The organism is Streptomyces plumbidurans (assembly GCF_019857225.1).
Lineage (GTDB): Bacteria > Actinomycetota > Actinomycetes > Streptomycetales > Streptomycetaceae > Streptomyces > Streptomyces plumbidurans.
The window spans coordinates 1-57097 of the sequence record NZ_JAFJSY010000052.1 but is presented as its reverse complement, the minus strand read 5'-3'; the positions used below and the strand labels follow the sequence as shown (position 1 = coordinate 57097).

Genomic DNA, 57097 nt, shown 5'->3' with positions numbered 1-57097 from the left:
TGCCGACGGCGGGGCGCCACGCGCCGTCGATGTACATGCCGTCGTGTGCCTTCATCTGCTCCTCCGGTGCGGGGTGCGTCCTGCGCGTCACAACCTATCGACCGCCTCCTAAACTAGCGGCGATAGTTTTTTGACGCCAGGGACCCCCTCGCCCTGAGCCCTACTCGTCCAGGTCCGGCAGCCGAGCCGGGGACGGACTGATCCGCTCGCCGTGCTGGTCGAAGACGAACAGATGGGCGAGGTCGACGAGCAGGGGGACCTGCATGCCGTGGCGCAGCTCGATGTCGGGGGTGGTGCGCACGACCAGGTCGCCGGGCAGGCGGGGCTCGGTGGACGCGGGTTCGGCGCCCCGGCCCCGCGCGAGGTCGTCCATGACCACGACCGGCCCGGCCCGCAGGGCTCCCGCCCGCTCCCGGAACCGCCCGAGGACGGTCGTGGTCCCGTCCCTGCGGCGGCGCCGGGTGGGCCGGGGCGCGGGGCGCGGGGCCTCCAGGTCCGGTACGACGGCGGGCCGCGAGCCGGTGTTGAAGTGGACGAGGACCTCGTGCCCCTGGAACTCCACGTGCTCCACCAGGCCGGTCAGCGGCACCTCGCCGGTGCGGGCGGAGGTGCGCTTGGCGATCCGGACGGCCTCCGAGCGCAGCCCGACGATCACCTCGCGGCCCTGCTGCACGCGCAGCAACTGGTGGTCCAGTTTCAGGGGTTCGGGCAGCCGCAGGTACTGCTTGCCGAGGCTGATGGTCATCGCGCCGTCCAGCGGGGCACGGACCAGCCCGCGCAGCAGGTTGATGCGCGGGGTGCCGATGAAGGCGGCGACGAAGACGTTGCGCGGCAGGGCGTAGACCGCGCGCGGGGTGCCCACCTGCTGGAGCACCCCGCCGCGCAGCACGGCGACCCGGTCGCCGAGCGACATGGCCTCGGCCTGGTCGTGGGTGACGTAGACCGTGGTGACGCCCAACTCCCGGGTGAGCTTGGAGATCTCGGCCCGCAGATGGTTGCGGAGCTTTGCGTCGAGGTTGGACAGCGGCTCGTCCATCAGGAAGGCGGAGGGGTGGCGGGCGATGGCCCGGCCCATGGCGACGCGCTGGCGTTCGCCGCCGGAGAGCTGGCTGGGGAAGCGGTCCAGGAGGTCCTCTATGCCGAGCATGCGGGCGGTGGCGTCCACGCGCGGGCCGGGGTCCTCGCCGGGCTTCTCCACGCGCAGCGGGAAGCCGATGTTGCCCCGGCTCGTCATGTTCGGGTAGAGCGCGAAGTTCTGGAACACCATGGCCATGTTCCGGTCGGACGGGAGCAGGTCGTTGCCGTACTCGCCGTCCAGCAGGAGTCTGCCCTCGGTGATCTCCTCCAGCCCTGCGATCATTCTGAGCACGGTGGACTTGCCGCAGCCGGACGGCCCCAGCAGCACGAGGAACTCGCCGGGCCGGACGTCGAGCGACAGCCGGTCCACCACGCGAACGCCTCGCGCATAGATCTTGCTCACGTCGTGCAGGGAGATGGCGCGCGTCATGACACAGCCCCCGGGGGCGTACGGAGCGAGCGCTGACGCTCGGCTGTCGATGGGCCCGTGCGGGTCGTACGGGCTGTGAGTCACGGAAGTTAACGGACCGTGCGCGCTCGCGGAAGACACCGGACACGATCGGGCCCATCGTTCCGCCCAGTGAGAAGCCGGGCGCGTCGCCGCACCGGGTCAGCGGGTCGCGGTCAGATGGGCGAAGACGACGACGTTGCTGGTGTAGCCCGTCCTGCGGTTGAACAGCCCGCCGCAGGTGAGCAGCCGCAGCTCGGGGCGCTTGCTCTGGCCGTACACCTCCTTGTCGGGGAAGCGTGCCTTGTCGAAGACCCGGACGCGGTCCACGGAGTAGACGGCGGTACGGCCGTCGACGCGCCGGACCTCGATCGCGCTGCCCGGGCGCACCAGCGCGAGGGCGGCGAAGACCGCGGCGCCGGTCTTGGTGTCACGGTGGCCGACGGCGATGGCCGTGCCGGTCTCGCCGGGCGAGGGGCCATCCCGGTACCAGCCGACGAGCTTGGGCTTGTCCAGCGGCGGGGTCTGCAGCTGCTGGTCGGGGCCCACCGTCACGGCGACGATCGGTGCGTCGATGCCGAGGGACGGTACGCGCAGGGTGGTCGCCGGAGACCGGGGCAGCGGCTCGGGCGGCGGGGTGGGCCTGGCCGTCGTCGGCTCGGCGGCCCGCGGACGCTGGTCGGCGGTCCCGGTCACCGGCTCGGCAGGCGTGTGCACCGATGCCGGGCCACCGGCCAGGGGCGGGGCCGGGTGGTGGTGCCCTCCGCACCGGACGACCGTCACCAGGACGGCCACGATCAGGGCCGTCCTGGTGAGTCGGTAGGCGCGGGTCCGGTGCCAGGGCCTGCGTCTGCGCCTAGGAGGCACCGTGCGAGCGGCGGCGCAGCAGCGTGCGGACGTACACGGCGCCGCCGACCGCGACCAGCCCGACGCCCGCGGCCGCGCTCAGCGGGGTGTACGACTGCACGGTGTCGACGAGACCGCCGCCGCCGGCGTGGACCCCGCCCTTGGGTCCGCCGCCCTCGTGCCCGGCACCGGACCCGTGGTCCTCGATCGTGCGGTTGGGGCCCTGCTGTCCGCGGTCCTGGTCGTGCCGGCTGTGGCAGTCGACGGTGAAGATCTTCTCCCTGGGTGTGACGGGAGTGGCGCCCGGTGGCGGGGTGAAGGTCCACGTGAGCGTGTACCTGCCGTCGGCCAGCCCCAGGGTGTCGGTGTGTCCGGCGCCGCCGGCGAGGGAGATCGTGCCGCTCACGGTGGCCGCGGTGGGCAGCGGGGGCTGGGCCGTGATGGTGTAGGAGACGCTGTTGACCGCACCGAAGTTCGCTGCGTCGAGGTAGAACCTGCAGACCTCGGGATCGTCCTTGGAGACGCCGTAGGGCACCCGCTCATTGTGGATCCTGATGTCGGCACCGTCGCCGGGGGCCGCGAACGCGGCCGCCGTCGCGAGCCAGGAGGCCCCGGCCGTGGTGAGTACGGTGAGGGCCGCGGCTCCGAGACGGACGCCGGCGGACGGGGGCATCAAGGTGGGCATGGATGTTCCTCCGAGTCAGACGATTTTCATACAAATCGCTCTTTCACCTGACTCTCTTTCACATCCGCCCCTGATACGGCGTCGCCACCGCTCGACGCGCCGTCAGAGATCGCCCGACCGGCGCAACCGCGTCCGCGCACGGCATACCGGCATCGGCAGCGCGATCCCCGCGCACAGCAGGCCCGCCGGCAGACACGTCACGGTGAGCAGCGCGGCGCCCCGGGCGCGCTGGTGCCCGCCATGTCCGCAAAATCACTGGTCACAGCGGCGCCGTGATCTCGACAGGCACTCCGTTGAGGACCGCGTTGCCCGAGAGCGGGTCGAGCAGGCTGCCGTCGAGGAGCTGGTTGACGTTGACGCCGGGATCGGTGGCGGCGTGGCTCATCCGGGTGCCGGGCCGGTCGTGGCCCCAGCCGTGCGGCAGGCTCACCACGCCCGGGCGCACCCCGTCGGTGACCTCCGCGGGAGCGGTCACCTCTCCCCCGGCGCCCTTCACGCGGACGGCGGCCCCGTCCCGCACTCCGAGGCGCTCGGCGTCCTCGGGGTGGATGTGCAGGGTGCAGCGGTTGCTGCCGCCGGTGAGGGCGGGGACGTTGTGCATCCAGCTGTTGTTGGAGCGCAGATGCCTGCGGCCGACGAGGACGAGTTCGTCGGGGAGCCGGTCCAGCGCCCCCCGCAGCCGCGGCAGGTCGTCGGCGATCGGCTGCGGCAGCAGTTCGACCTTGCCGCTGCGGGTCTTCAGCGGCTGCGGCAGTCGCGGCCGCAGCGGTCCGAGGTCGATGCCGTGCGGATGCGCGAGCAGCTTTTCCAGGGTGAGCCCGTCCGGTCGTACGCCGAAGCCGTCGCCGTAGGGCCCGAGGCGCAGCATCATGTCGAGCCGGCGCTCGGGACCGCTCACGCCGGTGAGCTGCGCGGCGAGTTCCTTCGGGTCGCGGCCGTGCACCGGTGACCAGGTCTCCTTGACGGCCTTGCCCAGGGTCTGGCCGATGACCAGGTCGTCCACCGCCGAGGGATCGGCGCCGTGCATGCCGGTCGCGGCCAGGGTCAGCCGGGCGAGGATCTCGGTCTCGGCCATGCGGCCGGGCTCCAGGGGGACGGCCGGCCGGTTGTAGCGAACCTGGTTGCGCACGGCCAGGGTGTTGAAGGCGAAGTCGTGGTGCGGGCTCTGGGAGGGCGGGGGCGGCGGCAGGACGACGTCGGCGTGGCGCGAGGTCTCGTTGAGATAGGGGTCGACGCTGACCATGAAGTCCAGGGAGCCCAGGGCCTTGTCGAGCCGGTCGCCGTCGGGTGCGGACAGCACGGGGTTGGCGGCGACGGCGACCAGGGCCCGGATCGGCTCGCCCCGCTCGGTCGCGGTGTCGATCTCCTCGGCGAGCGCCGAGAGCGGCAACTCGCCCTTGGCCTCCGGGTGTTGGCTCACCCGCGAGTGCCAGCGGCCGAGCGTGAAGCCGTGGCTCGGTCCGGCCGGACGCGGTGTCCGGTCGGTGGCCGCCTGCGGGAAGAGGGCGCCGCCGGGGCGGTCGAGGTTGCCGGTGAGGATGTTGAGGATGTCGACGAGCCAGCTGCCGAGGGTGCCGTACGGGACGGTGCAGCTGCCGATACGGCCGTAGACGGCGGCGGTCGGGGCGGCGGCGAGCTCGCGGGCGAGGGCGCGTGTCACCTCGGCCTCCACGTCGCAGGCCGCGGCGACCGCTTCGGGCGTGAAGTCCCGTACGGCGTCGCATAGTTCGTCCAGGCCCTCCAGGTGCGGGGTCAGCTCGCCGGGGGCGACGAGGCCCTCCTCGAACAGGACGTGTGTCATCGCCGCGAGGAGGAGCGCGTCGGTTCCGGGGCGGATCGCGACGTGCCGGTCGGCGAGTTTGGCGGTGCGGGTGCGGCGCGGGTCGATCACGGTGAGGGTGCCGCCGCGGACCTTGAGCGCCTTGAGCCGGCCGGGGAAGTCGGGGGCGGTGCACAGACTCCCGTTGGACTCCAGGGGGTTGGCGCCGATGAGGAGCAGATGGCCGATGTGGTCCAGGTCCGGCACGGGGATCGCGTTGGCGTCGCCGAAGAGCAGCCCGCTGGAGACGTGCTTGGGCATCTGGTCGAGCGTGGACGCGGTGAAGACGCTGCGGGTGCCGAGGCCGGCGAGCAGCACCGGCGGGTAGAGGGCGCCGGCCATGGTGTGCACGTTGGGGTTGCCGAGGACGACTCCCACCGCGTGCGGGCCGTATCGCTCGACGACGGGGCGGATACCGGCGGCGACCGCGTCGAAGGCCTCCTCCCAGGTGGCCTCGCGCAGCTCGCCGTCCTTGCGCACGAGGGGGCCGCGCAGCCGGTCGGGGTCGGCGTCCAGGGCGCCGAAGGAGGCGCCCTTGGGGCAGATGAACCCCTTGCTGAACACATCGTCGCGATCACCGCGCGCACCGGTGACCCGGGTGCCCTCGATGGTGAGCGTGAGCCCGCAGGTGGCCTCGCACAGGGGGCAGATACGCAGAGCGGTGCGGGACACGGGGTCCTCCCGGTGGGCGGCGTCGACGCTCGGGCACTTTGAGCATACCGACCGGTTGGCATGTTGGGGAGGGTTCCTCGGCGCGCATCGACCGGGCGGGGCTTCGGAGCGTCAGTCGAGTACCCGCGCCAGATACGCCTGCAGCAGCTCGCGCGCCTCCGCGATGATCTTCTCGTCGCCGCCGGGCGCCATTCTGAAGGCCAGGTGGACCAGGGTGTCGGCGGTCTCCACGGCGATGAGGAAACAGCGGCGCAGGTCCTCGTCCGGCTCGCGGTCGAGATAGCCGGAGAGCAGTTCGGTGAGGCGGTCGGCGACGCGGTGGTTGGGCTCGGCGTTGCGGGCGCCGACCGGGATCTGGTTGCCGAAGTCGACCAGGGAGAAGCCGGGCGCGGTGCGCTTCATGGCCAGGTACTCGTCGAGGACGGCGTCCATGGCGGTGCGCCAGCCGCCCTCACCGGCCGTTTTCAGCCGTTCGCCGACCTGCTCGGTGAACCGTTCCAGGTTGCGCTGGGCGAGGGCGTCGACCATCTGCCGCTTGTTGCCGAAGAAGCGGTAGACGGAGCCGATGGGAACTTCCGCGCGCAGCGCCACGGCACGGGTGCTCAGGGCGTCGTAGCCGACCTCGTCGAGGAGGTCGGCGCAGGCGTCGAGGATCCTGGTGAGCCGTTCGGCGCTGCGCCGCTGCACGGGGGCACGGCGTAGCGATGTCGCGTGGGGCACGTGCTTCATGATGCCTTTCCGGCGCGCTCCGGAGAACCTCGCCCCCCAGTACGCGGACGGATGGGCAATGCACTCAACGCCGTCCGGTCCCCGGTGCCGCCGGGCCTGGCCGCGGCCTCGGAGGCCGTGATGTCGGCCGTGCTCTCGACCGGCTCGCTCTTCACGGCCCAGACGGTGCCGTCGTCGGCGTAGAGCCTGGCGGTGACGTGGTGCGTGCCGCGCGGCACGAGGTGGGCCGGGAGGCGGCAGTTCAGACCACGAAGCCGGGTGACCAGGCGGTCGTCGACGAAGATGTACGCCACTCCCCGCCCGGCCACCGCCCGCGGCTTCGCGCCTTTGGCGGAGAAGCGGAAGTTGCGGACGGTCAGGCGCACGTCCCAGGCGTTGTCCGCGTCGGGCTGCACCTCGATGCCGACCTCGGGCGCGTCCTGCTTCTGCACTTCACGGTAGTGCCGGCCCTCCTGGTCGGTGTCGTCCAGCACCTTGCCCACCGGCGAGGCCGACTGCCCGTGCTTCCCCTCGTGCGCATCACCGCTTCCGCAGCCCGCGGATCCGGTCAGCAGCAGGACACAGACCGCGAGCGCGGCGGGCAGACCACGCGTCCACGACATGCCCGGAGACTAGAACACCGGTCCGACAGTCGGATCCCCCTGGAGTCGGGTTCTCGTTCCTCCCTGGTGAGGAGGCCCGAAGACCCTCTTGCGCCGGCGAAACCGCAATCCTACGTTGTTACATAGGAATCAGACGGCATCCGTCCGCGAAGGAGCGACGATGAGCGGGGAAGCGCGCAAGACGGCCGAAGGGCTGACCTACCTCTCCGGTTTCGGCAACGAGCACAGCTCCGAGGCCGTGCCCGGCGCCCTGCCGGAGGGCCGCAACTCGCCGCAGCGCGCGCCGCTCGGGCTGTACGCGGAGCAGCTCAGCGGCACGGCGTTCACCGAACCACGCGCCCGCAACCGCCGATCCTGGCTCTACCGCATCCGCCCGTCGGCCGCCCACCCGCCCTTCACGCGCGCGGACAACGGCGCGATCCGCACGGCCCCGTTCACCGAATCGGTGCCCGACCCGAACCGGCTGCGCTGGAACCCGCTGCCCGAGCCCCCGGCCGGCACGGACTTCCTCGCGGGCCTGTGGACCCTGGGCGGCAACGGCGACGCGACGCAGCGCACCGGCATGGCCGTGCACCTCTACAGCGCCGACTCCTCCATGGAGCGCGTCTTCAGCGACGCCGACGGCGAACTGCTGATCGTCCCGGAGCGCGGCGGGCTGCTGCTGCACACCGAGTTCGGGCTGCTGCACGCGGAGCCGGGACACGTGGCCCTGGTCCCGCGCGGGGTGCGCTTCCGGGTGGAGCTGCTGGACGCCTCCGCGCGGGGCTACGTCTGCGAGAACTACGGCGCCCCCTTCCAGCTGCCCGACCTCGGCCCGATCGGCGCCAACGGACTGGCTAACGCCCGTGACTTCAGGGCGCCGGTCGCAGCCTACGAGGACGTCGAGGGGGCGGTGGAGGTGGTCAACAAGTTCTGCGGCAACCTCTGGCGGGCGACGTACGACCACTCGCCGCTCGACGTGGTCGCCTGGCACGGCAACCATCTGCCGTACGTCTACGACCTGCGCCGCTTCAATGTCATCGGCACCATCTCCTACGACCACCCCGACCCGTCGATCTTCACCGTGCTGACGTCCCCTTCGGACACCCCGGGGCTCGCGGGCGTCGACTTCGTGGTCTTCGCGCCGCGCTGGCTGGTGGGCGAGGACACCTTCCGGCCGCCGTACTTCCACCGGAACGTGATGAGCGAGTACATGGGCCTGGTCGAGGGCGCCTACGACGCGAAGACCGCCGGGAAGGGGGGATTCGTGCCGGGCGGCGGCTCGCTGCACAACATGATGTCGGCGCACGGTCCGGACCGGGAGACCTTCGAGCGGGCGAGCGCGGCCGAGCTGAAGCCGCAGAAGGTGGACGACGGGCTGGCGTTCATGTTCGAGACCCGCTGGCCGGTCACGCTCACCGCGCACGCGGCGCAGGCGGAGCACCTCCAGCGCCGCTACGACGACGTGTGGCAGGGCCTCGAACGCCACTTCCGCCCCTTGCACTGAAGATCCCCGACCGGTACGGATGGCCCGTGACCTCCTTCGCCCCGGACTCGATCGTCCTGAACCGCAAGCTGCCGCTCTGGTACCAGGTCTCGCAGTCCCTGCGCGCCTCGATACTCGGCCGCTCGCCGCAGGACCCCCTGCGGCTGCCCACCGAGGAGCAGTTGGCGGGGCACTACGGGGTGAGCGTGCTGACCATGCGGCAGGCGCTGAAGGAGCTGGAGGACGAGGGCCTGATCACGCGGCACCGGCGCCGGGGCACCTTCATCGAGCCCGGCGCCCGCAGGGGCACCCCGGTCCGGCTGCTCGGCTCGGTGGACGCCATCGTGGCCCAGCAGTCCGGCATGACGACCGAGCTGCTGGACCACGGCGAGGGGCCGGTGCCGCCCGAACTCGCCGAGTACTTCCCCGGGTTCGACGAGGTGGCCACGTACCACCGGCTGCGCAGCGACGAGAAGACGGGCGAACCGACGAACCACGCGCGCAACTACGTGCGGCCGGACGTGGCGGCGCGGTTCGAGGCGGCCGAACTGCTGCACCGCCCGATGACCAAGGTGCTGCGCGACATCGTGCGGGCGGACATCAGCCGTATCACCGACACCGTTCAGGCCCGGCTGGCCGACCCGGAGACGGCGCGGCTGCTCCAAGTCCCGCTGCTCAGCCCGATCCTGCACTACACGGGCGTGACCTACGACGCCGAGGGAAGGGTGCTGGACGCGGCGGTGATCCACTACCGGGGCGACCGCTTCTCCTTCACGGTGACCCTGGACGCCACATGAGGTCGCCGGCCCCGGATGCCTGTCGGCGGAAGGTCGTACGATGCCCAGCGTGACGCACGACGACGCTCCGCTGCTGGCGGACCTCATGCCGTGGTCCGTCGCACCGCCGCGGCTCGGCCGGGGGTGGCCGGCGGGCCCCGACGCGGCCTCCCTGAAGTCCCGCTGGGACGCCCTGCTGAAGGCCGAGGGCCCGGACCGGGAGGCCCTGTTCGAGCCGACCCGCTCGCGCACCCTGCGCTCGGCGGTGGGCCGCCTGCCGGGCCAGTCGAGCGGCACGGAGAAGCTGCTCCGCGCCACCGGCCCCTGCCCGGAGCCGGTGCGCGTGCTGCACGCCGCCTTCGACGAGCAGTGGCTGATCCCCGACCACCGGCTGATCGACGCGGCCCGCCCGGAGTTGTGGCGGGTGGCGGACGAGCGGCAGGTCTTCGTCGTGGAGAGCCCCTCCGACACGGGCGGACCGCAGCTGCTCGCCACGTCCCACCTCCCGCTGCTGCGCCCCGGCCGCATCCGCCCGCTCCACCGCCGCCCCGGCGGCGCCGAGCCCAACCTGGCGCCGGGCCTGCTGGAGCACCTCGGCAAGCGTCTGGGCCTCGCCCCCGCCCCGGCGGACGTGCTCGCCTGGATCATGGCGACGGTGCGGCCGGGCCTGACGGTCCCGCTCACCGAGGACGGCGAACTGTGGTCGCGCGGTGTGGAGTTGGGCCGCCGCATCCTGTGGCTGATGCGCCGCGACGGCGAGCGCCCCAAGCTGCCGGGCGGCCGCCGCCCCTATGTCCGGGCCCCACTGTCGTCGCGCCCGCTCACTATCGACTACGACCGTGACGAGGAGACCCTGCTGCTCGACGAGGGCCGTATCTCCCCCGTGCCGCCCGAGGCGTGGGACTTCGAGGCGGGGGGTGTGCGCGTGCTGGAGCAGTGGTTCACGGCGCGCACCGCTCCGGCCGAGCCGGGCACGCTCCCGGCGATCCGCCCGGCGACCTGGCCGCAGGCATGGACGTCCGAACTGCTTGAGCTGATCACGGTCCTGGCCCTGCTCGCCGAAGTACGGCCGCAGCAGGCGGAGTTGACGGTGACGGCCCCCGTCACGGCGTCCGAGCTGCACACGGCGGGCGTCCTGCCGGTCTCCGACGCCGCGCGCAGGCCGGCGTCGGTCCTGGACCACCATGAGGAAGGCCCGGAGGGCCAGTTCGCCCTGATCTAGCGCCGCGATGGGGCAACTCGCCTGGCGGGGTGGGGAGTTGTGCTGGTGGCGAGTTGCGAACCCTCGGGTCCGGCCGGGGACGTGGCTTCAGGAGAAGGGCGCGGGCCCTCGCCCGGTGTCGCACCTGAGCATCGCTGCTGCCGTGGGGATGACGGACGACGAGTGAGCAGCGCTGCGCCGGGAGGGTGCGGTCGACCGGGCGTGGGCACGCCGGTGGCGCCGGTGCGGCTCAGCGCCCGCCGAACAGCGAACGGCGCAGGCGGCGCAGCGGCGCGAAGAGCAGGACGCGGCTGATCCGCGCACCCCTGGCGCTGCGCTCCTGCGGGGTGTCGCGCGTGGTGAGCTCCTGCATCAGCAAGGTCGCCTCGGCGGCCTTCTGCTGCGGCACGGCGGGACCTCCCAGCACCGACAGGTGCCGGTCGAGCCGCGAGCTGCTCGCGCTGCTCCCGTACGTGATCGCAGGGACCCTGGCCCTGCTGCGCACTGTTATCTGTTCCATGTCACTCCCCACCCGTACGAGTCCACCCGGCCCGGGCAGAGTAACCCTATCGCTCCCTCGGGGCACTCGTGTATCGCGGTCACAGGATTCACCTTCCCCGTAAGGATGTTGACGACTTCACGTTCGTCACTCTCCGAATCCAACCGCTTTCAGGGCGAGTTGGACAATCGGCCGGCTGGTGGGCTGAGGTGAGCCACCGTCCGGCTCCACGGTCACAGCCAGTGATGTTGCGGACTTGTTGAGGCCGGTCGCGATCAGGGGCGTGTCGCCCCCCTCGAACAGCCCGAGGGAGCGTGGTTGCGCATCGGGGCGCATGAGCCACAGCTGGCGCACGCGTCCGCTGGGCAGGGTGCCGTATCCGCTGAGGGTGACGACCGCCCGTCCTTCGGAAGCGGAGGCGACCACGGAGATGTTGCGGCCACGGTCGCCCCGGCCCGCGGTCGCGCGGGCGTCGGGAGCTGCGAGAACGTGGGCGATCTCACGCGACTGGGCCCGCTCGGCGTTCAGCTGGTCCTGGGTCCGGTCGGCCTGGACGGCAAAGAGCGAGGCGACCACGAGCGCCGCGGCGGCCGTCGCCGTGGCGAAGGGGACGAAGAGCGGGCGGCGCTCGCGGGGCGCACGGGAGCGCGCCGGCGGTGGCTGCGTGCCCCAGACGTGCGGCGGCAGTTGGGGCGTGTGCTCGTGCGCGGGCTCCTGCGGTGTGGCGCGTACGGCGGCCAGCACCCGGTCCCGCATCGCGGCCGGTGCCGGGGCGGCCGTCGACCAGGCCAGCCGGACCGCGTCCTCGGACAGCGCCCGCACCTCGGCGGCGCAGATTCCGCACGTGGCGAGGTGCTTCTCGAAGCGGACCCGCTCCGCGGGCGTGAGCGCGTCGAGCGCGTAGGGGGCGGCCAGCGAGTGCGGGTCCTCGCGGCGCAGGCGGTCGCGCAGACTCATGCGACACCTCCCAGGCACTTGCGCAGCTGGGTGAGTCCATCGCGCATGCGGGTCTTGACCGTGCCCAGCGGCAGGGAGAGCCGCTCGGCCACTTCACGGTACGTGTAGCCGTCGTAGTAGGCGAGGGTGACGGACTGACGCTGCAGATCGGTGAGCCGGTCCAGACAGCGGCGCACCCACTCCCGTTCGAGGCCCGCCTCGACCTCCTCGGTGACCTGGTCGAAGGCGGGGTGGTGGGCCCGGCGCGCCTCGCGCTGCTCGCGCTCGCCGGCCGCGCGGGCGCTGCGCACCCGGTCGACGGCCCGGCGGTGGGCGAGGGTGAGGATCCAGGACAGGGCGCTGCCGCGCGCGGGGTCGAACCGCGCGGCGGACCGCCACAGTTCCAGCAGCACCTCCTGGGCCACCTCCTCCGACTGCGCGGGGTCCCGTACGACCCGGCGCACCAGTCCGAACACCGGCCCCGACACCAGCCCGTACAGCTCCTCGAAGGCCTTCTGGTCTCCGCCCGCCACGAGCGCCAGAAGCTCGTCCGCCTCCACGCGGTCCCCCTCTCTGCGGCCGCAAGGGCCCCGTCCCGTCACACCAGGCATTCGCAACGAACGCACCTCCGGATGGGGTTACGGATCAGAGTGCCGAAAACGCGGGTCCGCGGCCGGTGAAACGCGATTCACGGCCCGCTGGTCCGGGACGGGCGTCCGAACTCGCCGCAAGAACCTTCGGGATTCGACCAATCCACCCCGCCGACGGCTCCGAATCAGCGTGCGTCAGGCAAGTTGGGACTGAGGACGGACGGCATGACACCTATTTCCAGGAGCGGTGCGGGACACAGGAGCGTCGCGACCCTGATAGCCGGCGCGCTGGCTGCCGGAGGGCTCACGGCCGCCGGCGTCGCCACGCTGGAACCGGGGGCGGCATCCGCCTCCAGCCACCGGGAGGCCCCGCTGATCTCGGGGCAGCCGCAGTACGACAACACCGACGTGTACGCGTTCGTCAGCCCGGACAAGCCGGACACGACGACGATCATCGCCAACTGGATCCCCTTCGAGGACCCGGCGGGCGGCCCGAACTTCTACACGTTCGCCGACGACGCGCAGTACGACATCCACATCGACAACAACGGCGACGCACAGGGCGAGTTGCTGCTGCGCTACACCTTCAAGACTCATACGAAGAACAAGAAGACGTTCCTCTACAACACGGGCGCCGTCACCAGCCTCGACGACCCCGACCTGAACGTCACGCAGTCGTACGACATCGACCTGATCAAGCTGCACAACCAGAAGGTGGTGTCGAAGACGAAGCTCGCCGACGACGTGCCGGTGGCTCCGTCCAATGTCGGCAAGGCGTCGATGCCGGACTACAACACGCTGCGCAAGCAGGCGGTATACAAGCTCGCCAACGGCGCGCAGACGTTCGCGGGCCAGGCCGACGACCCGTTCTTCCTGGACCTGCGGGTCTTCGACCTGCTGTACGGCGGCAACCTCTCCGAGGTCGGACGAGACACCCTCAAGGGCTACAACGTCAACTCGATCGCCCTGCAGGTCCCGACCGACATGATCACCGAGTCGGCGAAGCAGCCGGTCGTCGGCATCTGGTCGACGACCCAGCGCAGGAACGCCCAGGGCTACTACGAGCAGGTCTCGCGGCTCGGCAACCCACTGGTCAACGAGGTCGTCAACCCGCTGAAGGACAAGGACAAGTTCAACGCCTCCTCGCCCTGGAACGACGGCCAGTTCCTGAAGAACGTGACCAACCCCGAGCTGCCGAAGCTCATCGAGTCGATCTACAAGATCAAGGCGCCGACCGAGCCGCGCAACGACCTGGTCGACGTGTTCCTCAAGGGCGTCAAGGGGCTCAACCAGCCGCCGAAGGTCCGGCCCGCGGAGGAGCTGCGCCTGAACACCTCGATCAAGCCGGCGGCCAGCCCGAAGCGGCTGGGCGTGCTCGACGGGGACAACGCGGGCTTCCCGAACGGCCGTCGTCTCACCGACGACGTGGTCGACGAGGCGCTCCAGGTCGTCGAGGGTGAACTGGTCGGTTCCAAGAACGACTTGGGCGACGCGGTCGACAAGAACGACAAGGGCTTCGGCCACTCCTTCCCGTACCTGGCCAACCCGACGGCCGGTTCGCGCGGTGCCACCGCCAAGGGGGTCACCAGCGGCAACGACGTCCGCAACCAGCTGGGTGACGCCCTGCAGCCCACCTCCGGCGGCAGCAGCAACAACATGGCGCTGATCGCGGGGTCGGCGGGCGCCGGTGCGGCGGGGATCGCACTGATCGGGGTCGCGCTGATGTGGTGGCGCCGGATGCGGAGGCGTGCGTACTGAACCTCGCGGGGGGACTGCCGGCCGTCGTTCGTCCGCAGCGACGCTGTGGCTGGTCGCGCAGTTCCCCGCCCCCTGCGGTCCGGGCTCCGCCCGGGCCCGACCATCCCGCAACGTCCGGTCGCAGCACGTCGAATGAGGAGAGGGCATGGCCCCGCGTACGAACGGCACCGAGCCGGAGTCGGAGAACGGCACCGCGCCGGTCGGCCCGGCGGAAGAGAAGACGCCACGCGCCGGTGACCCCCAGCAGCCCGGCAACGGCGCCGACTCCACCGAGGACGCGGAAGCCGATCCGCGGGTGGCGGCCGTACGGCGGGTGGGCGAGACCGGGCGTCGGCTGCGGGCACTCCAACTCGGAGGCACAGTCGCGCTGTTGGCGGTCGCGCTCACGGCCGGGTCCATCGCGGTCGGCGCCCTGAGGGACCACAAGGACACCACCGTCGCCGCCGCCTCCGCCGCCCTGTCACCGGCGGCGCTGTCCGGCGGCGGCCTGGACGCGAGCATCGCCGCGCTGCAGGCCCAACTCCGCACCCAGCCGAAGGACTTCGGCAGCTGGGCCACGCTGGGTCTCGCCTATGTCGAGCAGGCCCGCACCAAGGGCGACCCCTCCCGCTACCCGCAGGCCCAGAAGGCGCTGAAGCGCTCCCTGGAGCTGAAGCGCGGCAACGAGCAGGCCGTCACGGGTCAGGCCGCTCTGGCCGCCGCGCGGCACGACTTCGCGGACGCCCTCACGTACGCGGACCGCGTGCTCAAGGAGAACCCGTACAGCGAGCGCGCCCTCTCCTCCCGTATCGACGCCCTCGTCGAACTCGGCCGCTACGCCGACGCGTCCAAGGCCGCCGACACCGCCGACTCCCGGCGCCCGGGCGTCCCGGTCTTCACCCGGTACGCGTACGTCCATGAGCTGCGCGGGGACGTGCGGACGGCGCACCGGGTCCTGGCACAGGCCCTCGGCTCCGCCACCGCCCGCGGCGACATCTCCTACGTCGCCGCCCAGCTCGGCCAACTCGCCTGGAACCAGGGCGACTACAAGAGCGCGCTGACCTACTACGCCCGGGCGCTCGCCGCCGACGAGAACTACCTCCCCGCGCTGCAGGGCCGGGCCCTCGCCCAGTACGCGAGCGGCGACCGGGCCGCCGCCATCAAGGGGATGGAACAGGTCGTCGCCCGCTATCCGCTGCCGCAACCGCTGGTCCAGCTCGGCGAGATGTACGAGGAGCGCGGCGCCGAGGGCGACAAGGAGAAGGCCCGCGACCAGTACGCCCTGGTGGACGCGTGGATCGCGCTCGCCCGCGCCAACGGCGTCAACGCCGACCTCGACACCGCGCTCGCCGCCGCCGACCACGGCGACAAGGCCTCGGCCCTGCGCGCCGCCCGCGCGGAGTGGGCCCGGCGGCACACCGTGCACACCGCGGACGCACTGGCCTGGGCGTTGCACGTCAACGGCAAGGACACACAGGCCCTTTCGTACGCCCGGCAGGCGACGGCCACCGGCTACCACAACGCCCTGTTCCTCTATCACCGCGGCATGATCGAGCGCGCCACCGGCCACCGAGAGGACGCGCGCGCCTCGCTGAAGGCGGCACTGAAACTGAACCCCGGCTTCTCACCGCTGGGCGCGCGCGAGGCCCGTGCGGCGATCAAAAACCTGGAGGCGGCGCAGTGAACCCTCGTCGGCTGCTCGCCTCCACCGGGGCCGTCCTCACGGCGGCCTGCGCGCTCGCGCTGACTCCTTCCACCAGCGCGAGCGCGCACCCCCTCGGCAACTTCACCGTCAACCGCTACGACGGCCTCGTGGCCACGCCCGACCGGCTCCGCGTCGACCACGTCGAGGACCTCGCCGAGATCCCCGCCACCCAGGCCAAGCCCGACATCGAGCGGCTCGGCACGACCGAGTGGGCACGTGAGCGGTGCGCGAAGGCAGCGGACGGCAGCAAGGTCACTGTTGACGGGCGGGCCGCCCACCTGACGGTCGCCGGAATCACGGCGCGGCTGCGGCCCGGGCAGGCGGGGCTGAACACGCTGCGGGTCGAGTGCCGGCTGACGGCGCCGCTGCCCGAGGGCGACACCGTGACCGTCGGCTTCCACAGCGCGGGCGCGAACTCCGGGCCCGGCTGGCGGGAGATCACCGCCCGCGGCGACCGTATGACGCTCACCGCCACGGACGTACCGAAAAGCTCGGTCTCCCGCGAACTCACCAGCTACCCCAAGGAGTTGCTCACCTCCCCCGCCGACACCTCCTCGGCCTCCCTGCGGGTGCGCCCCGGCGGGCCCGCCCTCACCGAGGACCGGCAGGACGCGCCGGCCGCCTCCGTGCTGCCGCGCGGCGCGGACCGCTGGACCCGCGCCCTGGACTCGCTGGTCGCCCGGCACGACCTCACCGTCGGCTTCGCCGCGCTGGCGCTGCTGATCGCGGTCGTCCTGGGCGCGATGCACGCGCTCGCGCCGGGCCACGGCAAGACCCTGATGGCGGCGACGGCAGCCGCCCGCGGCGGCCGCGCCCGGCTCAAGGACGTACTGCCCCTGGCCGCCTCGGTGACGGTCACGCACACGCTGGGGGTGGTCGCGCTGGGCCTCCTGGTCACGGCCGGTTCGGGCGCGGCGCCCTCGGTGATCACCTGGCTGGGCATCGCGAGCGGCGTCATGGTGTTCTGCGCGGGCGCGACCCTCGTACGCCGGGCCTGGCGCAACCGCGGCCCCGGGCACACCCACACCCACACCCACGGCCATCCCCACCCGCACGGCCCGGACGCTCACCCCCACACGCATGGGACCGATGAGCCCGAGGTACGCGAACTCGCCCTGGTCGCCGCCCACACGCAGACCGCAACGGCGACCACCGAAGCCCACCCGCACCCGCATCCCCATCAACCCGCTCACACGCACGACCACGGCCAGGACCCCACCTACCCGCACACCCACCCCCACGACCACGACCACCCCCACGACCACGCCCACACCCACCCCCACTCCGTCGAGCACACCCACGGCGGCTTCACCCACACCCACTCCACCGCCCCGACTCTCCGCGGCACGATCCTGCTCGGTTTCGCCGGCGGTCTCGTGCCCAGTCCGTCCGCCGTCGTCGTGCTCGTCGGTGCCGCGGCGCTGGGCCAGGCCTGGTTCGGGCTGCTGCTCGTCGTCGCGTACGGCGTCGGGCTCGCGCTGACCCTCACCGCGGCCGGGTTCGCGGTGGTCAAGCTGGGCACCGGGATGAACCGCCTGCTGGACAGGCGCCCCCGCTGGACCGGCCATCCGGTCGCCACCCTGGTCCGCAGGAACGCCCCCCTGGCGTCGGCGTTCCTCGTCGTCGCCCTGGGGATCGGACTGGTGCTCAAGGGGGCGGCATCCGCACTCGGCTGAGCTACGTTTGTGGGGATATCACACGGAGTGGAGAAAGCACGCGGATGCGAATGGGGGACGCCCGTGTCCGAAGAACCGGGCAGTGAACGTGTGATCGCCGGCCGCTACCGTCTGCTGTCCCCCCTTGGCCAGGGCGGCATGGGAACGGTGTGGCGCGCCCGTGACGAGGTGCTGCACCGCGAGGTCGCCGTCAAGGAGGTGCGCGCGCCCGCCGGTTTGCCGGTCCAGGACGTCGAGCGGATGTACGCCCGCCTGGAGCGCGAGGCATGGGCGGCGGCGCGGGTCGCCAACCGCAATGTGGTCACGGTCTACGACGTGGCCACCGAGGACGGCCGCCCCTGGATCGTCATGGAGCTGGTGCGCGGCATCTCCCTCGCCGACCTCCTGGAGGCCGAGGGCCCGATACCGCCGCAGCGGGCCGCGCACATCGGGGCCGAGGTGCTGGCGGCGCTGCGGGCGGCGCACGCGGCCGGGGTGCTGCACCGCGACGTGAAGCCGGCCAATGTGCTGCTGGCCAACGACGGCCGGGTGGTGCTCACCGACTTCGGCATCGCCATGGTGGAGGGCAGCTCCGCGCTGACGATGACGGGTGAGGTGATCGGTTCGCCCGAGTTCCTGGCACCGGAGCGGGCGCTCGGCCGCACGCCGGGCCCGGAGTCCGACCTGTGGTCGCTCGGCGTCCTGTTGTACGCGGCGGTCGAGGGCAACTCCCCGTTCCGCCAGGACACTCCGCTCAGCACCCTGCGGGCGATCGTGGACGAGGAGCTGCCGCCGCCGCTGCGGGCGGGTCCGCTCGCGCCGGTCATCGAGGGGCTGCTGCGCAAGGACCCGGCCGAGCGGCCGGCCGCCGACCGGGCCGAGCAGGACCTGCGGATCGTCGGTGCGGGCGGCACGCCGCGCGCGGACGCCGTGCAGGGCGCCCCGTACACGCCGACGATCGCCGCGTTCCCCGGCCGGGGAACGCCGACCTCGCCGATGCCGAACGCGACCCCGCCGACGCCGTATCCGACCGCACCGGCGCAGGCCGCGACCACGGCCGCCGTGCCGAAGAGGCGCAACCGCCGGGCCGCCGTCGCGCTGGTCACCGGAGTGGTCGTCCTCGCGCTGGCGCTGGCCGGTCTGACGTACGCGCTGCTGAACCGCGACAACGGCGGCGACGGGACCGGGGGGAACGCCAACACCCGGGCGGGGGGCGGGACTTCGCAGACACCCACCACCCGGCAGCCGGGCGGCGGGGGCGACAGCCCGGCGCCGAGCACGAGCAGCAGCAGCCCTACGGCCGCGCCGCAGTCCGTGCGGGTCACGCTGGCGGGCGTGAACACCGACTACTCCGGCGGCTGTCCGCCCGCGAGCGGCCGGGCGCCGGCCTTCACGGCGACGTTCACGGTGGGGAATCTGCCGGCGCAGGTGAGCTACCGCTGGGTCTCGAAGGACGGCCAGGTCATGGACCAGGGGTGGAAGACCATGTCCTTCCCCCGGGGCGGTACGAGGACCAAGCAGGACCGGGCGTTCGTGACGACGTACGACAGCACGGGGACCTTCCGCAACGAGATCAGTGTGGAGGTGCGCTCGCCGGTGGAGACGACATCCAACTCGGTTGCGTTCTCGGTGACATGTGTGGCGGAGACCCCGACGGGCGGGGCCTCCCCCAGTACTTCGGCGTCGCCTTCCGAGTGATCAGGCGGCGCTGGTCAGGACCGGCAGATAGCCGCCGGACTGGCCGGCCGCGGTCGGGTGGTAGGACTCGCCGATGTTCAGCCAGTCGACGCTGTGCAGCCAGGAGCTGCCGGAGCAGATCTCGTGGCCGGTGAAGGTGGCGCGGACGTCGCCGAAGCTGAAGCCGTGCGCGGCCGCGGCCTTGGCGATGGCGGTGTCGAGTTGGTCGGCCGCGTCGTTGATGGCCTTCCGCTTGGTGTCGGAGAGGCCGACGCAGGTCGTGGCGAGCTCGTAGAAGCGGGGGTAGCCGATGACGACCACATGGGCGTTCGGGGCCTTGGCGCTGATCGCCGAGTACACGGAGTCGAGTTGTCCGGGCAGCGTCGAGGAGACGTAGGCCCTGGCGGTGTCGATGCGGGAGAGACAGGAACTGTCGGACTGGAGCACACAGGTGGTCATGACGTCGGAGAAGCCGGCGTCGTTGCCGCCGATGCTGATGGAGACCAGTCCGGTGGCGGCGCTGAGCGGGCCGAGCTGTCCGGACAGAACATCACCCGTACGGGCGCCGGAGCAGGCGGTGAAGTCGAACGTCGAGGGTGAGTGGGCGGCGGCCCAGAGGTAGGGGTAGGCCTTCGTGCTGCGCTTGCAGTCGCCGCTGGAGCTGATGTAGCTGCCCGATCCGACCCCGGAGGAGTAGGAGTCGCCGAGGGCCACATAGCCGGTCGCTGCGGCGTCGGGGGACGCCTGCGCCGCCGAGGCCCCGGTGAGGGCCGCGCCGGCGGCGAGGAGGATGGAACTCACGAAGACGGCAATTCGGGAACGTCTCATGGAACCTCCCTTTAGCAGGATCTCTGCCGTAACCGTCGTACCAACTACGCGTGTAAACGGGAAGTGTCCATGTCAAGACTTGGGGTCAATCACCGAGCGAATCCGGACAAGTTCGCGCACGATCCCCCCCTGGACAGACTCGTTCAAGAATGCACAAGAACCGGTATGGGCCACTTCGGCACCTTGACGTCCCTCTTGCGCTGCGCGACATTGAAGCCCGGCATCCGGCGCGTCGGGGGGCAAAGTCGCCAATGCAGACCATCCGTATGAAGAGACCTTCGTCATCGGACGCCCAGCGGGAGCGATCAGGACCGGGGAGGGACCTGTCGCCCATGCTCGCGGGCGCCGCGACGGCCGTGGGGGGATTCGGTGCGCTCTTGGCGCTCGTCGACTCCGACTCACCCCTGCGCGGCCCGTTCACCCTGTTCTTCCTGCTCGCAGCGCCTGCGACGGCCGTCTGGGCCGCGCTGCGCGGGCTGGAGCCCTTCGGTCGCGCAGTTGGCGCGATCGCGGGTGCGGTTGTCCTCAACATGCTGGTGGCGCAGGGCATGTTGGCCGTTCACCGCTGGTCGGTGCGCGGCGGAATCATCGCAGTGACCGTGATCAGTTTGCTCCTTTTGGTCTGCTGTGTAACGGTCAAACCAACAAAAACGTGAGGCCTCGTTCCAGGCCTTGCCATATGGGTTCAATCGTCAATACCGTCGTACATCTCACCCGCATCGGTCCATCATCAAGCGGCCCAGGGGAGGGCTCAGGACCGCGATGGAGCCGGGGCGGGGCGCGGTAGGGGGGTGCCGTGCTCGGTGACCGCACTTCGTGACCGAGTCGTGCCGCGCGACCGGCTGCCGTTCTCCGGCAGACGGCCAGCTTTGCCAGCTCGTCTCGGCATGCACGGAGATCCATTTCGTGCTGCCACAGGCGTGAACCCCCCTTTCGAACCGGACACATAACCGGGCCGCCCAGGGGCGGGCGGTCCACCGGACGAGAGGGACCAGACTCATGAGTTCAGTTCTCCGGCCGGCGACCACGGGCCAGGACCCGTTAACTGCCAGCAAATACCGGCCGATCTCCTCTCACCTGGCCATCGCGCCACCGGTGAGCGTGGTGATTCCCGCCATGAATGAGGCGGAGAATCTCCCCTACGTCTTCAAGACACTTCCGGACTGGATACACGAAGTCGTTCTTGTGGACGGCAATTCGACCGACGACACCGTCCAGGTGGCCCGCGAGCTGTGGCCCGAGGTCAAGGTCGTCGAGCAGCGCGGCAAGGGCAAGGGCGACGCGCTGATCACCGGGTTCGAGGCGTGCACCGGCGACATCATCGTGATGGTCGACGCGGACGGCTCGGCGGACGGCAACGAGATCGTCAGCTATGTCTCGGCGCTGGTCTCCGGCGCGGACTTCGCCAAGGGGTCCCGGTTCGCCAACGGCGGCGGCACCGACGACATGACGTTCATCCGCAAGCTCGGCAACTGGGCGCTGTGCACCGTCGTCAACCGCAAGTTCGGCGCCCGCTACACGGATCTCTGCTACGGATACAACGCGTTCTGGCGGCACTGCCTGGACAAGATCTCCCTGGACTGCACCGGTTTCGAGATCGAGACGCTGATCAACATCCGGGTGGTCAAGGCGGGTCTGAAGGTGCAGGAGATACCGAGCTACGAGTATCTGCGCATCCACGGCGCGAGCAATCTGCGGGCCGTGCGCGACGGATTCCGGGTGCTCAAGGTCATCCTCAAGGAGCGGTCGAACCGCAAGGAGCTGCGCCGGCAGGAACACCACTCGCCGATGCTCGACTCCGCCCGGCTCGACTCCGTTCAGGGAGAGGTGTCTTGAGCGATCCCGACATCTCCGTCGTGATCTGCGTCTACACCGAGGACCGCTGGGAGGACATCCTCGCGGCGGTCTCCTCGGTGCGGGCGCAGTCGCACCCCGCCCTGGAGACCCTGCTGGTCGTCGACCACAACCCGGCCCTGCTCGACCGGCTGGCCAAGGAGTTCAAGGAGACCGACGAGGTACGGGTGCTCGCCAACGCGGGCCCCCGCGGCCTGTCCGCGGGCCGCAACACCGGGATCGCGGCCTCCGGCGGCGAGGTGATCGCCTTCCTCGACGACGACGCCGTGGCCGAGCGGGACTGGCTGCGCCGCTTCGCCGAGGGGTTCGCCGATCCGCGGGTGATGGCCGTGGGCGGCCGTACGATGCCGATCTGGGCGTCGGGCCGGCGCCCCGCCTGGTTCCCCGCGGAGTTCGACTGGGTGGTCGGCTGCACCTACCTCGGCCTGCCGCCGGGCCGCGTCCAAGTGCGCAACGTCCTTGGCGGAAACGCCTCGTTCCGTCGTACGGCGTTCGACGCGGCGGGCGGTTTCGCCACCGGCATCGGCCGTGACGGCGACAAGCGGCCGCTGGGCTGCGAGGAGACAGAGCTGTGCATTCGGCTCACCCGCGCCAGACCGGACGCGATCCTCCTGATCGACGACCGGGCGGTGATCCACCACCGGGTGCCCGAGGCCCGCGAGCACTTCGGGTACTTCCGCACCCGGGCGTACGCCGAGGGCCTGTCGAAGGCGCTGGTGGCGCGAAGTGTGGGCGCGGACAAGGGACTTGAGTCCGAGCGCCGGTACGCCACCCGGGTGCTGCCGGCCGGTGTGGCCCGGGGGCTGCGCGACGCCGTGCTGGCCCGGCCGGGCGGTGCGGGCCGGGCGGGCGCGATCGTCGCCGGGGTGCTCACGGCGGCCGGCGGCTACGTGGTGGGAAGCGTCCGGGCCCGCCGGGGCGACGCCACCTTCTCCGTCGTCGGGATCGAGGGGGATCTCGTGAGCGAGGGGGGATCTCATGACTGAGGCACCGGTGCCGGTCCTGATGTACCACTCGGTCGCGACCGCGCCCAACGACGCCACGCGCGAGCTGTCGGTGGCACCCGAGGCGTTCGCGGAGCAGATGGCGTGCATCGGCGACCGGGGACTCACCCCGGTCAACACGGCCGACCTGGCGGCGAGTTGGCGCTCGGGGCGCCCGCTGCCCGCCCGGCCCGTGCTGATCACCTTCGACGACGGCTACGAGGGCGTGCACCGGCACGCCCTGCCCGTGCTCGCCAAGCACGGCTTCGCGTCCACGCTGTTCGTCTCCACGGGCTGGATCAAAGGCGCGTACGACATGGGCGGCGGCCTGGACACCATGCTCGACTGGGACCAGGTGCGCGAACTCGCCGCCGACGACGTCGAGATCGGCGGTCACAGCCACACCCATCCGCAGCTCGACCAGCTCGACGACGCCGCGCTGCGGCACGAGCTGATCCACTGCAAGGAGATCATCGGCGACGAACTGGGCGCCGTCCCGGCCTCGTTCGCCTACCCCTACGGCTACTCCAGCCGCCGGGTGCGCGAGGCCGTGCGCGAGACGGGGTACGCCCAGGCGCTCGCCGTCGGCAACGGCCTCGCGCGGCGCAGCCAGGGGCCGTACGCCCTGCAGCGCGTGACCGTGCGCCGCAGCACGGACATCGAGGAGTTCGAGCGGCTGGTCGAGGGCCGCGCGATCGCCCGCACCTTCGCCAGGGACCGCGTCCTCACCAAGGGGTACGCCATGGTCCGCAGAGCACGCCAGGTACGCCGGAAGGCCATCCGTTCCCGTGTCTGACACGACGACCACCACCGAGGCGGAATCGCCCCCGACCGAGGCGCCCGAGCAGTCCGGGCGCCGTCTTCGCCTGCCCGGGCTCGGCCGGAACAAGGGCGGCAACCAACTGTTCCGCAACGCCTATGCGCTGATGCTGAACACCGGCATCTCCGCCGTGCTCGGGCTCGGCTTCTGGCTGGCCGCGGCCCGCTACTACTCCGAGGACGCGGTCGGCCAGGGCTCGGCCGCGATCGCCGCGATGAAGTTCCTCGCGGGCCTGACCGCGGTGACCCTGACCGGGGCCCTGGCCCGCTTCATCCCCGTCGCCGGACGGGCCACCGCACGGCTGATCTTCCGTACGTACGCGGGCAGTTCGCTGGTCGTGGCGACGGCGGCCTGCGTCTTCCTGCTGACGCTGAACTCGTGGGGGCCGTCGTACCGCTTCCTGCACGGGCCGCTGCACGGACTCGGCTTCATCGTGGCCGTGATCGCCTGGAACCTGCTCACCCTGCAGGACGGTGTGCTGACCGGGCTGCGAAGCGCGCCCTGGGTGCCGGTGGGCAACACCGTGTTCTCCGCGGTGAAGCTGGGCCTGCTGGTCGCGTTCGCCGTGGCGATCCCGACGACCGGCGTCTTCGTCTCCTGGGTCGCCGCGATCGCCACCTCGGTCGTACCTCTCGGCTGGCTGGTCTTCAGGCGTCTGGTGCCGCGGCATGTGAAGGCGACCGAGGACCGTGCCAAGCCGCCGACGCTCAGGGAGATCGGCAGGTTCCTGTCGGGCGACTACACCGGCTCACTGTTCTCGCTCGCCGTGGTCTATCTGATCCCGGTCATCATCGCCTCGCAGGTCAGCTCCCAGGACAACGCGTACTTCTACATCACCACCACGATCGGCGGCACCACCAACCTGCTCGCGATCAACATGGGCGCCTCGCTGACCGTCGAGGGCTCGCACGACCCGTCCCGGCTGGCCGCCAACACCCGCGCCGCGCTGAAGCGGATGGCGCGGATCATGCTGCCGATCTGCGGGGTGCTGTTCATCGGGGCGCCGTACATCCTGGGTGTCTTCGGCGCGGGCTACGCGGACGCGGCGACCCCGCTGCTGCGCTGGTTCGCGGTCGGCGCACTGCTCAGGGTCGTCATGGAGACGTACTTCGCGGTGCTGCGCGCACAGAGCCGCACCGCCGGACTCGCCTGGCTGCAGGGCCTGTTGTGCGTCCTGGTGCTCGGCCTGACCCTGCTGCTGCTCCCCCGCATGGGGCTGACCGGCGCCGGTGTCGCCGAGATCTCCTCGCTGGCCGTGATCGTCGCGATCGCCGCCCCGAAGCTGTTCAAGATCCTCCGGGCCGCTCCGGCCGCCGCTGTGCCCGAGCACACGGCACCCGACGGGGACCTCGCCGACCTGGGGGCGCGCGAGGTCCCGGCGACCGAGACGGCGCGCAGGCGCGGGCCGGCCTGGGCGCTGGACAGCGACACCCTCGCGCTCGGCATCCATGTCGACTTCGACCATGTGGAACGCCGCCCGGACGTGCGCCCGGGCCCGGGGACACCGCCCACCGGGACGCCCGTCCTGCCTCCCGACCACCGGCCGACCTGGGCGAGGAACCCGGAGGTCGGCCTGCCCGTGGAGGAGCGGCAGCCGGGTTCGGAGGCCTCGCTCGGACCGGCCGAGGTGGACGCGCCGTTCGGCGCGGAGTTCGGCGAGGAGGTCGTACGGGAGGCGGAGGCCTCGCTCGTCGCGGAACGGCCGCTCGAAGAGGTGGAGGACGAGGAGGCGGCGGACGAAGAGGTACGGGGACCCTCTCCCCGGCCCGAACTCCCCGCCCTCTCCTGGCGCGAGCGGCTGCGGCCGAGCCGTCTCGGGGTCGTCCTCGGCGGTCTGCTGGCCGCCGCGCTGCTGCTGTACTGGGTGCCCGCGCTGCGGCTCGACGAGGCCGACCTGGACGGGATGGGCGGACTCGGCCTCATCTCGGTCCTGCCGCTGCCGACGCTGCTCGGTGCCGCGCTGCTGATCGTGGTGTTCGCCTCGCTGCTCTGGCTCGGCCGCGAACACCGGGCACTGCTGCTGGTCACGCTGCTGGCGACGGTCGTCTCGCTGCACGCGCTGCCCGCGGTGATCGAGACGCAGCCGCGGTTCCCGACGGCCTGGCAGCACCTCGGCTTCCTCGACTACATCGACCGCACCGGATCCGCCGTGCCGGACCTGGACGCGCGCTGGAGCTGGCCCGGCTTCTTCGCGGCGGCCGCGTTCGTCGCCAAGGCCTGCGGGGTCAACGACCTCACCGCGGTGATCCGCTGGTGGCCGACCCTCATCGAACTCCTGTATCTGGCCCCGATGTTCCTGCTCGTACGCTCGCTGCGGGCGAGCTGGCGGGCCAAGTGGACCGGCATCTGGATCTTCGTCCTCAGCAGCTGGGTGGGGCAGGACTACTTCTCCCCGCAGGGCTTCACGTATCTGCTGTACCTGGCGTTCGTGGCGATCCTGCTGGTCTGGTTCCGGGCGCCGCGCGTGATCTGGACGAAGGCGCGGCCCGGCGAGGCGGAGGTCGAACCGACCGACCGCCGCCAGAAGGCGGTGCTGCTCGCCGTGCTGGTCGGTCTGTACGCGGCGAGCGTCCCGGCCCACCAGCTCACGCCGTTCGTGATGCTCGGCGTGCTCGCGGTGCTCGTCCTGATCGGCAGGTCCGAACTGCGCGGCCTGCCCATCCTGTTCGCGGTCATGGTCGCGGCCTGGCTGGGCTTCATGGCCGAGCCGTACTGGTCGGGGCACTTCAACGACCTGTTCGGCGGGGTCGGCGGCGTCGGCAGCAATGTCTCCACGTCGGTCTCCGGCCGCATCCAGGGCGGCGACTCGACACACAAGCTGGTGCTCTACACCCGCGTGCTGCTGGCCGGCAGTGTGATGGCGTTCGCCTGCTGGGGCTGGTGGCGCCGGCGCGACCACAAGTACCGCGAACGGTCGCTGCTGGTGCTGACCTTCGTCCCGTTCCTGGGCTTCGGCATGCAGTCCTACGGCGGCGAAATGGCCCTGCGCGTCTTCATGTTCGCGGTGCCGGGCGCGGCGCTCCTTGCCGGTCTCGCCCTGTTCCCGCGCACCGGCGTCACCGCGGAGGAGCGGGACAAGGACCGGGTCAGCCTCGCTCCGCTGGCCGCGCTGCTGGCGGGACTGCTCCTCCTGGGCGGCTTCCTGGTGGCCCGCTGGGGCAACGAGCCGTTCGAGCGGGTGCGGCCCGGCGAGGTCGCGGCCATGGACTACGTCTACGCCCACGACAAGCCGACGGTGCGCGTGCTGTGGCTGAGCAACGACACGATCAACGACGTGACGCCGGCGCTGCCGTGGGGCGCGAAGGACATGGAGCGGGTCAACTACGTGCCCACGCTGGCACCGGCGGACCCGGTGCTGGTGTCCGGCCTGGTCAAGGCGCTCAAGGACGCGGGCCCGAACTCGTATCTGATGATCAACGAGAGCCAGATGACCTATCTCCGTATGGACGTGGGGTATTCGGACACCTGGGAGCCCCGGCTCATCCAGAACCTCGACCGGCGCCCGGAGCTGAAGAAGGCCTTCGCCAACGACGACGCCGTCGTCTACACCCTCGCCAAGCAGCCCGAGGGCAAGGTGGCCAGGCCGGACCCGGGTCCGATCGGACCGCAGATCACCTGGACGCCGTGGTCGGTCGTCGGCGCCCTGGCCGCGCTCGCGCTCATGGTGCTGATGACGGCGCGCGAGGTGGTGCGGGTCGCGATGCGGCCGAGCGTGCGGCAACTGCGCTGGCTGCAGAGCAGCTACTGGTTCTCGCTGCCTCTGCTGGCGGTGTTCCTGGCCTCGTTGGTGCAGCGGTTCCTGACGATGAAATGAGTACGCCCACGAGGTGAAGTGGCCCGGCCGGTCTAGCGGTCGAGCCACTTCACCTCGTACGCCTGCATCTCGAACCGCTTGCCGTCGACCTTGGCGCTGATCGAGCGGTCGAGGGTGTTGACCACGAGGACCGTCTTGTCGGTGGCGAGGACACGGACGTTGGGCACGTCGTCCTTGGCGACGGGGACGGTCGTGTAGTCGGTGCCGGGCGGGAACGCCTGGTGGAAGCGGGAGACCAGGTCGAACATCGGCAGCTTCCGGCCGCCGTCCGAGCCGTTCGTGGGTGTCCACAGACAGCCCGCGCAGTCGTCGCCCTTCTCGTCCTCGGGGTTCCAGTAGAAGCCGGAGGAGGCGCCGCCCTTGACCATGGCGATCATGCCGGCGGCCTGGACGGCGACGCGGTGGGGCTCGGACCAGCCCTTGCGGTCGTCGTTGCCGTCGGCGGGCTCGACGTAGTACTCGGCCCACCACAGCGGCAGACCGTGCGTCTGCTGCCGCACCCACTTTCCGACCGCGGTGAACTTGTCGGTCGCCGCGAACTCGTCGGGCAGCATCTCGTCGTCGTTGGTGTAGCTGGAGCCGTCCACGACGACGAAGTCGGCGCCCGCCTTGTGCGTGTTCCAGTAGTCGAAGGCGTCGACGATGCGCTGGTCCATGGCGCCCCAGGGGCCCTTGAGGGCGGTCGACGCCTCGTCCGCGCGCGGGTCGACGCTGTCCATCACCAGATACGGCCCGCCGACCATGATCTTCTTGTCGACCTTCTTCAGGGCCTTGTAGACCAGGTTGTAGAGCTTGGTGTAACCCTCGTAGTCCCAGCGGCCCTTGGCGTCGTTCCAGAAGCCCTTGAACTCGTTCCAGACGACGAAGTGCCGTACGTCCGGATAGCGCTTGGCGACGGTGGCGGCCAGCGCGGCGAAGTCGGCGTAGTGCTGGGGCTGCGGGGCCGTCTCCAGCGCCGACTGGCTCCAGTCGGTGTTGTCGACGCCGGCCTTGCCGCCCTTCATCCAGTCCGGGGAGCAGCACAGGGTGACCACCGGGGTGCCGCCGGACTTGCGGATGAAGTCGATACGGCGGTCCATCGCGCCGAAGTCATAACGCCCCTTCACCGGCTCGGGGTTGTCGGCGCCCCAGCCCATCAGGGCCTGGTCCTGCGGCATGCCCCCGGCGTCCGAGATCAGCTGCTCGGCCCGCTCGGAGGCGGCGGAGCTGCCCTCGTCGGCGCTGAACTGGGTGTGGGTGAAGCCCCAGCCGACCTCGGGCTTGTCCTGGTCGGGCGGGGTCACCGGGGTGCCGTGCACCGAGTCGCCGTTGCGCGAGGTGCCCGCGCTGCTTCCGCCGCCCCCCGGCAGCGTGTTGACCAGCGTCACGATCAGCGCCAGCGCGGCGACGCCCACCCCGAGCAGCGCGGTGAGCCGCCACCGCCCTGCCCCCGAAGTCCACCCATGACGTCCCATCGAGGGCAACAGTAACCGGGTGGACGTCAGGTAGGGCAGATGTTGTGAATGCACAGGTCTGTAACAGGATGGGAGGGCGACAGAGGCCGACATACCGGAAGCGCCGAAGGCGGCGGAAACCGGGTGCGGACGGGGCGCTCGTGCCGGATCATGGGCGCCATGTCTGCGAACCCTTACGACGCGCTGCCGATCCGGCTCAACGTCGACGACAGCGACTCACCGTCCGATGTCGTCGACGCGCTGTTCCTCGGCCGCTTCGCGACGGGTGAGCAGCCGTACTCCCACGCGGCGAACATCGACCGCGTCCGCTCCGGGGCGACCCTCATGCCGCCGGGTGCCCGGGTGCTGCGGGTGGCCCGCGACGACGACCGCAGCGCGACGCTGGCGGAGGGCGACGGCTGGACCCTGCTGATCTCCCGCTGGAACCGGGGCGCCGACGTCACGGTGACGGCGACCACCGCCGAGCTGGCCGAGAAGATCCTCGGCCAGGCCACGGACGGCGCGGCGGACGAGCCCGAACCCCAGCCGGAGAACGTGACGATGGGGTTCTGGTACGTCTCGCCCAGGCGCGGCCCGCACCGCACCACCCGGCAGATCTCCGCGGGCACCTGGGACGAGGTGCGGGAGAACTACACCGCGCCGGTGGCCGAGGCGATGGACACCCTGATGAAGACGACACCGGAGGACATCGCGGGGCGGCTGCTCCTGCTGCACGGACCGCCGGGCACCGGCAAGACCTCGGCCCTGCGCACGCTCGCGCGTTCGTGGCGGGACTGGTGCCAGGTCGACTGCGTGCTCGACCCCGAGCGGCTCTTCTCCGACGTCGGCTATCTGATGGACATCGCGATCGGCGAGGAGGACGGGACGGGCAAGGGCCGCTGGCGGCTGCTGCTCCTGGAGGACTGCGACGAACTGATCCGCGGCGAGGCCAAGCACACGGCGGGCCAGGCCCTGTCCCGGCTGCTCAACCTCACCGACGGCCTGCTGGGCCAGGGGCGCAACGTCCTGGTCGGGGTGACGACCAACGAGGACCTGGAGCGCCTGCACCCGGCCGTGGTCCGCCCCGGCCGCTGTCTGGCCCGTATCGAGGTGGGACCGCTGACCCGCCGGGAGGCGGTGGACTGGCTCGGCACCGAGGAGGGGGTCGGCCGCGAGGGCGCCACCCTGGCGGAGCTGTACGCCCTGCGCCGGGGCACCTCGCCGACGGCGCTGCCGGAGCCGCGGGACGGGGCGGACGCGGGCCTGTACCTGTAGTGCTTTGATGGACGTATGACCCTGTTCGTCGGCACGTCGGGGTGGCAGTACAAGGACTGGCGGGGTGTGTTCTACCCGGACGGGTGTCCGCAGCGGCTGTGGCTGGAGGAGTACGCGCGGCACTTCGCCACGGTGGAGATCAACAACGCGTTCTACCGCCTGCCGACCCGGGAGAACTTCGAGAGCTGGCGGGAGCGGGTGCCGCGGGACTTCGTGGTCACGGTGAAGGCCAGCCGCTATCTGACCCACATCAAGCGGCTGCGCGAACCTCAGGAACCGGTCGAGCGTCTGATGAGCCACGCGGCGGGTCTGGGGGATCGCCTGGGCCCGGTCCTGCTCCAGCTCCCGCCGACCCTCAGGGCCGACGCGGAACTGCTGGACACATGCCTCGGCCGCTTCCCGCCCGGCACGCGCGTGGCGGTCGAGCCCCGCCACGACTCCTGGTGGACCGACGAGATCCGCGAGGTGCTCCGGGCCCGCGGCGCGGCCCTGTGCTGGGCCGACGTCCGGGCGCGCCCGGCCGGCCCGCTGTGGCGCACCGCCGACTGGGGCTACGTCCGCTTCCACGAGGGCCGCGCGCACGCCTGGCCGCGCTACGGGCGCCGGTCCCTTGAGACCTGGGTCGAGCGCGTCGCGCAGTCATGGGGAGCGGACGCCGACGTGTACGCGTACTTCAACAACGACCCGAACGGGGCGGCGGTCGAGGACGCGGCCACGTTCGCGAGGGCGGCACGCGCGGCGCACCTCAGGGTCACGCGTACGCCCTGACACCCGCGCCCCCGCGCCTCTCGTGTCGCCACGATCGCGGACCGGGTTGGTGCCAAACCCTCACCCCTGCCCGTAGGCCGCCCGCAGGGCGTCCCGCACCGCGGCCGAAGCCTGCTCCTCCGCCATCCCCAGCCGGCGCGCCCGCTCGGCGTAGGCCTGCGCGGCGGACGCCAGCTCCCGCTCCGCGGCCGAACCGGCGGCGGCCACATAGGTGCCGTTGCGCCCCCGGGTCTCGATCACCCCGTCGCTCTCCAGCGCGCGGTACGCCTTGGCGACCGTGTTCGCGGCGAGGCCCAGCGACTCGGCGAGCCCGCGCACGGTCGGCAGCCGGTAGCCCACCGGCAGCACGCCCGACCGCGCCTGCTCGGAGATCTGCGCCCGCACCTGCTCGTACGGGGCCGCACTGTCGTCGATGTGGATCTTCAAGGTCACACGGCCGATTCTTCCGCACCCGCCGGAAATTGAGAGGCGCAGGGGCGTGTCCTTCCGTAGCGTGCGCCCACATGACTGTGATCGTGCGCGACCTGCGCCCGGCGGACCGGGCCGATGTCGAGGACTTCGCCCGGGTACGGCACCTCGCCCTGCCGTACATCCTGTGGACCCCGGACGCGATCGTCCACCGCCTCACCCACACCCATCCCGACGCCCGTTTCAGGTCCCTCGTCGCCGAGGAGGACGGCGAGGTGATCGGCACCGCCCAGGTGCAACTGGCCCACGACAGCCCGGAACCGGGCCAGGGGCTGCTCAACATCTACGTACGCCCGGACCGGACGCACCGCGGCGCCGGCGGGCTCCTGGTCCGCATCGCCGAGGAGCATCTCGCCGAGCACGGGGCGACAAAGCTGTTCGCGTGGGTGCTGGACGAGCCCGGGAACCGGGCCTTCGCCGAGCGGCACGGCTACCGCGCCGGGCGCTCCGCGCACTTCCTCCGCCTCGATCTGGCGGGAGGCACGCTGCCGCCGCTGCAATCCCCGCCGCCCGGCGTCGAGTTGCGCTCCGCGGCCGACCTCGCGGATGATCCGCGGCCCATGTTCGAGCTGGACGCGGAGACCACGCAGGACGAACCGAGCGACGTGGACACCGAGTTCACCGCGTACGAGACCTGGGTCGAGGAGAGCTGGAAGCACCCGCTGCTCGACCGGGAGCTGACCACCATCGCCTTCGTCGAGGGCCGCCCGGCCGCCTTCAGCGTGGCGTTCACGGACCCCGCGACCGGCCGCTACGCGACCGCCATGACCGGCACCGCCCGCACCTTCCGCGGCCGTGGCCTCGCCAAGCTCGCCAAGAACGCCGCCCTGCACCGCGCCCGTGCCGCCGGTCTCACCGAGGCGCTCACGGGCAACGACGCGGGCAACGAGCCGATGCTCGCGATCAACAAGTGGTTCGGGTACGAGATCTGCGCGACGGAGGTGCGGTATGTCCGCGAACTCGGCTGACTCGTCGAACTCCGCCGACTCGGCCAACTCCGCCGAGGGAGCCGCCCGGCTGGAGGTCGTGCTGGTCAAGGCGGGCCGCACGAAGATCCGTTACGAGGCGGAGCTGCTCGGCGACGACGGTACGCGCGTCGTCGTCCGGGCCCCTTGGGCGGGCGAGGGCGTCCGCGACTTCGGCTTCGTGCGCTTCGAGAAGGGCGATGTCTTCACCGAGTACTACTGGCGGGACCGCTGGTACTCGGTGAAGGAGGTCCGCGACACTGCGGGCGTCCTGAAGGGCTGGTACTGCGACATCACCCGCCCCGCCGTGCTGTCCGGCACCGAGCTGGTCGCCGAGGATCTCGACCTGGACCTGTGGCGCTCCGCCGACGGCAGGGACGTACGCAGGCTGGACGAGGACGAGTTCGCCGCGAGCGGCCTGACCCGGACCGACCCGAGGGCCGCGGCAGCAGCGCTGGCCGCGCTGAACGAACTGGAGACCCTGGCCCGCGAGGGCGGCTTCGACGACCTGCTGACCTGAGGACGCGGTCTCGTCCTGAGGACGCGGTCTCGTCCTGAGGACGGAGTCCCGCCCTGAGGACGGAGTCCCGCCCTGCCGACGCAGTCCTGTCCCGGCGCCCCGAGCCCCGCTCACTCCACGACCGCCACCACTGCATACCGCTCGTCCTCGACCTCCTTCCCCCACAGCGCCGCCTCCCCGGACAGCCGCTCCACCCGCGTCCGTTCCGCGAGCGGCGCGAGGAGGGCGGTCAGCGCGTCGGCGCTCATGCCGACCGGGGTGACCGTCCCCCACACGCCCTCGACCAGCACGAGCCGCCCGCCCGGCCGCAGCAGTCCGCGCCAGTGCCGCAGGGCGCGGCCGGGGTCGGGCAGCGCCCACAGGACGTGCCGTACGAGCACGACGTCGAAGCGCTGCTCCCCCACCGGGGGCGCCGCCGCGTCACCGACCAGGAACGCGGCGTCACGCCCGGCGAGTTTGGCTCTCGCGCGCCCGACCATCGCCGGGGACGCGTCCACACCGGTCACGCGGTGTCCCTGCTCGGCCGCGAGGAGCGACAGGCTGCCCGTGCCGCAGCCGAGATCCAGGACATCGCTCGCCCGCGCGGGGAGCCAGGAGGCGAGACGCGCGGCCCACGCCCGCCGGACCTGCGGATCGCGCAGCCCGTGGTCCGGCTCGTCGTCGAAGGAGGCGGCCCGTGCGTCCCAGTCGACGTCCGCCCCGGTCAGACCCGCGTTGTCATCCGTCATGGGCCCAAGAGTGACACCCGCCACTGACAGTCGAATGGTGACAGCCACCACAGACAGACCCGGACCGATGAGTCACTCTCCCGAAAAGGGTCTACCACCGTGAGAACGCGGCAACACGGTAGGCACCGAAGGAGGCAGCCATGCGCCGGACCACCGTGCAGAAGCCCCTGAAGAAGTCGGACTCGCGCAGGGTCCGCGAAGAGGTTGACGAGCGCCCCGCGGGACGCCCCGAGGTGCGCCGGGACATCGCGAGAACGTGGTGGCCCGACGGCTGACGACGTCAGTCCAGCCGCTTGCGGTAGTGGATGCGGTCGTACGGCCCGGTCGAGCGCCGCTCCACGATCTCGTAGCCGTACTTCGGATAGATCTTCTGGTTCTCCCACATCATGGCGTTGGTGTAGAGCCTGACCTCGGGCAGTCCGAGCGCACGCGCGCGTGCGTCCACGAACTGCAGCAGCCGTCGCCCCACCCCCTGGCCGTGCGTCTCGGGGTGGACGGCGATGCTGTCGAGGAACAGATGGTCGTCGTGCTCCTCCAGCACCACGAGCCCCACGACGGGATCCCCGGTCACGAACACCCGGCCCGCGGCCACGTTCGCCGCGTGGTCCGCCCGCATGGGTACCGGCACCACCCCGATCCGCTCGATGTAGGGGTGGTATGCGGCATCGGTGACGGCCTTCACGGCCGGTACATCGGCGGCGACGGCGGCCCGGATCTCCTCGTCGGTCATGCCGCGCACGGTATTACCTGATCCCAGTCTGAGCACTCCCTTAACGCCACCATAAGGATCTCCATCACCCGCCTCCAGCAGGCGATTTCACCCTTCCTTGGGGCTAGTTTCTGATCGCGCCCCCACGGGATCCGTCCCACGGGACCCGACCCACACGGGATCCGCCCGACGGGATTCACCCCACGCGTCAGGACCGTTCCGTTCCGAGGAGATTCCGCATGTCCGCACGCCGCCGCACGGTCGCCGCCCTCACCGTTCTCGGCGCGGCCCCGCTCGCCCTGACCTTCCTCGCCGCCGCCCCGGCGTCGGCCCACGGCTCGATGGGCGACCCGGTCAGCCGGGTCTCGCAGTGCTACGCGGAGGGCCCGGAGAGCCCGAAGTCGGACGCGTGCAAGGCGGCCGTCGCGGCCGGCGGCACCCAGGCGCTGTACGACTGGAACGGCATCCGCATCGGTGACGCCGCCGGACAGCACCAGGCGCTGATCCCGGACGGCAAGCTGTGCAGCGCCAACAGCGAGGAGTTCAAGGGGCTCGACCTGGCCCGCGCCGACTGGCCCGCGACGAGCGTGAGCAGCGGGTCGTACACCTTCAAGTACCGCGTGACCGCCCCGCACAAGGGCACCTTCAAGGTGTACATCACCAAGGACGGCTACGACCCGTCGCAGCCGCTCGCCTGGTCGGACCTGGACCTTGAGCACCCGGTGGCGACGGCCACCGACCCGGTCGCCTCCGGCGGCTTCTACACCTTCTCCGGCACCCTCCCCCAGCGCTCCGGCAAGCAGCTGCTGTACGCGGTCTGGCAGCGCTCGGACAGCCCGGAGGCCTTCTACTCCTGCTCGGACGTCGCCTTCGGCAGCAGCAACGGCGGTGGTAGTGGTACGCCGAGCGGTTCGGCGAGCGGTGGTGGTACGCCGAGCGGTTCGACGCCCGCGCCGGCCGCCTCCGCGCCCTCGGACCAGCAGATCGCGGACGGTGCCGACAAGTCGACGATCGAACACCACGGCCACGGCGACCAGGACGCCCTGACGACGACGGACCCCGTGGCCGCCAACGAGCCGAAGGCGGCGGGCAGTTCGGGCACGTCGGTGCAGAACCTCGCCGAGACCGGGGGCAGCGGAAGCACCCCGTACATCGCCATGGGCGGGGCGGCCGCGCTGGCCCTCGGCTCGGCGGCCCTGTTCGCCTCGGTGCGCAGGCGCGGGGGCCGGTAGATCCCACGGGGGGCGGGGCCCGTCCGGCGGCTCAGGCCGGACAGGCCCCGGTTTTTCGCGTCAGCTCAGCACCGACGCGCAGGTGGTGGCGGTGGCGTGTGCCGGGTCGAGTGCGTTGGCCACCTCGTGGAAGGCGATCCGGTCGGTGAGACCGATCAGGACGTGTTCGGACAGGTCGAGTGAACACCGGTCCTGGATCAGGACGTTGTGGACGTCGGAACCGCTCAGGAACTGGCTGCTGTACGGCGTGACCACCTCGTCGTGCTTGGTGGCGATGACCGTGTAGTGGACGCCGGGGACGGTGTCGCCGCCGGCGTTGAGCTTGGCGAGGAACGCGGATCCGACGATCTGGTCGGCCAGTCCTGGCGTGTTCTTGGACAGCAGGTCCGAGGCGCCCGGGAAGTACGGGAGCAGGTTGGCCAGGCCGTCCAGGTCGGTGCCGTGGTTGTCGGGCGCGATGCCGACGAGGGCGTTCACCTTGGCGGCGCCGCCGAGGAACTTGAGGTAGTAGCGGGGCATCATGCCGCCCTGCGAGTGACCGACGAGGTCGGCCTTGGCGGCGCCGGTGGCGGCCAGCACCTTGTCGACGTAGGTGGAGAGCTGCTCGGCCGACTTGTCGATGGGGCCGAGACCGTAGAAGAGGGGGACGCCGGACAACTGGCCGTAGTCCAGGGAGAAGACGCAGTAGCCGCGGTTCTCCAGATAGGGGGCGAGGGCGAGCCAGTTGTCGACCGAGTTGCCGAAGGTGCCGTGGACCAGGACGACAGGGCGGGGGTGGGCGGCGGAGGGCTTGCAGGAGTAGTCGTTCCAGCCGGTGTGGGGGGCTTCGGAGGCGTGTGCGACGGTGGCGGCCGGGACGACGGCGACCGAGGCGGTCAGCAGCAGGGCGGCGAGGGGTCTGAGCAGTCGTTTCCAGGGCAGCATCGTGTGATCTCCTTGCGGCTCAAGGGAGTTGCGATGGCCTTACGCCCTGTGATCCGGATCACGAGAGATGCTGTTCACTCGTCAAGTTACGAGCGAGTAGTGCAAGTGTGAAGTTACGCGTCAGTAAAAACTTCCAGTGATAATTGACTGTGCAGTTACCGCTGATCAACCGTCACCAGGTGGGCCTGATCCGCCCATAGGGCGCGATGCTCCCCAACTGCCGCCACAACGCCCGCACTTCGCCCTCCCCGAGCACCTGCCCCCACCCCCGCACGACCTCCGCGGCCGCCTCCTCCGCGGCCCGGGTGCAGGCCCAGCCCCGCTCGGTCAGCACGATCAGCCGCGCCCGCGCGTCACCGGGGTGCGCCCGCCGCTCGGCGTATCCCTTGCGCACGATCTCGTCGACGAGCTGACTCGCCGCCTGCTTCGTCACGCCGAGGTGCGCGGCGAGCTCGGTCACCGTCGCCCCGTCGGGCGCGAGCCGCACGAACGCGAACCCGTGCGCGGGCCTGATCCCCTCGAACCCGCGGGCGAGGACCCCCTCGTTGATGCGCTGGGTGAGCTCACCGGCGACGGCGAGCAGAGCGGTGGACAGGGCCATGGCCTCGGAGTTCTGCACGAGGGCATTGAAACACCCTTGACGTAATGGTCAAGCAGCTTGACCATAGAGGAAGTGGTCAAGCTGCTTGACCATCTGCCCTGTCCCCGAGCACACCCGTCGAGCACACCCACCGAACGAGAGGCAGCCATGCCCGTCATCCGCACGTCCGAAGCCGTCACGCACGAGATGCACGGCACCCGTTTCGTCTCGTACGCCTCGCCACTGGCCGGGAGCAAGGAACTCTGCGCCTGGCGGGCAGAGTTCCCGCCGGGTATTAAGGCACCCGAGCACACCGTCACCCGCGAGGAGATCTTCCATCTGCTCGCCGGTGAGCTGCTCATCAGCCTGGACGGCCGCACCGACCGCATCACGGCGGGCGACACCGTCGTCGTCAATCCGGGCGCGACGCTCGGTATCGAGAACCCCACCGACCGGACGGCGGCTTCCTGGGTCACCACCTCCATCGGGCTGGAGGCCGAGCTGACCGACGGCACCCGGGTGGCGCCCCCGTGGGCGCGGTGACGGCTACGCCACCAGCGCGCCCGGCAGCACCGCGTGCGGTCCGAACTTCGCCCGTACGCGGTCCGCGACCTCCTCGACCCGGCGGACCTTCTCCTCCGCGGGATCGAAGACCAGCTGGTAAGAGGCCTGTTCCGCGGGGCTGAGCCCTTCGGCGCGCAGGACGAACGCGCGGACCCGGGCGCGCTGGAGGCCGAGGGACTCGTACATGCCGTACGCCGTCCTGGTCAGGGCGGGCGAGTGGGCGGTGGGTTCCTTCAGGGTGCGGGTGCGGGTCGTCGCGGTGCGGTCGGCGTAGCGGACGGTGAGGGTGAGGGTGGTGCAGACCTTGTCCAGGGCGCGCAGCCGGGAGCCCAGTTCCTCGGCGGCGGACAGCAGGGCGCGGCGGTGCCGGTCCGGGGACAACTCGTCGCGGGTGAAGGGGCGTTCGGTGGCCAGGGAGCGGGAGACCGCGTTCGGCACGACCCGGCCGCGGTCGATGCCGCCCGCCTTCTCGTGCAGTTCGCGGGCCGCCTTCGCGCCGATCAGCCGCTGAAGTGTGGACAGCGGTGCGGCGGCGACCCGGCCCAGGGTGTCGAGGCCGTAGTCGCACAGGGTGCGTGCGGTGGCCGTGCCGACGCCGGGGAGCACGGTGACCGGCCGGTCCGCGAGGAACTCCGCGATGCCGTCCGGGTGTTCGGGCACCGCGCGGGTCACCCCGGGCCGGGCGTCGCGCAGCGCCACACGCGCCAGCATCGGGCCCGGACCGGCGCCGATCACGCAGTCGACGCCGTGCAGGGCCAGCGCGCGGACCCGGATCACTGCCGCCAGTTCGACCGCGTCGCGTCCGAAGTACCGTTCGGCGCCCCGCAGATCGGCCAGTGCCCCGTCGGGCGGCAGCGCCTCGACGACCGGGGTGAACTCCTCCAGCAGTCCGAGGAGTTCAGGCAGCGCGGCCTCGTCGTCCGGCGGCAGCTGGAAACGTACGCACAGAATGGTCATCCCGCACTCCCCGGGCTCTGGTGCCACAACTTCCGTACCTGTGAGGGCTCTTGACCCGCCGGCCGCAGATCGGCCCATGGGTTCATCTGGTATCCGGTCGGCATGTGGATGCGTCTGCCGCGTGCCGGGTCCCCGCCCGCGTCCTCCCGTACCGGCTCCGCCAGCCGCGCCGCCACCTCGTCGAGGCCGCCCTCGGCGCGCAGTTCGGCCAGTTCGGCGAGGTTCCAGGCGGCCGCGCCCACCACGCTGAGGCTGCGCGGGCCGCGTCGCTGCACCACCCCGCGCACCAGCAGCAGCCAGGAGTGGAAGACGGTGTGGGCGCAGGCGTCGTGGGAGTCGTCGAAGAAGGCGAGGTCCACCAGGCCCGTGCCGTCGTCCAGGGTGGAGAAGATGACCCGCTTGCCGGACCGGATCGGCGGGGTCTGGGTGGCCGCCTTGGCGCCCGCGACCAGCACCGTCTCGCCGTGCCTGGCCTCGCGCAGCCGGCGCGCGGACATCACGCCCAGCTCGTCGAGGAAGGCCCGGTGGTCGTCCATCAGGTTGTGCGAGGCGTCCATCGACAGCACTCCCAGTTCGGCGCTGAGTTTCTCCGCCTCCGACAGGTCGGGCAGTCCGGCCGGCGCCGTCTTCCGCCCGCCCGCCAGCGGGAGTTGGCCCCCGCCCGCGCCCCGGGCGCCCCGGTGCAGCTCGGTGAGGTGCAGTTGCAGATCACGGCGGTTGGCCCCGAAGGCGTCCAACGCCCCTACCTGCGCGAGCCGCCCGGCCAGCGGCCGACTGGGACGCGCCCGCTCCCAGAAGTCCAGCAGCGAGGCGTACGGCTGCCCCTCCGCGATCCGTGCCGCCTCGGCCTCGCTGATGCCGTGCACGTCGGAGAGGGCGAGCCGCAGGCCCCACTTCACGGGTGATTCAGACACCAGTTCGATACGGTGTGCGACCGCCGACCGGTTCACGTCCAGCGGAAGCACCGGCACCCCCCGCCGCCGCGCGTCCGCCAGCAGCAGCCGCTTCGAGTACATCCCGGGGTCGTGGGTGAGCAGGCCCGCATAGAAGGCGGCCGGGTGGTGCGCCTTCAGCCAGGCGGACTGGTATGTCGGCACCGCGAAGGCGACAGCGTGCGCCTTGCAGAAGCCGTAGCTGCCGAAGGCCTCCACGATCTCCCAGGTGCGCCGAATCGTTTCTGCGTCGTATCCGTTCGCCGCCGCGTGCTGGGCGAACCACACCTTGATCCGCCCCTGCGACTCCGGGTCCGACAGCCCGCGCCGCACCCGGTCCGCCTCGCCGCGCCCGCAGCCGGTCAGGACGGCGACGATGTCGATGATCTGCTCGTGGAAGACGACGACCCCGTACGTCCCCCTCAGCGCCTCCTCCAGATCCGGGTGGGGGTAGGTGACGGGCGCCCGCCCGTGCCGCGCCTCGATGAACGGCCGCACCATGTCCGCGGCGACCGGGCCGGGCCGGAAGAGCGAGATGTCCACCACGAGGTCGTGGAAGGTGGCCGGCTGCAACCTGCCCACCAGATCCCGCTGGCCCGGCGACTCGATCTGGAAGCAGCCCAACGTCTCGGTGGAACGGATGAGTTGATACGTAGCCGGGTCGCCGCTCGCGAGTGCGTCCAGGTCGATCCGCTTTCCCTCGGCCCGCTCCACCTCGGCGACCGCATGCGCCATCGCCGACTGCATCCGTACGCCCAGGACGTCCAGTTTGAGCAGTCCGAGGTCCTCCACGTCGTCCTTGTCGAACTGCGACATGGGCAGCCCCTCGCCGCTGGTCGGCATCACCGGCGTACGGGAGAGCAGGGAGGCGTCGGACAGCAGCACTCCGCAGGGGTGCATCGCGACTCCGCGCGGCAGGGCGTCGAGCGCCTCGACCAGCTCCCAGAACCGCCCGTAGCGCGCGCCCGCCTGCCGGACCTCCTCCGCCAGTCCCTTGAGTTCGGGGAGTTCGTCGAGCGCCGCGCGGGCGTCGCGGGCGCGGATGTGCGGGAAGGACTTGGCGATGCGGTCGATGTCGGCCGGGTCCATGGACAGGGCCGCGCCCACGTCACGGATCGCGTGCCGGACGCGGTACGTCTCCGGCATCGCGACCGTCGCGACCCGCTCCTCGCCGAACCGGTCGATGATCGCGCGGTAGACCTCGATGCGGCGCGCGGACTCCACGTCGATGTCGATGTCCGGCAGCACGACCCGCTCCTTGGACAGGAAGCGCTCCATCAGCAGCCCGTGTTCGACCGGGTCGGCGTTCGCGATACCGAGCAGGTGGTTGACCAGGGAGCCCGCGCCGGAGCCGCGCGCGGCCACCCGGATGCCCATGTTCCGTACGTCGTCCACGACTTGAGCGACCGTCAGGAAGTAGGAGGCGAAGCCGTGGTGGGCGATGATGTCCAGCTCGTGGTGCATCCGCTCCCAGTGGGCGCGCCGGTCCGCGTAGCCGAGCCGGACCATCCCGGCCGCCGCCCGTGAGGCCAGCGCCCGCTGGGCGGTGCGGCGGCCCGCGCCGACCAGATGCGGTTCGGGGAAGTGGACGGCGCCCATGCCGAGGTCGTCGTCGGGGTCGACCAGGCACTCGGCGGCCGTCGCCCGCGTCTGCTCCAGCAGGCTGTGGGCGGTGTCGCGCCGGTATCCCGCGGCCTCCACGATCCGCTCGGCGGCGCTGAGCATGGCGCCCTCGTCCTTGAGCCAGGCCTCCCCCGAGTCCAGTTCCCTCGTCGGGTCGACGGGGACCAGCCGGCGGGCCGCGTCCAGGACGTCGGCGACGGGGCCGAGTCCGGGATCGGCGTAGCGGACGGCGTTGCTGAGCACCGGGCGGACGTGCTGCTCGGCGGCGAAGCCGACGGTGCGGGCGGCCAGCCGCAGGGAGCCGGGGCCGATGCCCTCGCGGCCGTGCCAGACGACCTCGAGGCGCAGGGCGTCGCCGTAGCTCTCGCGCCAGGGGGCGAGGAGCTTCGCGGCCCGGTCCGGACGCCCGGCGGCCAGTGCGCGACCGACGTCGGAGGCGGGGCCGAGCAGCACGGTCAGACCGTCGGCGTGGCTGTCGGTCCACGGCAGCCGGGGCGGGCCGTCGGCGGTGTGGGCGGCGCTGACCAGTCGGCACAGGCCGGCCCAGCCGCGGGCGCCGTCCCGGGCGAGGAAGGTGACCCGGGGTGTCGATTCGTCGATGAAGGCACCGCCGCGCACGGGAGTGCGCCGCCGTTCCCGCCGTACGGACTCGTCGTCCCGGATCCGCGCGGGCGGCTCCACCGCCAGGTCCGCTCCGAACAGCGGACGTACGCCCGCCTTCGCGCAGGCATTGGCGAAGCGGACCGCGCCCGCGAGGGTGTCGCGGTCGGTGAGCGCGAGGGCGTCCATGCCCCGCTCGGAGGCACGCTCCGCCAGCCGCTCCGGGTGCGAGGCGCCGTAGCGCAACGAGAACCCGGAGACGGTGTGCAGATGCGTGAAGCCGGACATCCGCACCTCCGCTCTCGAACATCAGTTCCCTACTGCCTCACCTCCACCATAGACCAAAAATCGAATGCATGTACGACCGACACTCGACCCTCTCCCACCTGCGGAAACGCGTAAAACGCGGAAGTCCCGCCCCTCGCGCGCGGGGCGGGACTTCCCTGACGGGCCGGGCGGTCGTCAGCCGATCTGGGCACCGAAGGTCGAGAGCGCCTCGGTGACCGGCTGGAAGAACGTCTCGCCGCCGGAGGTGCAGTCGCCGCTGCCGCCGGAGGTGAGGCCGATGGCCGACTCGCCGTCGAAGAGCGAGCCGCCGCTGTCGCCGGGCTCGGCGCAGACATCGGTCTGGATGAGACCGTTGACGATGTCGCCGTTGCCGTAGTTCACGGTGGCGTCCAGGCCGGTGACCGTGCCGCTGTGCACCTGGGTCGTCGAACCGCTGCGCTGCACCTTCTCGCCGACCGTGGCGTCGGCGGCCTTGGTGATCTTCTGCGTGGAGCCGTTGTAGAGGTCGACCTCGCTCGGGTGGTCCACGGTCGAGGTGTACTTGACCAGACCGAAGTCGTTGTCCGGGAAGTCGGACTGCTCGTTGGTGCCGATCACGTTGCCGCTGGAGTCGGACCAGGTGGAGATGGCCTCGGTGCAGTGGCCGGCCGTGATGAAGTACGGCTGGCCGCCCTTGACCACGTTGAAGCCCAGCGAGCAGCGCCCGCCCGAGCCGGTGATCGCGTCGCCGCCCGCGATGAAGGGCTTGAACTCCCCCTGCGTGCGCTTGACTTCGGCCACCGAGCCGAGCCCGTGGACGACCTTGCTCAGCTTGGACCACTCGGCCTTGGAGACCGTGCGGTCGGCGGTGACGACGACCTTGTTGGTCGTGGGGTCGGTGACCCACGAGGTGCCGGGGATGGTCGCGTCCTGCTTGAGCGTCGTACGGGCGCTCTTGATCTCGGCGAGGGAGTTCTCGACGATTCTGGCCTTGGCGCCGGCCGCCTGCACGGTCTTGGCTGCGGTCTCGTCCAGGACGTTCACCACGAGGCTCTTGGCCTTCGCGTCGTAGAACGTGCCCGCCGCGTCCGTGCCGAGGTCCTTGCCGAGGGTCGAGGCGAGCTTTCCGGCCGCCACGGCCGACAGGGTCTGCGGCTCGGGGGTCTTCGGTGCCTCACTCGCGTTCGCAGTCTGGAAGGTGACTGCCGCGGCGATGAGCGCGGTGACACCCGCTCCGGCCACGGCCACGCGCCGCCTGGGTATGCGTCGGTGCTTCAACTGACGTCCTCCTGTGGGGGGATCGGCCCGGGAGGTTGTGGGGACCTCACGAACCGGAAGGCGTTGAACAGCGCCTACTATCCCGAGGCCGACAGGGAGCACACAAGGGCTTCTTCAGGACGCGCGTAGAACGCGCCATATGCGCCCCTCATTTTTGACAGTGCACGGTCAACCCACGTCTTCGCTCTGCAAACACTACGAGCGAGTAGCCCGTAAGCACTGCGTGAGGTCTAGCCCTGTCCGAAAGTCGACCCATCGCCGTCGGGTTCCATCCGCGGTTCGGCCGCGGGCAGTTGCTCCTGCACCGGTTGCCGGTCGATCTGCGAAGGCGCCGGCTGCGGCGCTGCGACATTGTTCTGCGCCCTCTCCAGGAAGCGCAGCAGCTCCACCGGGAAGGGCAGGACGAGCGTGGAGTTCTTCTCGGCGGCGACCGCCGTCACCGTCTGCAGCAGCCGCAGTTGGAGCGCCGCGGGAGTGTCCGCCATCTGCTGCGCCGCCTCGGCGAGCTTCTTCGACGCCTGGAACTCGGCGTCCGCGTTGATGACCCGCGCCCGGCGGTCCCGGTCCGCCTCGGCCTGACGGGCCATCGACCGCTTCATGGTCTCGGGCAGCGACACGTCCTTGATCTCGACGCGGTCGATGGTCACGCCCCACTCCACCGCCGGACTGTCGATCATCAGCTCCAGACCCTGGTTGAGCTTCTCGCGGTTGGAGAGCAGATCGTCCAGCTCGCTCTTGCCGATGATCGACCTCAGCGAGGTCTGCGCCATCTGCGCGACGGCGAACCGGTAGTCCTCGACCCGGACGACCGCCTCGGCCGGCGCGGTCACCTTGAAGTAGACGACGGCGTCCACGCGGACCGTGACGTTGTCGCGGGTGATGCCCTCCTGCGCGGGCACCGGCATCGTCACGACCTGCATATTGACCTTCTGGAGCCGGTCCACGAACGGCACGATCATCGTGAAGCCCGGCTCGCGCACCTGGGAGCGGAGCCTGCCGAGCCGGAACACCACACCGCGTTCGTACTGCTTGACGACGCGCGCCGCCGCCATCAGGTAGACCGTTCCGGCGGACGCGAGGACCACTCCAGTGGTCACCAGCTCCTCGACCATGTCGGCCCCCCAGGGTCCGAAGTGGGCGTATGGGCGTATTGCGGAGGAGTCAATACAACAGGCGTATCGCCTGCACTTCGAAGGTAACTCCCGGGTGCGGACAAGGGCGAGCCCCCGCACTGCAGTTGCCTGCGGGGGCTCGCCAGGTGCCGGTGTGCGGGTCGGGACCGCTCGTCAGCCGACGCTCACGCCGTAGTAGCTCAGGGCCTCGGTGACCGGCTGGAAGAAGGTCGTGCCGCCGGAGGTGCAGTCGCCGCTGCCGCCGGAGGTCAGACCGTACGCCGTCGAACCGCCGTACAGCGGGCCGCCGCTGTCGCCGCCCTCGGCGCAGACCGTGGTCTGGATCATGCCGTAGACGACGTCGCCGCCGCCGTAGTTGACGGTGGCGTTCAGGGCGGTGACGCGACCGCTGTGGGTGCCGGTGGTGGAGCCGCGACGGTAGACCGTCGTGCCGACACTCGGGGTGGCCGCACTGGTGATGGTCTGGCTGCCGACCGCGCTCGGGTGCGAGGCCGAGCCGGTGTAGCGGACCAGCGCGAAGTCGTTGGTCGGGAAGCTGTAGCTGACGTTGGTACCCAGCACCGAGGTGTGGCCGGAGTTGGAGTACCAGGTGGAGGCGACCTGACCGCAGTGGCCGGCGGTCAGGAAGTAGTAGGTGCTTCCGCTGTGCACGTTGAAGCCGAGCGAGCAGCGGTACTGGCCGCCGTAGATGGCGTCGCCGCCGGTGATCAGCTTCTTGAAGGTGCCCGGCGTGTGCTTGATGGTCAGGGCGCCGGAGTTGCTGCCGGCCTGCTGCTTGATCTTGGCGATCTCGGCCTTGGAGACCGTGCTGTCGACGGTGACGACGACGCGGTTGGTCTTGCTGTCGACGGCCCAGGCGGTGCCGGGGACATCGGCCTTGAGCACCGAGGCGTTCGCGCTCTTGAGCTGGGCGGTGCTGAAGGGGGTGGCCGTGGACGCGTGCGCGCTGGGGACCGCGAACGCTGCGGCGGCCACGAGACCGGTGGTGACGGCGATCAGCCTTGTCCGTCTCGCAATGCCGCTGCGGGGGGTGGTGCGCTTGATCCTCACTTCGTTCCTCCCAGGGGGAAGTCGGGGGGCCCGCGTGGGGTCGGGGCCCCGTGAGGCGCAGCCAGGGTTCCGGTCTCCGGATTTCGGACAAGCCGTGCCCCTGACAAGCGCTTGCCGGGAGTATTCGGCCGAACGACCGGTAGGCGCAAGGGCGCCTTTCGGCCGTCAAGCATTGAACGACCGTCAGTTTCCGGCCGCCGCGGCCCGGTTGACCGGCCTGGCGAGGTCCAGATGTTCCCTGAGCGTGCTACCCGGGTAGAACGTGCGGAACAGGCCGCGGTGCTGGAGCAGGGCCACCGTCCCGTTGACGAGTCGCTCCAGGTCACGGCGCGGCTCGACGGGCGTGAAGTGGAAGCCGTCGACGATGCCGTTCGCGTGCCAGGTGGTGATCAGCTCGGCGAGGTCCACGGGCCCGCCCCGGTAGCGCGGACCCTGCGCGGTCTGCCGGGGGCCGCCCCCGCCGTGCCCGGGCGCGGCCGCGTACTCCCCGTCGCCGAGGTCGACCAGAAGGCTCGCGAAAACGCGCAGGGCACCGGGATCACGGCCCGACTCCTCGGCGGTCCGCCGGAGTTGATCCCGTACGGCGGCGGCCTGTACGGGGGTCGCGACGCGCACGAGGGCCACGTCGGCATACAGGGCTGCCGTGCGCCGCGCGTGCCCTTCGGTGGCGTCGATGACACGCACGGGGCGGGCTTCGGGCGGACACGGTCCGTCGTTTCGGGCCTCGTCCTGCGTTGTCGCCGCGTCGATCCAGCGGCCGGTGCGGGTGAGCGGGGCGTGCGTTGCCCGCGCCTGGCTGGGTCGACCGTGCTGACCGGACTCGACGCGCGTGCTCGTGGCGGCGGGCACCAGACCGATGCGGGTGGTGGCGGATGCGATGCGGGACAGGAGGGCGAGGGGATCGGGGCCGGCCTCGGGATCGGGGCCGGGATCGGGATCGGGGCCGGGATCGCCAACGATGTCGTCGAGCGTCACGAAGTCGAGCCCGCCGCGTTCGGCGAGCCGTGCCGCCTCGACCCGGGCCTCAACATCGGCATCGGCATCGGCAGGGGCCCCGCTGTCGGTGCCGTGCGCCGGCCCCCGGACGATCGCGGCGGCGAGGTGCAGCAGGCCCCGGCCGGGAGTTGAGGTCATGGGGAGGAAGCCTTTCCGGATCAGTGGACCTTGCCGATCACGCCCTGGTGCACCTGTCACGCGGCGGCCCGTGCGGCGAGCCCCGCCAGGAACCGCAGCGCCGCCCGTGCCGTCGCGTCGTTCTGCCGGAACGCCGGGCCGCCGGTGCGCGGCCGGGTGAAGGCGCCGGGGGTGCGGCCGTCGGTGTAGGGCCCGAGCGCGAACCGGCGGGGATGCGGCCGCCCGGCCCGGTCGAGAATCCGCCCGTCGGCGGGGTCGACCCGGAGCAGTCCGTCGGGGGTCTCGGCGGCGCCCTCGGCGTGCAGTTCGCGCAGCAGGGTGTCGCGGGCCCGCGCGACGGTGGGCGCGGGCAGCCGCGCCTCGACGAGCGCCCGCGCGCGGACGGAGAAGCCCGGCACGGTGGCGCTCGACGCCCGGAACATCCCGTCCTGCGCGGTGACGGACATGTCGGCGCCGACGAACTTCAGGACTCCGGCCCTGGACAGCGCAGGCATCTGCCGCAGCCGCGGACCTGGCGGCCCGGAGGCCACATAGCTGAAGAAGCCGTGCCACCAGGGGCCGACACCACCGAGCCGGACCAACTGGCCGTAGACGGAGAGCAGTCCGAGAAACACCGCCAAGTCGGGGCTGTGGTACGGATCGTGACGTCGACTCAGATCCCGCTCCACATAACCGCGCAGCTCCTCTTGGAACTCCTCGAAGGAGCGGTAGCGCATCCCGTCCAGCGGGCGCTCGAGCGCGCGGAGGTCGAGCCGGTCCCCGGGATCGGGCACGGCCGCCGCCGCGAGCGCCTCCCGCTGCGCGGCCCCGGACGACGCCGCGTACTTCTCCTCGAAGTCGCTCCAGGCGCCGCTCGTCCGCTCCGGATGCGCGGTGAACAGCCGGTGGTAGTGGGCGAATCCCAGCTCCTTCTCCACCAGCGGCCACACGTCCCGCCGAAAGTCGAACCCTCCGGGCCGAGCGAGCAGCGCCTCGACCTCGGCGGGCCCGAAGAACCTGGGCAGCGGCGGCCGTTCGCCGCTCCAGTCGTAGCCGATCTTCGAGTGGTACGGCACCCCGCGCCGCGAGCCGACGTACAGCACCGGCTCCTGTCCCGAGGGCACATAGGTGTCGCCGTCGTAGCGGCCGCCCCGGCCCTCGGTCAGCAGCACCATCAGGTCGACGAACGCGAGCCCGAACCCGCGCACGAGGACGGGTTCGCCCGCCCTCAGCGCGGACAGGTCGGAGTCGGCGGTGAAGTCGGGCGCCAGGTGGACCAGGCCGTGCTTGCGGGCGTACGCCGTCAACTCCGCCTGTTCGTCGTCCGGTTCGGCGTCGAGATGGCCGAGCGCGAGCACGACCAGGTCGGCGAGGAGCGGGCGCGGGCGGCCCTCCAGCCACACCTGCTGCCGGCCCTCGCGCGGGCCGCCGACCCGCAGGGCCCGCCCTTCGTGGTGATGGACGGTGACGTCCGGGGGCAGGGCGGCGACGGCCCGCTCGTGCACCCAGCGCAGATACGAGCCCTGCAGCCGCCTGTCCGCGAAGACGCGGCCGTCGATGCCGGCCCACTCGTGCAGGGTGGGGCCGCCGACCACCGGGCCCTCCATCGCCACCGTCTCGTCGGTGAACATGGTGATGTCCTCGGCGTGCGAGTTCATCCACATCAGCGGTGACTGCGCCGCGCGCCAGATCCGTCCGGAGCCGGGCGGGTAGGGGTCCACGAGATGGATGTCGAGGCCCGAACCGGCGTACAGCTCGGGCGCGTTGGCGGCGATCCGCTCGATGAGACCGGTCCCCCGCGGCCCGGCCCCGACGATCACCAGGGTGGGCCTCATCGGGCGCGCCCCGAACCGCGGGCGGAGGAGATTCCGGGGGTTTCAAAGATTTCGGCAAGAGCGTCGAAAGACATGCGAAGGCTCCGTGAGCTGAGTCGAACACGGTGATGCCTTCACACGGGAGCGGCCGAGCCCCTCAGCAGGGCCGCCCGTCGAGACTACGGGTGCGTTTCCCCTTGCTGTCAAGGCTGTCCGAACTGTGAGCCGTACGTCTCAGGTCGGTTGACGCATCACCGGATGCCTGTTCCACTTGGCCCATGCATCCACAGCAGTGGCTGGTCAAGCGCTCCCACATCGACTTCGGTCGCGTGTGGTCATCCTCCTGTTGAGCTGACCCCCTGCACCGCCCCTGACATTCCGGGGCGCTCTTTCGCGTTCTCCTTCCTCGCCTTCACACGCGCACCCTCCCCCTCGCCGCGTCCTTGCCTTTTTCCGCCGCCCGTTCCGCGGGCGCGACCCGTATCCCCAGCACCCGGTCCATCAACGCGCCCAGAACGTCCCGCACCGAATCCCGTTCGCGTGCATCGCATTCGAGCACCGGCACTTCGCCGCGAAGTCCCAGAACCCTGCGGACCTCCTCCGGTTCGAGCCGCTCGGCGCCCTCGAACCGGTTCACGGCGAGCACGAACGGCACCCCCCGGTCCTCGAAATAGTCGACGGCCGGGAAGCAGTCCTCGATCCGCCGGGTGTCCGCGAGGATCACCGTGCCGAGCGCGCCCTCGGACAACTCCTCCCACATGAAGGAGATCCGCCCCTGTTCGCGAGCACCTGATCCGGAAACAACTGATCCGGGCGCATCCGATTCGGGAGCCCCGAACAGATACAGCGCGATCGTCGGGTCGAGCGTGATTCGCCCGAAGTCGAGCGCGACGGTCCTGGTGGTCCTGGACTCCGCCCCGTCGGGCGTGTCGACGCCCACCGACACATGGGTGATCGCCGCCTGGGTGTCCAGCGGTTCCGTCTCCGAGATCGCGCCGATGAACGTGGTCTTGCCGACTCCGAGTCCCCCGCTCACCACGACCTTCACGGCGAGCGGGACGGTGCCGTCACAGCGGCCGGACATGATCCCTGGTCCTTTCGAGCGGCCGGACTGCCTTCGCGTCCTCGACCTGCTCTACGTCCCGGAACCGTTCAGCGTTCAGCGTTCACGGCGGCCACACCGCGCAGTTCAGCAGCTGCAGTCGCACCCGCAGTCGCAGCAGTCGCACCCGTCGCAGCAATCGCCACAGCCGCAGTCGCCGCAGCTGCAGCAGTCACAGCAGTCGCCGCAGTCCGCGTCCTTGCACAGTCCGTCCTTGCGCTGCCGGCTCCACGGATCGTCGTACTCGCCGCAGCACAACTGACACGTGCAGGCAAGACCGGCCCACACCGCGCAGCCGGCCAGCAGCCCGCGCGGGTTGCGCCGCGGCGGCTCCGGAGGCCGCGGCGGCCCGCCCGGACCGCCGGGCGGCGCATACGGTCCCGCGAGCGTCGGCGCGGAGCCGTGCGCGCACGAGGCGGTACCGAAGGCGCGGTCGACGGAACTGCGCAGTTCGTGCACGAGCAGCCGGTGCGCCAGCCTGCCCTCTGTGAACTCCACCTCGCGCAGGGCGAGCCGTATCCCGTGCAGCGCGTCGTCGGCGAGCCGCCGGGCCTCCTGCAGCGAGGTCCCGGTCGCGGAAAGGGGGTTCCAGGCACCCGAGGCGGCGTCGGCCTCCTGGTCCTCCACGGCGTCCAGCAGGTGCGCGAGCCGTCCGAACAGCCGCCCCGCCTCGGCGAGCGGCTCGGCGTTGCCTAGCCGTCCCGCCAGCACCGCGGTGTGCGCGAAGGCCGCGGCCGTCGCCGTCTCGGTCGGCTCGGTGACCGTGAGCACCGGCGTGCCCGGCCCGGCGAGCGTCTCGATGCCGAGCTGCCGGTCCACCGCGTCCACGAGAACTGCCGTGTCGAACCCGACGTCCGATCCCGTACGAGCGCCCGCCGCACCCCAGCTCGACGCCACCCGGCGCGCGGCGAGCGCCACCGGCCTGCGGGCCAGCAGCCCGTCCCCGTCGGCCACGTGGTCACGCACCTTGGCCGAGGCGAGCACCAGCGAGACGGCCGCGGCGAGCCGTGCCCCTTCGCCCTGCGCGACGGAGGCGGTCCGCATCCCGCGCAGCGGACAGGGTCCCGCCGTGCGCCGCCACCGGCCGGTCCGTTCGGCCTGAGCCTCCGTCAGAACCGATATCAGCAGCCCGTCGTAGTTGGTCACGATCCGCGCGAACTGACCGTGATCCTTGCGCAGCGCGAGACACAGTCCGCACAAGTGCGCCATCCATTGGGACTTGAGGTTCTCTCCGAGCCGATGGGTGCAGGGTCTGACGATTCCGAACATGACGATCTCCCCCGTGACAAGCGCTACTTCTGATGCTGCCGATCAGGCTGTTGCGGCTGATGCGACGTCGTTGAGCGGCCGCATCGTATCGACCACTCCGTTCACCCGTACGCCCCACCCGTCACCCATACGCCGTGAAGAATCATATTTCACTCACAGTCAGCATCCGCATAGTGCAAGACCCTTGGGGTACCCGGGCTCTCGACGTATTGGCTCTGCACCAGTACCGTCACAAACCCCCCGCGCGGCGTCTATCCACTTGGCGCGCCAACCGCATCATGGATGACCATAGGGATGCGGAAAGCAGAAGGACCGCTGTGAGAGGAGGCGTCCATGGGATCGGTACGCAAGGCGAGTGCCTGGCTTGGCCTCGTCGACGACAACGATGACGAGCGTTACTACGACGACGACTACTCCGAAGGGACCGAGCAGCCCGGGGATGCCTGGGTCACCGACCCGAGGGTCAAGGTGGCCTCGGACACCGCAGAGGACAAGGGCCGCCGTATCGGCACGGTGACCCCCGACAGCTTCCGGGACGCGCGCGCCATCGGCGAGCTGTTCCGCGAGGGCGTTCCGGTCATCATGAACCTCACCGCCATGGAGGCCTCCGACGCCAAGCGCGTCGTCGACTTCGCGGCCGGACTCATCTTCGGCCTGCGCGGTTCGATCGACCGGGTCTCCAACCGCGTCTTCCTGCTCACCCCGGCCGACACGGAGATCGTGAGCCAGGACCCGGCGGCGCACCGCGCGGACGGTTTCTTCAATCAGAGCTGAGGCAGGGCCGCTCACCGGCCCTGCCCCCGCGCAGGGTTCACCGGAAGGCGTCGAGCCCGGTGAGCGCCTTGCCCAGCACGAGCTGGTGCATCTCGACGGTGCCTTCGTACGTCAGCACCGACTCGAGGTTGGTCGCGTGCCGCATGACGGGGTATTCGAGCGAGATCCCGTTGGCCCCCAGGATGGTGCGCGCCGTACGGCAGATCTCGATCGCCTCCCGTACGTTGTTGAGCTTGCCGAAGCTGACCTGCTCCGGACGCAGGCGGCCGGCGTCCATGCGCCGCCCCAGATGGTGGGCGAGCAGAATCCCCTTGTGCAGTTCGACCGCCATGTCGGCGAGTTTGGCCTGGGTGAGCTGGAATCCCCCGATGGGCCGCCCGAACTGCTCCCGCGACTTCGCGTAGTCGACGGCCGCCTCGAAGGAGCTGCGCGCCGCGCCCATGGCTCCCCAGACGATGCCGTAACGGGCGTGCGACAGGCAGCTGAGCGGTCCCTTGAGCCCGACCACCTCCGGTAGTACGGCGTCGGCGGGCAGCCGTACGTCGTCGAGGACGAGTTCGCTGGTGACGCTGGCCCGCAGTGACCACTTGTGCTTGATCTCGGGCGCCGAGAAGCCCGTGCTGCCGGCGGGCACGACGAATCCGCGGATGCCGTCGTCGGTCTGCGCCCACACGACGGCTACGCCGGCCACGGACCCGTTGGTGATCCACATCTTGCGGCCGTTGAGGACCCAGTCGCCCCCGTCGCGCTTGGCGTACGTCCGCATCGAGGCGGGGTCGGAGCCGTGGTCCGGCTCGGTCAGTCCGAAGCACCCGATGACCTCACCGGCGGCCATGCGCGGCAGCCACTGCTGCTTCTGCTCCTCGCTGCCGAACCGGTGGACGGCGTACATCGCGAGCGAGCCCTGCACGGAGACCAGGGACCGGATGCCGGAGTCGGCGGCCTCCAGCTCCAGACAGGCAAGGCCGTACTGCACGGCGCTCGCCCCCGCGCACCCGTATCCGCTCAGCGACATGCCGAGCGCGCCCATCGCGCCGAGTTCCCTGGCGAGCTCGCGGATGCCAGGCAGTTCGCCCTTCTCGTACCACTCGGCGACATCGGGCAGCACCCGGTCGGCCGCCCAGGACCGCACGGTGTCCCGGACCGCGAGGTCCTCCGGCTCCAGCAGGTCGTCGATGCCGAGCGGGTCGGCGGGGTCGAACGGGGGCAACTTCGCGGACGCGGCCATGGGACACCCTCCGACACTCATGCAATCAACTGCTCACGAAAACTAGCAGCGCTAGTTAGAATTCCGGAGCCGACGTTACGACGCAGTGTCCCGCACGTCCAGTGGCACCGGGTCGCAGCCGGCCGGTGCGGGTCGCAACCGGCCGGTACGGGTCATGCGGAGACGCGGGACTCCGCCATCTCCCGCGGCGCGGGCAGTTCCACCTTCGGCGCCGGCTCCGCGCACTGCATGACCTTCGGCAGCCGCAGCGCCATGACCGCCCCCATCAGCAGCAGGCCCGCGCTCACCAGCAGCGTCACATGCAGCCCGTGCACGAACGAGTCCTGGGCCGCCCGGCGCAGCGCCACTCCGACCGGCCCGCCCAGGCGCCCGGCGACCTCGTAGGCCTCCCCGAGCGAGTGCCGGGCCGCGGCGGAGGAGGCCGGCGGGACACCGGGCACGGACGACAGGCCGGGCGCGTACGCCGCGTTCATCACGCTGCCGAGCAGCGCGATGCCGATGCCCGCGCCCAGTTGGTACGAGGTCTCCCCCACGGCCGCGGCTCCACCGGCCTGGGCGGTCGGCGCCTCGCTCAGCATCGACTCGTAGGCGCCGAAGAGCGTGGTCTCGAGGCCGAAGCCCAGGACGACGAAGGCGGACACCAGCAGGCTCGGGTTGTCCGCGCCGCCCATCGCCGTCAGCAGCAGCACCGCCACGGCCGTCAGGCAGAACCCGAAGCACACCATCCGGCGCGGTCCGAACCGCCGCAGCATCCGCGCGCCCGCGAGCCCTGCGGCCATCGCGGCGAACGTCAGCGGCAGCAGCCGCAGCCCCGTCTCCAGCGGCGACAGCCCCAGGACCAGCTGCAGGTACTGCGCCGCGATCAGCTCCAGCCCGACCAGGGCGAGCATGGCGAGGACGATGCAGCAGACCGAGGTGCTGAAGGCCGGACGGGAGAACATCGCGAGGTCCACCAGCGGGTGCGTACGCCGCCGCTGACGCCGTACGAAGAGGACCAGCAGCACTGCTCCCACCACCAGCGGCACCAGGGTGAGCGCACTCGCGGGGGGCTCCCCGCCACCGAGCCGCTTGACGCCGAAGACCACGCCGAAGAGGCCGGCCGCGGCCATCAGCGCGCCGACCACGTCCCACGGACCGTCGGCCGCGCCGCGCGACTCGGGCAGCAGAAGCCGGCCCACCGGCAGGCTGACCAGCATCAGCGGGATGTTGACGAGGAAGACCGAGCCCCACCAGAAGTGTTCGAGGAGAAAGCCGCCGAGCAGCGGGCCGACCGCCGCGCCGACCGCGGCGACGGCGCTCCAGACACCTATGGCGAGCGCCCGCTCACGCCGGTCGGGGAAGACCTGGCGGAGGATCGAGAGCGTCGCGGGCATGATCATCGCGCCGCCGACGCCGAGCAGCGCCCGCGCGAGGATCAGGACCTGTGGATCACGGGCGAGGGCCGCGAGAGCGGAGGCGAGGCCGAAGAGGGCGTATCCGAGAAGGAGGATCCGTCTGCGGCCGACGCGGTCGCCGAGCGTGCCGAAGAGGATCAGCAGCGAGGCGCAGACGAGGGGGTAGACGTCGACGATCCAGAGCAGTTCCATCGCGCCGGGCCTGAGGTCCTCGGTGACGGCGGGCACCGCCACGTGCAGCACGGTGGCGTCGACGGCGACCAGCAGCAGGCTCACGCACAGGACGACGAGCACGACCCAGCGGTTTGCACCGGCCCCGGCCGCCCGACGGCGCAGCGCAGCGGCCGTGGTCGTCCCGGACATGTACGTACCTCCCAGATGTTCCCTCGCGATCGGCGGGCACATGGGTTGGGGACTCCCCATGACTCGGCCGGAGAGGAGCGGTGATCCTCCGGCCCGCGCAACGAAGGCGAGTGACACGTCAGCGTACGCGAGTTCACGGCGGGGACACGTGGCGGACCTCTCAGAGTTCGTACGGACTCGTGTGGCGTACGCCACTTGTCCCCTCCTCGTCCACGCCCCGCCCGGCCCGCCGGTTCCGCCGCCACCGATAATCGAGCCCGTGACCGATCTTGCGACCCGCGCGGCCCCGCCCCGGGACGGGGCCCTGCGCCGCGCCGCCCCGGCCCTCGTCGGGTACGCGGCCGTGCGCGCGCTGGGTCTGGTCGTCCTGGCCGTGTGGAGCGCGGCGCACGGCAAGAGCGCGCACACCCTGCTGACGGCCCGCTGGGACGCGCTGTGGTACACGAGGGTGGCGGATCTGGGCTACGGCTACGAGGTGCGGCTGCCCAACGGCGATGTCCACTCCAACCTGGCCTTCTTCCCGCTGCTGCCCTGGCTGGAGCGGCTGCTGCACGCGGTCACGCCCCTGTCGTACGCGGACGCCGGCTTCGTCGTGAGCCTGCTCGCCTCGCTCGCCGCGGCCTGGGGGATCTTCGCGGTCGCGGACCATGTGTACGGGCGCAGGGCGGGGGTCTGTGCCGTGCTGCTGTGGGCGGTGCTGCCCGTCGGGATCGTGCAGTCGATGGCGTACAGCGAGTCGCTGTTCACCGCGCTCGCGGCCTGGTCGCTGTACGCCGTGCTGACCGGCCGCTGGCTGACGGCGGGCGGCCTGGCCGCGCTGGCGGGGCTGACCCGGCCGGTCGGGCTCGCGGTCGTCGCGGCCGTGTGGGCTGCCGCGATCGTCTCGTTCGGGCGACGCGGAAGCGCCGTGGACGCGCGCGTCGCCCGCATGGGCGAACGCGCCCCCGCACCGTCCGGGGACGGCTCCCCGGAGCGCGTCGGTGCGTCCGGGGGCGCGCCGGGCGCCTCGCACGCCCCCGGCGCGGTACGGCGCCTGCTCGCCCTGCTCGTGGCTCCGCTGGGCGCCGCCGCGTACGTCCTGTGGGTCGGCCACCGCACCGGCAAGGGCCCGCTGGGCTATCTGGACGTCCAGGCGGGCTGGCGCAACGGCTTCGACGGCGGCGCCGCCTTCGCCCGCTTCGTCGCCGACAAGTTCACGTCGTTCCCGTCCGCCCTCGCGGGCATCGGACTGATCGCCGGGGTCGGGCTCGTGATCTGGCTGTACGTCGTCTGCGTCCGCGGCCGCCAGCCGCTGCCGCTGCTGGTCTACGCGGGTGTGGTCACCGCACTGGCCCTGTGCGCGTCGAGCTACTTCGGCTCGAAACCGCGCCTGCTGCTGCCGGCCTTCCCGCTGCTGCTGCCCCTCGCCCTGGCCCTGTCACGGCTGCGTACGTCCAGATCGGCGCTGGTGGTGGGCGGTGTCGCGGCGGCGTCGGCCGCCTACGGGGCGTTCTGGCTGAACGGCTCCGGGCCGCCGTGAGCGCCCTGTGCGGGCGGTGAGCGTTCGGAAAAATCTGCCCCAGCATTCGGTGAACGAATTCATAAGTCCCATAAAACTGATTCGCGGAATGATCAAAGGAATTGAAGGGAGGCCCCGCCGGGCATTGCGGATTCCTCGGAAATAAAGACGTGGCTGAGAGGAATCCCACATCACATCGTCATCACAAAGCCGCTGAATCGACGGAGAACTGAGCTCACTCGCTGTAACGTCGATTGGGTGCGTACCGAACGAAACCTCACCCGTCTGGACCGGGTGTTCGCCAGACTGGACCGGGAGCCGGAACGCCCGGCCCTCATCGATGTGCCGAAGATGAGCAGGCACAGGGTCGCGTTGCTGACCGGGACCCTGGCCTTCTACCTGGCGATCGTGTGGGCCGTGGTGACCACCTCCTGGCTTGTCCGCCTCGACTGGCAGGTCATGTTCTTCCGGCCGTACCAGCAGTGGTCGCATATCCACTGGTTCGTGGACTACTACGTGGTGCTGGGCCAGCGCGGCCCGACCGCGGTCATGGTCGCGGCCTGGCTGGGCTGGCGTTCCTGGCGGCAGCACACGCTGCGCCCGCTGCTGACGCTGGGCACCTCGCTGCTGCTGCTGAACATCACGGTCGGCGCCGCCAAGCTGGGCATGGGCCGCCTCGGCCCGCACTACGCGACGGTCATCGGCTCGAACGAGATGGGCCTGGGCGGCGATATATTCCCCAGCGGCCACACCGCCAATGCCGTGGTGACCTGGGGCATCCTGGCCTACCTCGCCTCCACCCCGAGAGCCCGCCGCTGGCTGTCCGCGGTGTCCGCCGTGACCGCGCTGGGCGTCGGCATGGCCACCGTCTACCTCGGCACGCACTGGCTGAGCGATGTGCTCCTCGGCTGGGCCGCCGGCCTGCTGGTCCTGCTGGCCCTGCCCTGGTGCGAGCCGCTGATCGCCCGTGCCGAGGTCGGCCTCTTCGACCTGCGCGACCGCTGGCGCGCCCGTGGCACCGCCCCGGCCCCGGCCGCTCCGGCCGGCTCCCCGGTGCTGCTCAACCCGCGCGCGACCGCCACGTCGCCGCAGGACGAGGCCGCCGCGCGCGGTACGGC

Annotated in this window: 50 protein-coding genes (1 of these 50 cut by a window edge); 22 read left to right on the top strand and 28 right to left on the bottom strand. The window is 71.3% G+C overall.

The window, feature by feature from the left end; translation table 11 throughout:
• From JYK17_RS28385 to JYK17_RS28355, 7 genes are all read right to left on the bottom strand, one after another.
• Positions 1 to 55 carry the beginning of an aldehyde dehydrogenase family protein gene (locus JYK17_RS28385; RefSeq protein ID WP_222811481.1) on the bottom strand. 1334 nt of this gene lie to the left of the window's left edge, so 55 of the gene's 1389 nt are visible here — the first part of the coding sequence; its start codon is at positions 53 to 55; its stop codon lies beyond the left edge, outside the window.
• Positions 56 to 160: 105 nt separating this feature from the next.
• The gene (locus JYK17_RS28380) at positions 161 to 1507 is read right to left on the bottom strand and encodes an ABC transporter ATP-binding protein (protein WP_108011908.1); all 1347 of its coding nucleotides are present in this window, start codon (positions 1505 to 1507) and stop codon (positions 161 to 163) included.
• A 180-nt stretch (positions 1508 to 1687) separates the two neighbouring features.
• Positions 1688 to 2392: a class F sortase gene (locus tag JYK17_RS28375; protein WP_164932284.1), complete on the bottom strand. Its 705-nt coding sequence runs from the start codon at positions 2390 to 2392 to the stop codon at positions 1688 to 1690.
• Positions 2382 to 3056, bottom strand: coding sequence for a hypothetical protein (locus JYK17_RS28370; protein WP_222811480.1), 675 nt, complete (start codon positions 3054 to 3056; stop codon positions 2382 to 2384). Before JYK17_RS28370 ends, JYK17_RS28375 begins: the two co-directional genes overlap by 11 nt.
• A 259-nt stretch (positions 3057 to 3315) precedes the next feature.
• Positions 3316 to 5547, bottom strand: a complete 2232-nt coding sequence (locus JYK17_RS28365; RefSeq protein ID WP_222811479.1) for a molybdopterin oxidoreductase family protein — start codon at positions 5545 to 5547, stop codon at positions 3316 to 3318.
• Positions 5548 to 5658: 111 nt separating this feature from the next.
• Positions 5659 to 6276, bottom strand: a complete 618-nt coding sequence (locus JYK17_RS28360; RefSeq protein ID WP_108011916.1) for a TetR/AcrR family transcriptional regulator — start codon at positions 6274 to 6276, stop codon at positions 5659 to 5661.
• On the bottom strand, positions 6273 to 6878 hold the full coding sequence (locus JYK17_RS28355) for a hypothetical protein (RefSeq protein ID WP_128803498.1): 606 nt from the start codon (positions 6876 to 6878) through the stop codon (positions 6273 to 6275). The genes JYK17_RS28360 and JYK17_RS28355 overlap by 4 nt, the downstream gene beginning before the upstream one ends.
• A 160-nt stretch (positions 6879 to 7038) precedes the next feature.
• On the opposite strand from JYK17_RS28355, the gene hmgA reads away from it, so the two are divergent.
• Genes hmgA through JYK17_RS28340 form a run of 3 tightly spaced genes read left to right on the top strand, consistent with a single transcriptional unit; the run spans position 7039 to position 10341 of the window.
• A complete protein-coding gene (hmgA, locus tag JYK17_RS28350) occupies positions 7039 to 8364 on the top strand; it encodes a homogentisate 1,2-dioxygenase (protein WP_128803497.1) in 1326 nt (441 codons plus the stop codon).
• 26 nt (positions 8365 to 8390) lie between these two features.
• Entirely contained in the window at positions 8391 to 9140 is a 750-nt protein-coding gene (locus JYK17_RS28345) for a GntR family transcriptional regulator (RefSeq protein WP_108011922.1), read from the top strand.
• A gap of 40 nt (positions 9141 to 9180) precedes the next feature.
• Positions 9181 to 10341 carry a type ISP restriction/modification enzyme gene (locus tag JYK17_RS28340; protein WP_222811478.1) on the top strand — a complete coding sequence of 387 codons (1161 nt, stop codon included), beginning with the start codon at positions 9181 to 9183 and terminating at the stop codon, positions 10339 to 10341.
• Positions 10342 to 10570: 229 nt separating this feature from the next.
• Here the strand turns inward: JYK17_RS28340 and JYK17_RS28335 are convergent, their stop codons facing one another.
• The 3 genes from JYK17_RS28335 to JYK17_RS28325 all read right to left on the bottom strand — a co-directional run bounded on the left by JYK17_RS28335 (position 10571) and on the right by JYK17_RS28325 (position 12315).
• Positions 10571 to 10840: a hypothetical protein gene (locus tag JYK17_RS28335; RefSeq protein ID WP_108011926.1), complete on the bottom strand. Its 270-nt coding sequence runs from the start codon at positions 10838 to 10840 to the stop codon at positions 10571 to 10573.
• Between the two features lie 126 nt (positions 10841 to 10966).
• Positions 10967 to 11776, bottom strand: a complete 810-nt coding sequence (locus tag JYK17_RS28330; protein ID WP_222811477.1) for an anti-sigma factor — start codon at positions 11774 to 11776, stop codon at positions 10967 to 10969.
• Positions 11773 to 12315, bottom strand: a complete 543-nt coding sequence (locus JYK17_RS28325; RefSeq protein WP_164932283.1) for a sigma-70 family RNA polymerase sigma factor — start codon at positions 12313 to 12315, stop codon at positions 11773 to 11775. The genes JYK17_RS28330 and JYK17_RS28325 overlap by 4 nt, the downstream gene beginning before the upstream one ends.
• A 255-nt stretch (positions 12316 to 12570) precedes the next feature.
• Between JYK17_RS28325 and JYK17_RS28320 the strand changes: the two genes are divergently transcribed.
• The 4 genes from JYK17_RS28320 to JYK17_RS28305 all read left to right on the top strand — a co-directional run bounded on the left by JYK17_RS28320 (position 12571) and on the right by JYK17_RS28305 (position 19140).
• Complete coding sequence (locus JYK17_RS28320; protein ID WP_108011932.1) at positions 12571 to 14103, top strand: DUF4331 domain-containing protein; 1533 nt, start codon at positions 12571 to 12573, stop codon at positions 14101 to 14103.
• A 145-nt stretch (positions 14104 to 14248) separates the two neighbouring features.
• Positions 14249 to 15766, top strand: a complete 1518-nt coding sequence (locus JYK17_RS28315) for a tetratricopeptide repeat protein (RefSeq protein WP_222811476.1) — start codon at positions 14249 to 14251, stop codon at positions 15764 to 15766.
• A complete protein-coding gene (locus JYK17_RS28310) occupies positions 15763 to 17463 on the top strand; it encodes an urease accessory protein UreH domain-containing protein (RefSeq protein WP_222811475.1) in 1701 nt (566 codons plus the stop codon). The genes JYK17_RS28315 and JYK17_RS28310 overlap by 4 nt, the downstream gene beginning before the upstream one ends.
• Before the next feature lie 63 nt (positions 17464 to 17526).
• Positions 17527 to 19140, top strand: coding sequence for a serine/threonine-protein kinase (locus JYK17_RS28305; RefSeq protein ID WP_108011938.1), 1614 nt, complete (start codon positions 17527 to 17529; stop codon positions 19138 to 19140).
• On the opposite strand, the gene JYK17_RS28300 is transcribed toward JYK17_RS28305, so the two are convergent.
• Positions 19141 to 19947 (bottom strand): SGNH/GDSL hydrolase family protein, encoded by an 807-nt coding sequence (locus tag JYK17_RS28300; RefSeq protein ID WP_128803491.1) that lies wholly within the window; start codon positions 19945 to 19947, stop codon positions 19141 to 19143.
• 377 nt (positions 19948 to 20324) lie between these two features.
• Here JYK17_RS28300 and JYK17_RS28295 point away from each other — a divergent pair, with 377 nt between their 5' ends.
• The 5 genes from JYK17_RS28295 to JYK17_RS28275 all read left to right on the top strand — a co-directional run bounded on the left by JYK17_RS28295 (position 20325) and on the right by JYK17_RS28275 (position 27418).
• Positions 20325 to 20603 carry a hypothetical protein gene (locus JYK17_RS28295; RefSeq protein WP_308011717.1) on the top strand — a complete coding sequence of 93 codons (279 nt, stop codon included), beginning with the start codon at positions 20325 to 20327 and terminating at the stop codon, positions 20601 to 20603.
• 343 nt (positions 20604 to 20946) lie between these two features.
• Entirely contained in the window at positions 20947 to 21783 is an 837-nt protein-coding gene (locus tag JYK17_RS28290; protein ID WP_108011944.1) for a glycosyltransferase family 2 protein, read from the top strand.
• A complete protein-coding gene (locus JYK17_RS28285; RefSeq protein WP_222811474.1) occupies positions 21780 to 22787 on the top strand; it encodes a glycosyltransferase family 2 protein in 1008 nt (335 codons plus the stop codon). Before JYK17_RS28290 ends, JYK17_RS28285 begins: the two co-directional genes overlap by 4 nt.
• Positions 22780 to 23580, top strand: coding sequence for a polysaccharide deacetylase family protein (locus JYK17_RS28280; protein ID WP_222811473.1), 801 nt, complete (start codon positions 22780 to 22782; stop codon positions 23578 to 23580). The genes JYK17_RS28285 and JYK17_RS28280 overlap by 8 nt, the downstream gene beginning before the upstream one ends.
• Positions 23573 to 27418, top strand: a complete 3846-nt coding sequence (locus tag JYK17_RS28275) for a lipopolysaccharide biosynthesis protein (protein ID WP_222811472.1) — start codon at positions 23573 to 23575, stop codon at positions 27416 to 27418. The genes JYK17_RS28280 and JYK17_RS28275 overlap by 8 nt, the downstream gene beginning before the upstream one ends.
• Before the next feature lie 32 nt (positions 27419 to 27450).
• Here the strand turns inward: JYK17_RS28275 and JYK17_RS28270 are convergent, their stop codons facing one another.
• Positions 27451 to 28872 carry a GH39 family glycosyl hydrolase gene (locus JYK17_RS28270; RefSeq protein WP_222811471.1) on the bottom strand — a complete coding sequence of 474 codons (1422 nt, stop codon included), beginning with the start codon at positions 28870 to 28872 and terminating at the stop codon, positions 27451 to 27453.
• Between the two features lie 159 nt (positions 28873 to 29031).
• Here JYK17_RS28270 and JYK17_RS28265 point away from each other — a divergent pair, with 159 nt between their 5' ends.
• Entirely contained in the window at positions 29032 to 30126 is a 1095-nt protein-coding gene (locus tag JYK17_RS28265; protein WP_108012066.1) for a DUF5925 domain-containing protein, read from the top strand.
• Positions 30127 to 30141: 15 nt separating this feature from the next.
• Positions 30142 to 30894, top strand: coding sequence for a DUF72 domain-containing protein (locus JYK17_RS28260; protein WP_222811470.1), 753 nt, complete (start codon positions 30142 to 30144; stop codon positions 30892 to 30894).
• A gap of 60 nt (positions 30895 to 30954) precedes the next feature.
• Here JYK17_RS28260 and JYK17_RS28255 read toward each other — a convergent pair whose 3' ends face one another.
• Complete coding sequence (locus JYK17_RS28255; protein ID WP_108011954.1) at positions 30955 to 31326, bottom strand: GntR family transcriptional regulator; 372 nt, start codon at positions 31324 to 31326, stop codon at positions 30955 to 30957.
• Between the two features lie 71 nt (positions 31327 to 31397).
• Between JYK17_RS28255 and JYK17_RS28250 the strand changes: the two genes are divergently transcribed.
• The gene (locus JYK17_RS28250; RefSeq protein ID WP_108011956.1) at positions 31398 to 32330 is read left to right on the top strand and encodes a GNAT family N-acetyltransferase; all 933 of its coding nucleotides are present in this window, start codon (positions 31398 to 31400) and stop codon (positions 32328 to 32330) included.
• Complete coding sequence (locus JYK17_RS28245) at positions 32311 to 32847, top strand: ribonuclease FAU-1 family protein (protein ID WP_222811469.1); 537 nt, start codon at positions 32311 to 32313, stop codon at positions 32845 to 32847. Before JYK17_RS28250 ends, JYK17_RS28245 begins: the two co-directional genes overlap by 20 nt.
• Before the next feature lie 110 nt (positions 32848 to 32957).
• Here the strand turns inward: JYK17_RS28245 and JYK17_RS28240 are convergent, their stop codons facing one another.
• Complete coding sequence (locus tag JYK17_RS28240; RefSeq protein ID WP_128803483.1) at positions 32958 to 33575, bottom strand: class I SAM-dependent methyltransferase; 618 nt, start codon at positions 33573 to 33575, stop codon at positions 32958 to 32960.
• Positions 33576 to 33715: 140 nt separating this feature from the next.
• Between JYK17_RS28240 and JYK17_RS40740 the strand changes: the two genes are divergently transcribed.
• Positions 33716 to 33850, top strand: coding sequence for a hypothetical protein (locus JYK17_RS40740; RefSeq protein ID WP_108011960.1), 135 nt, complete (start codon positions 33716 to 33718; stop codon positions 33848 to 33850).
• 5 nt (positions 33851 to 33855) lie between these two features.
• On the opposite strand, the gene JYK17_RS28235 is transcribed toward JYK17_RS40740, so the two are convergent.
• Positions 33856 to 34305, bottom strand: a complete 450-nt coding sequence (locus tag JYK17_RS28235) for a GNAT family N-acetyltransferase (RefSeq protein ID WP_108012068.1) — start codon at positions 34303 to 34305, stop codon at positions 33856 to 33858.
• A gap of 218 nt (positions 34306 to 34523) precedes the next feature.
• Between JYK17_RS28235 and JYK17_RS28230 the strand changes: the two genes are divergently transcribed.
• Complete coding sequence (locus JYK17_RS28230; RefSeq protein WP_108011962.1) at positions 34524 to 35516, top strand: lytic polysaccharide monooxygenase auxiliary activity family 9 protein; 993 nt, start codon at positions 34524 to 34526, stop codon at positions 35514 to 35516.
• Between the two features lie 60 nt (positions 35517 to 35576).
• Here JYK17_RS28230 and JYK17_RS28225 read toward each other — a convergent pair whose 3' ends face one another.
• Both JYK17_RS28225 and JYK17_RS28220 read right to left on the bottom strand, forming a co-directional pair.
• On the bottom strand, positions 35577 to 36440 hold the full coding sequence (locus JYK17_RS28225) for an esterase/lipase family protein (protein WP_128803482.1): 864 nt from the start codon (positions 36438 to 36440) through the stop codon (positions 35577 to 35579).
• A 172-nt stretch (positions 36441 to 36612) separates the two neighbouring features.
• Positions 36613 to 37059: a MarR family winged helix-turn-helix transcriptional regulator gene (locus JYK17_RS28220; protein WP_108011966.1), complete on the bottom strand. Its 447-nt coding sequence runs from the start codon at positions 37057 to 37059 to the stop codon at positions 36613 to 36615.
• Positions 37060 to 37188: 129 nt separating this feature from the next.
• Here JYK17_RS28220 and JYK17_RS28215 point away from each other — a divergent pair, with 129 nt between their 5' ends.
• The gene (locus JYK17_RS28215) at positions 37189 to 37563 is read left to right on the top strand and encodes a cupin domain-containing protein (protein WP_222811468.1); all 375 of its coding nucleotides are present in this window, start codon (positions 37189 to 37191) and stop codon (positions 37561 to 37563) included.
• Between the two features lie 3 nt (positions 37564 to 37566).
• Here the strand turns inward: JYK17_RS28215 and JYK17_RS28210 are convergent, their stop codons facing one another.
• From JYK17_RS28210 to JYK17_RS28170, 9 genes are all read right to left on the bottom strand, one after another.
• Entirely contained in the window at positions 37567 to 38541 is a 975-nt protein-coding gene (locus tag JYK17_RS28210) for a DNA polymerase Y family protein (RefSeq protein ID WP_222811467.1), read from the bottom strand.
• Positions 38538 to 41984, bottom strand: coding sequence for a DNA polymerase III subunit alpha (locus tag JYK17_RS28205; RefSeq protein ID WP_222811466.1), 3447 nt, complete (start codon positions 41982 to 41984; stop codon positions 38538 to 38540). Before JYK17_RS28205 ends, JYK17_RS28210 begins: the two co-directional genes overlap by 4 nt.
• A gap of 174 nt (positions 41985 to 42158) precedes the next feature.
• Positions 42159 to 43241, bottom strand: coding sequence for a S1 family peptidase (locus JYK17_RS28200; protein ID WP_108011974.1), 1083 nt, complete (start codon positions 43239 to 43241; stop codon positions 42159 to 42161).
• Positions 43242 to 43471: 230 nt separating this feature from the next.
• Positions 43472 to 44353, bottom strand: a complete 882-nt coding sequence (locus JYK17_RS28195) for a slipin family protein (RefSeq protein ID WP_108011976.1) — start codon at positions 44351 to 44353, stop codon at positions 43472 to 43474.
• A 174-nt stretch (positions 44354 to 44527) separates the two neighbouring features.
• On the bottom strand, positions 44528 to 45424 hold the full coding sequence (locus tag JYK17_RS28190; protein WP_108011978.1) for a S1 family peptidase: 897 nt from the start codon (positions 45422 to 45424) through the stop codon (positions 44528 to 44530).
• Positions 45425 to 45607: 183 nt separating this feature from the next.
• On the bottom strand, positions 45608 to 46558 hold the full coding sequence (locus JYK17_RS28185) for an LLM class oxidoreductase (RefSeq protein WP_222811465.1): 951 nt from the start codon (positions 46556 to 46558) through the stop codon (positions 45608 to 45610).
• Positions 46559 to 46614: 56 nt separating this feature from the next.
• Positions 46615 to 48372, bottom strand: a complete 1758-nt coding sequence (locus JYK17_RS28180) for an FAD/NAD(P)-binding protein (RefSeq protein WP_222811464.1) — start codon at positions 48370 to 48372, stop codon at positions 46615 to 46617.
• 391 nt (positions 48373 to 48763) lie between these two features.
• Positions 48764 to 49435 (bottom strand): GTP-binding protein, encoded by a 672-nt coding sequence (locus JYK17_RS28175; RefSeq protein ID WP_222811463.1) that lies wholly within the window; start codon positions 49433 to 49435, stop codon positions 48764 to 48766.
• A 105-nt stretch (positions 49436 to 49540) separates the two neighbouring features.
• Entirely contained in the window at positions 49541 to 50722 is a 1182-nt protein-coding gene (locus JYK17_RS28170; protein ID WP_222811462.1) for a DUF5685 family protein, read from the bottom strand.
• Between the two features lie 333 nt (positions 50723 to 51055).
• On the opposite strand from JYK17_RS28170, the gene JYK17_RS28165 reads away from it, so the two are divergent.
• Positions 51056 to 51496, top strand: a complete 441-nt coding sequence (locus tag JYK17_RS28165) for a cell division protein SepF (RefSeq protein WP_108011988.1) — start codon at positions 51056 to 51058, stop codon at positions 51494 to 51496.
• A 37-nt stretch (positions 51497 to 51533) separates the two neighbouring features.
• Here JYK17_RS28165 and JYK17_RS28160 read toward each other — a convergent pair whose 3' ends face one another.
• Positions 51534 to 52724, bottom strand: coding sequence for an acyl-CoA dehydrogenase family protein (locus JYK17_RS28160; RefSeq protein WP_108011990.1), 1191 nt, complete (start codon positions 52722 to 52724; stop codon positions 51534 to 51536).
• 152 nt (positions 52725 to 52876) lie between these two features.
• The gene (locus tag JYK17_RS28155) at positions 52877 to 54481 is read right to left on the bottom strand and encodes an MFS transporter (protein ID WP_128803475.1); all 1605 of its coding nucleotides are present in this window, start codon (positions 54479 to 54481) and stop codon (positions 52877 to 52879) included.
• Between the two features lie 259 nt (positions 54482 to 54740).
• Between JYK17_RS28155 and JYK17_RS28150 the strand changes: the two genes are divergently transcribed.
• Together JYK17_RS28150 and JYK17_RS28145 are read left to right on the top strand one after the other, a co-directional pair.
• Positions 54741 to 56000, top strand: coding sequence for a glycosyltransferase family 39 protein (locus tag JYK17_RS28150; RefSeq protein ID WP_222811461.1), 1260 nt, complete (start codon positions 54741 to 54743; stop codon positions 55998 to 56000).
• Positions 56001 to 56237: 237 nt separating this feature from the next.
• The coding region (locus JYK17_RS28145; protein WP_222811460.1) for a phosphatase PAP2 family protein at positions 56238 to 57097 on the top strand (860 nt) is incomplete at its 3' end.

Excerpts from the sequence above, each read along its gene's own strand:
- JYK17_RS28380 (WP_108011908.1), bottom strand. The coding sequence starts at position 1,507 with ATGACGCGCGCCATCTCCCTGCACGACGTGAGCAAGATCTATGCGCGA.
- JYK17_RS28370 (WP_222811480.1), bottom strand. The coding sequence starts at position 3,056 with ATGCCCACCTTGATGCCCCCGTCCGCCGGCGTCCGTCTCGGAGCCGCG.
- JYK17_RS28360 (WP_108011916.1), bottom strand. The coding sequence starts at position 6,276 with ATGAAGCACGTGCCCCACGCGACATCGCTACGCCGTGCCCCCGTGCAG.
- JYK17_RS28355 (WP_128803498.1), bottom strand. The coding sequence starts at position 6,878 with ATGTCGTGGACGCGTGGTCTGCCCGCCGCGCTCGCGGTCTGTGTCCTG.
- hmgA (WP_128803497.1), top strand. The coding sequence starts at position 7,039 with ATGAGCGGGGAAGCGCGCAAGACGGCCGAAGGGCTGACCTACCTCTCC.
- JYK17_RS28340 (WP_222811478.1), top strand. The coding sequence starts at position 9,181 with ATGCCCAGCGTGACGCACGACGACGCTCCGCTGCTGGCGGACCTCATG.
- JYK17_RS28335 (WP_108011926.1), bottom strand. The coding sequence starts at position 10,840 with ATGGAACAGATAACAGTGCGCAGCAGGGCCAGGGTCCCTGCGATCACG.
- JYK17_RS28330 (WP_222811477.1), bottom strand. The coding sequence starts at position 11,776 with ATGAGTCTGCGCGACCGCCTGCGCCGCGAGGACCCGCACTCGCTGGCC.
- JYK17_RS28320 (WP_108011932.1), top strand. The coding sequence starts at position 12,571 with ATGACACCTATTTCCAGGAGCGGTGCGGGACACAGGAGCGTCGCGACC.
- JYK17_RS28315 (WP_222811476.1), top strand. The coding sequence starts at position 14,249 with ATGGCCCCGCGTACGAACGGCACCGAGCCGGAGTCGGAGAACGGCACC.
- JYK17_RS28300 (WP_128803491.1), bottom strand. The coding sequence starts at position 19,947 with ATGAGACGTTCCCGAATTGCCGTCTTCGTGAGTTCCATCCTCCTCGCC.
- JYK17_RS28290 (WP_108011944.1), top strand. The coding sequence starts at position 20,947 with ATGAGTTCAGTTCTCCGGCCGGCGACCACGGGCCAGGACCCGTTAACT.
- JYK17_RS28280 (WP_222811473.1), top strand. The coding sequence starts at position 22,780 with ATGACTGAGGCACCGGTGCCGGTCCTGATGTACCACTCGGTCGCGACC.
- JYK17_RS28270 (WP_222811471.1), bottom strand. The coding sequence starts at position 28,872 with ATGGGACGTCATGGGTGGACTTCGGGGGCAGGGCGGTGGCGGCTCACC.
- JYK17_RS28265 (WP_108012066.1), top strand. The coding sequence starts at position 29,032 with ATGTCTGCGAACCCTTACGACGCGCTGCCGATCCGGCTCAACGTCGAC.
- JYK17_RS28260 (WP_222811470.1), top strand. The coding sequence starts at position 30,142 with ATGACCCTGTTCGTCGGCACGTCGGGGTGGCAGTACAAGGACTGGCGG.
- JYK17_RS28250 (WP_108011956.1), top strand. The coding sequence starts at position 31,398 with ATGACTGTGATCGTGCGCGACCTGCGCCCGGCGGACCGGGCCGATGTC.
- JYK17_RS28245 (WP_222811469.1), top strand. The coding sequence starts at position 32,311 with ATGTCCGCGAACTCGGCTGACTCGTCGAACTCCGCCGACTCGGCCAAC.
- JYK17_RS28240 (WP_128803483.1), bottom strand. The coding sequence starts at position 33,575 with ATGACGGATGACAACGCGGGTCTGACCGGGGCGGACGTCGACTGGGAC.
- JYK17_RS40740 (WP_108011960.1), top strand. The coding sequence starts at position 33,716 with ATGCGCCGGACCACCGTGCAGAAGCCCCTGAAGAAGTCGGACTCGCGC.
- JYK17_RS28235 (WP_108012068.1), bottom strand. The coding sequence starts at position 34,305 with ATGACCGACGAGGAGATCCGGGCCGCCGTCGCCGCCGATGTACCGGCC.
- JYK17_RS28230 (WP_108011962.1), top strand. The coding sequence starts at position 34,524 with ATGTCCGCACGCCGCCGCACGGTCGCCGCCCTCACCGTTCTCGGCGCG.
- JYK17_RS28225 (WP_128803482.1), bottom strand. The coding sequence starts at position 36,440 with ATGCTGCCCTGGAAACGACTGCTCAGACCCCTCGCCGCCCTGCTGCTG.
- JYK17_RS28215 (WP_222811468.1), top strand. The coding sequence starts at position 37,189 with ATGCCCGTCATCCGCACGTCCGAAGCCGTCACGCACGAGATGCACGGC.
- JYK17_RS28210 (WP_222811467.1), bottom strand. The coding sequence starts at position 38,541 with ATGACCATTCTGTGCGTACGTTTCCAGCTGCCGCCGGACGACGAGGCC.
- JYK17_RS28205 (WP_222811466.1), bottom strand. The coding sequence starts at position 41,984 with ATGTCCGGCTTCACGCATCTGCACACCGTCTCCGGGTTCTCGTTGCGC.
- JYK17_RS28195 (WP_108011976.1), bottom strand. The coding sequence starts at position 44,353 with ATGGTCGAGGAGCTGGTGACCACTGGAGTGGTCCTCGCGTCCGCCGGA.
- JYK17_RS28185 (WP_222811465.1), bottom strand. The coding sequence starts at position 46,558 with ATGACCTCAACTCCCGGCCGGGGCCTGCTGCACCTCGCCGCCGCGATC.
- JYK17_RS28180 (WP_222811464.1), bottom strand. The coding sequence starts at position 48,372 with ATGAGGCCCACCCTGGTGATCGTCGGGGCCGGGCCGCGGGGGACCGGT.
- JYK17_RS28175 (WP_222811463.1), bottom strand. The coding sequence starts at position 49,435 with ATGTCCGGCCGCTGTGACGGCACCGTCCCGCTCGCCGTGAAGGTCGTG.
- JYK17_RS28170 (WP_222811462.1), bottom strand. The coding sequence starts at position 50,722 with ATGTTCGGAATCGTCAGACCCTGCACCCATCGGCTCGGAGAGAACCTC.
- JYK17_RS28165 (WP_108011988.1), top strand. The coding sequence starts at position 51,056 with ATGGGATCGGTACGCAAGGCGAGTGCCTGGCTTGGCCTCGTCGACGAC.
- JYK17_RS28160 (WP_108011990.1), bottom strand. The coding sequence starts at position 52,724 with ATGGCCGCGTCCGCGAAGTTGCCCCCGTTCGACCCCGCCGACCCGCTC.
- JYK17_RS28155 (WP_128803475.1), bottom strand. The coding sequence starts at position 54,481 with ATGTCCGGGACGACCACGGCCGCTGCGCTGCGCCGTCGGGCGGCCGGG.